Raw genomic sequence first — 56,293 nt, forward strand, 5'->3', positions numbered from 1 at the left:
CGTCGACTCCGCGGTCGGCGGCGGCACTCGGGTGACCGTCACCTCACCCCCGGAGCGGGCAGAGTCCTCCCGCGAGCTGGGGGTACCTCCCGCTTGCGGGGGAACGTAAAGCTGTCTCTTGGGCATGCCAAAACGACAGTTTTGCGCCTTCTCGCCAGAAAATGGAGCGCCTGCGGCCCATCGGCGGCGGTAGCGTCGCGCCATGAAACTGCGCATTCTGGTCGGCCTGCTGGTCGCGGCGGTCGTGGCGTTGGTGGTGAACGCCGCCGTGGTGGAGCACACCAGCCGCGCGGCAGCACCGTTCGCCGGCGGCCACGTCCTGAAACTCGATGGACCTGACCTGAACATCCGCGAGTACGGGCCACCCGGTGACCGCGCAATCGTTCTGCTGCACGGGTATTCGGCCTCCATCGAGTGGTGGGAGAAGGTCGCCCCGGCGCTCGCCGCGCATCAGCGCGTGATCGCCGTCGACCTCGTCGGCCACGGTGGTTCCGAGGCCCCCACTGATGCGGCGCCGTACCACGCCGACGGTCAGGCCGAGGCCGTGCACCGCGCGCTGGCGGCGCTGGGGGTACGGCATGCCGAGCTGGTAGGGCATTCGATGGGCGGCAAGGTGGCTGCCGAATTCGCCACCCGGTACCCGGAAATGGTTGAGCGCGTGGCGGTTTCGGATACTCCCGCGGCGGAGGGTCTGGTGTCCATGCCGTTGCTCGGCAAGATGCTGTGCTGGCCGCTCATCGGGCCTGCGCTGGATCGCTTCCGCGGCGTCGATGCGATCAGTGAGAGCTCGCTGCAGACCGGGTTCGCCGCGGACTATCCCGTCCCGCCGCTGGCGTACCGCTCTCTGAAGCAACTGAACTACGCGGGCGTGTGTGATTCGAAGGACGCCGGACGTCCCGTCGTCGACACGCTGAAGGGGCTGGGCAAGCCGGTGTTGGTGCTGTGGGGCGACAAGGACGTCCTGACCCCGACTGCTCCCAACGTCGCGCGTTACACCGAAGCCGGGCTGCCGCCGCACCTCATCGCAGGCTCAGGACACAGCCCAATGGTCGAGAAGCCGGACCAATTCCTTGCGGCGATAGGCGATTTCGTCCGCTGAGATAAAAAACTGCCCCTCACCCGACGGTGAGGGGCAGTTCGTGTGCTGAGAACTACAGCGCAGCCAGGATGTCGTTGACGCGGTCGCGGGCGTCGCCGAACAGCATCTGGCTGTTGTCGCGGAAGAACAGCGGGTTCTGCACGCCCGCGTAGCCCGAGGCCATGGAGCGCTTGAACACGATGACGTTGTTCGCGTTCCACACCGTGAGCACCGGCATGCCAGCAATCGGGCTGCCCGGGTCTTCGGACGCCGCCGGGTTGACGGTGTCATTGGCGCCGATGACGAGCACGACGTCGGTGTCGTCGAAGTCGTCGTTGATCTCGTCCATCTCGAGCACGATGTCGTAGGGCACCTTGGCCTCGGCCAGGAGCACGTTCATGTGGCCGGGCAGACGGCCGGCGACGGGATGGATGCCGAAGCGGACATTGACGCCCTTGTCGCGCAGCTTGCGGGTCAGGTCGGCGACGCCGTACTGGGCCTGGGCCACCGCCATGCCGTAGCCGGGTGTGATGATGACCGAGCTGGCAGAGGCGAGCATCTCGGCGGCGCCTTCGGCGGTGATCTCGCGGTGCTCGCCGTAGTCCTTGTCCTCGGCGGGGCCGGCCTCGATACCGAAGCCACCGGCGATGACGGAGATGAACGACCGGTTCATGGCCTTGCACATGATGTAGGACAGGTAGGCACCGGAGGAGCCCACGAGCGCGCCGGTGATGATCAGCAGGTCGTTGGACAGCAGGAAGCCCGAGGCGGCCGCGGCCCAACCGGAGTAGCTGTTGAGCATCGAGACGACGACGGGCATGTCGCCACCGCCGATGGAGGCGACCAGGTGCCAGCCCAGCAGCAGCGCCAGGACGGTGACACCGACCAGCAGCCACAGGTTCGGGGAGATGACGAACCACACGGTCAGGGCGACGAACAGCACCAGCGAGCCGACGTTGAGGAAGTTCTTGCCGGGCAGCATCAGCGGCGCGGACTTGATCTTGGCCGACAGCTTCAGGTTGGCCACGATCGAACCGGTGAAGGTCACCGCGCCGATGAACACGCCGATGAACACCTCGGCCGAGTGGATGCCGAGCATGCCTTCCTTGGCCAGCTCGAGGGCGCCCTGGCTGTTGGCGTCGAACTCGGCGTGCAGGTAGCCGCTCCAGCCGACCAGCACGGCGGCCAGACCCACGAAACTGTGCAGCAGCGCGATCAGCTCGGGCATGCCGGTCATCTCGACGATGCGGGCGCGCCACAGACCGATGGCGGCACCGACGGCCATGGCGCCGATCAGCAGCGCCAGGCCCAGGGGCTCGATCTGCTTGTTGATTGCCAGGACGATGGTGGCGACCAGGGCGACGCCCATGCCGGCCATGCCGAAGGCATTACCGGCCTTGGAGGTCTCGTGCTTGGACAGGCCGGCCAGAGCGAGGATGAACAACAGGGCGGCGACGACGTACGCCGCGTTCGCCACGTTGGTGATGGTTTCTGCGTTGAACATGAATCCGTTCCAAAGGTTCTGAGGTCAGCAGGCTCTAGCTGCGGGAGAACATGGCCAGCATGCGGCGGGTCACCGCGAAGCCACCGAAGACGTTGATGCTGGCGAGCAGGATCGCGACGCCGGCCAGGGCGGTGATCGGGGTGTTGTGATGCCCGATCTGCAGCAGCGCGCCGACCACGATGATTCCGGAGATCGCGTTGGTCACCGACATCAGCGGGGTGTGCAGGGCGTGGTGCACGTGCCCGATCACGTAGTAGCCGATCACGATCGCCAGGGCGAACACCGTCAGGTGGACCTGCAGGGCGGCCGGCGAAGCGGCGATGAGCAAGAAGAGCACCGCGGCGGCACCGAAGGTGATGCCCAGACGACGCTGCGTCGACATCGGCTCCTTGGCCTGAGACACCGCGGGCGCGGCGGCAGGCTGGGCGGCGGGGGCGGCGGAGACCTGCACCGGCGGCGGGGGCCAGGTGATCTCGCCGTCGCGCACGACGGTCACGCCGCGCTGCACCACGTCGTCGAAGTCGAGGACGACCTGGCCGTCCTTCTCCGGGGTGAGCAGCTTGAGCAGGTTGACCAGGTTGGTGCCGTACAGCTGGGAGGCCTGCGCGGGCAGGCGGCCGGCCAGGTCGGTGTAGCCGATGATCGTCACGCCGTTGTCGGTGACGATGGCCTGGTCCTTGACGGTGCCCTCGACGTTGCCGCCGTTGGCCGCGGCCATGTCGACGATCACCGAGCCGGGCTTCATCGAGGCGACCATGTCGGCGGTGATGATCCGCGGCGCCGGACGGCCCGGGATCAGCGCGGTGGTGATGATGATGTCGACATCTTTGGCCAGCTCGGCGTACAGCTCGGCCTCGCGGGCCTTGTAGTCGTCGCCCATTTCCTTGGCGTAGCCGGTGGCCGACACCTCGCCGGCGTTGGGGTCGACGGACACGTACTCGCCGCCGAGGGAGGCGACCTGGTCGGCGACCTCGGGGCGGGGGTCGGTGGCCCGCACGACGGCACCGAGCGAGCCGGCGGCGCCGATCGCGGCCAGGCCGGCCACACCGGCACCGACGACCAGCACCTTGGCCGGCGGGACCTTGCCGGCGGCGGTGACCTGCCCGGTGAAGAACCGGCCGAAGGCGTGCGCGGCCTCGACGACGGCGCGGTAGCCGGCGATGTTGGCCATCGACGACAGCACGTCCAGGGACTGGGCGCGGGAGATACGCGGCACCGCGTCCATGGCCAGCACCGTGATCGGGCGGGTGGCGAGCTTCTCGACCAGCTCGGGCTTGAGCCCGGGGGAGATGAGCGAGACCAGGGTGGCGCCGTCCTTGAGGGCGGCGATCTCGCCGTCGTCGGGCGCGTTGACCTTGAGCACGATGTCGGCGGCCCAGGGGGAGCCGATGTCGGCGCCGGCCTCTACATAGGCGGCGTCGGCGAAGCTGGACAAGTCGCCGGCGCCGGACTCAACCACTACTGAATAGCCGAGCTTGATCAGCTGCCCGACAGTTGCAGGAGTGGCGGCAACCCGCGTCTCACCAGCCAGAGACTCGCGGGGAATCCCGATGATCATCGAATCCGATCCGATCTGTGTTGGTTTGCTTGCAAGAGTCTCCCCCATCCACGTCGGGACGGTGCTCTTGCCCCCCTATACCAGTTAGCAATCGCTTATAAATTAGCAGTCGCTCATAATGCGGCCAAAAATCCACTGGCCAGCATTGCCTGGATATGTCTACGTCATCGGCACGGATTTGGGTACAGCAATTCCGACCGGTGGGACGCTGCGCGCCAACACACCGGTCGGAATGGTGGAATTCTCGGGTGGTTACACCGGGGGGTACGCCGGGGGTGGGTATACGCCGCGCAGGCCCCACGGGACCCAGTTGAAGAAGTACTCGACCTCGTCGCTCGCGTCGTAGTCCGGGCTCGGATCCATCAGTACCTCCAACCGACAAGCTTGTTACTCGCAAGTTTAGCTGCTGGGTCCCCGTTGCGAGTGGCAGATCCGCCGACGAGATGCCACGGCATAGACTGGCCAACCAGTTGATTGGGTCCCGGGCCGCGCGCCCGGCTGCATAGAGTGAGCTGACATGTCCACAGAGTCGTCGACAAAAGGTTCTGCCACGGGACCGCCCGCGGGCGCGTCGGCTGCGTCGAACGGGTCGAACGGCACGTCGCGGCGCGAGGAGTTGCTGGCGGTCGCCGCCAAGTTGTTCGCGGCCCGCGGCTACCACGGGACCCGCATGGACGACGTCGCCGACGCCGTCGGGCTGAACAAGGCGACCGTCTACCACTACTACGCCAGCAAGTCGCTGATCCTCTGGGACATCTACAAGTCGACCGCCGACTTCACCGTCGATGCCCTGCATGACGACCCGACCGCCTCGGCGCGCGAGACCATCTTCAACTTCACCCGGCGCTTGCTGACCGGCATCGCCACCGACCTGGAATCCGCGGCCGTGTACTTCCAGGAGGGGCCGTACATCACCGAGTGGTTCACCGAGGAGCAGGTCGCGTACATCCGCAAGGCGGAGACGACCGTCTACGAGCACGTCCGCGACGTCATCGACCGCGGCATCGCCAGTGGCGAGTTCAACGACTGTGACTCGCACGTGCTGGCGCTGGGCTACATCGGAATGACGCTGGGCGCCTACCGGTGGCTGCGGCCGCACGGCCGGCGCACGGCCTCCGAGATCGCCGTCGAATTCAGCACGGCGCTGCTGCGCGGTCTGATCCGCGACGAAACCATCCGCACCGAGGACCCTCTCGGCGGCGGCGCCTGACACAGACCAGCGCGATCGAGAGGTGACCGAGGTCCGATGAAATCTCTGCTGCTGTCCCGACGGGACCTCGACTTCCTGCTGTACGAGTGGCTGAAGGTCGACGAACTGACCAGCCGCAAGCGGTTCGCCGATCACTCGCGCGAGACCTTCGACGGGGTGCTGGATCTCAGCGAGCAACTGGCCGAACGTTACTTCGCGCCGCACAACAAGAAGAGCGACGCCAACGAGCCGACCTTCGACGGGCAGACCGTGAGGATGGTCCCGGAGGTCAAAGAGGCCTGGGATGCCTTCGTCGAAGCCGACCTGATCGGCATGTCCATGGACGAGTCGGTCGGCGGAGCACAGCTGCCGGCCGTAGTCGCACAGGCGGCATTCGCCTGGATCGCCGCCGCCAACGTGTCGACGTCGGGCTACCTGATGCTGACCATCGCCAATGCCAACCTGCTGACCAAGTTCGGCACGCCCGAGCAGATCGAGACCTACGTCAAACCGATGCTGGCGGGGCGCTTTTCGGGCACCATGGCGCTGTCGGAGACGCAGGCCGGATCGTCGCTCGCCGACGTGGCCACCCGCGCTGAACCGCGCGCGGACGGCACCTACCGGCTGTTCGGCTCGAAGATGTGGATTTCGGGCGCCGAGCACGAAATAACCGACAACATCGTCAACCTCGTGCTGGCCAAGCTCCCGGGCGGGCCGCCCGGCACCAAGGGCATCTCGCTGTTCATCGTGCCCAAATACCTCGTGAACGCCGACGGATCGATCGGCGAGCGCAACGACGTCGCCATCGCCGGTCTGAACCACAAGATGGGGCAGCGCGGCGTCACCAACACGGTACTGAATTTCGGTGACACGCAATTCAATCCGGGCGGCGAGAACGGCGCGGTCGGTTACCTGGTCGGTGAGCCGCACCGCGGCATCGTCTACATGTTCCAGATGATGAACGAGGCCCGGATGGCCGTCGGCATGGGTGCGGTGGCACTCGGCTACACCGGTTATCTCAAGTCGGTGCAGTACGCGCGGGAGCGGCCGCAGGGTCGTCCGCTGGATGTCAAGGACCCGACGACGCCGCAGGTGCCCATCGTCGAACATCCTGATGTTCGACGAATGCTGTTGGCGCAGAAGGCCTATGCCGAAGGCGGCCTGGCGCTGGGTCTGTACTGTGCCCGGCTGGTGGACGTGCAGCACAGCGCGGAGTCGGATGCCGAAGCCGAAGCCGCGGGCCTGCTGATCGACATCCTGACCCCCGTTGCCAAGAGCTGGCCGTCGCAGTGGTGCCTGGAGGCCAACAACCTGGCGATCCAGGTGCACGGCGGGTACGGCTACACCCGCGAATACGACGTCGAGCAGCATTACCGGGACAACCGGCTGAACCCGATCCACGAGGGCACCAACGGCATCCAGAGTCTGGACCTGTTGGGCCGCAAGGTGACTCAGCGGGGCGGGGCCAGCCTCGCGGCGCTGGGGCAGGTCATCGCGGAGACGGTCCGTGCGGGCGGCGAACTGGGCGGCGAGGGCGCCGAGTTGGCGGGCGCACTCGATGCGTCGTGGCAGCGGCTGGTCGCCGTGACCGGTGGGATGTTCGGTTCCGGCGACGTTCCTGCGGTGATGGCCAACAGCCACGTCTACCTGGAAGCGTTCGGGCACATCGCGGTGGCGTGGCTGTGGCTGGAGCAGTTCGTCGCCGCCGCCGGTAAAGACGGCGACTTCTACGACGGCAAGCGGCAGGCGACCCGCTACTTCTTCCGGTTCGAATTGCCCAAGACCGCACCGCAATTGGACCTGCTCGAGTCACTGGACCGCACGACGCTGGAGATGCGGGACGCCTGGTTCTAGCGCGAGCAGTTGAGCGTGCGTCTACGCTGCCCGCCACTCGGGCGGATTCAAGGGATCGATGCAACACCCTTCTGATTGAGGAGTGTTGTGGGAACTGGACCGGTGTTGCGTACGCAGATGCGGCAGTTCTGGGGGTTTGTCCGTCAGGGGCTTACTCCGACGGAGGCCGGTCCGGCGGCGGGTGTGTCGGAGGGCTCTGGGCAGCGGTGGTTCCGTGATGCTGGCGGGGTGAAACCGCGTGCGTATCAACCGCATACATCGGGTCCTCGGCCGCGGCTGACGTTGGATGACCGGATTGAGATTCAGGCTGGGGTGCATGCCGGGGAGTCGATCCGCTCGATCGCGGGTCGGTTGGGGCGGGCGCCCTCGACGATCAAACGGGAGATCGACAACAACTGCGAGCTGCGTAACCGCTACACCGGGTGCAAATCGGGGTATCGACGCAAGCACGCCTTCGGGGCCCGTCAAAGCGGCCGCAGCGCCACCGTCACCTACAAGGCGCGGTCCGCTCATGACCGCAGCGCCGAGTCCGCCCGGCGCCCTAAGGCGCGCAAGCTGGCCCTCGATGACAGGCTGCGCGGCGAGGTGCAGACTCGGTTGCAGCTGCGGCACAGCCCGTGGCAGATCGCGCGGCGGCTGCGCGAGGATTTTCCCGACGACCTGGAGATGCGGGTGTCACACGAGGCCATCTACCAGGCTCTTTACGTGCAAGGGCGCGGTTCGCTGCGCCGAGAGTTGGCCCAGTGCCTGCGCACCGGACGAGCGATCCGCCGCTCCCAGCGCAAGAGCGAGGAACGCCGCGGCCGGATCCCGGACAAGGTCATGATCAGCGACCGCCCCGCCGAATTCGCCGACCGCGCGGTACCTGGCAGCTGGGAAGGGGACCTGATCATCGGGGCCGTCGGCTCGGGGTCGGCGATCGGCACCCTGGTCGAGCGCACCACCCGTTTCGTGATGCTGCTGCACCTACCCCATGGGCATGGGGCGTTGGCGGTGCAGGAAGCCATCATCGCCAAAATGGCTGAGCTGCCCGAACATCTGTGTCGGGCGTTGACCTGGGATCAGGGCATGGAGATGGCCAACCACGCCCAGATCGCTGAGGCCACCGGGTTGAAGATCTATTTCTGCGACCCGCATTCACCCTGGCAGCGCGGCACCAACGAAAACACCAACGGTCTACTGCGCCAGTACTTCCCGAAAGGCACCGACCTCTCACTGCACGGCCCGGGCATCCTGGACAACGTCGCAGCCGAACTCAACGGCCGCCCCCGCCAAACCCTGAACTGGCGCACACCAGCCGAAGCGCTCGACGCACTACTGTTGAATCCGCCAACTGTTGCATCGACCCCTTGAAACCGCCTCGGGTTTTCTCTGCGCTGACGCACGTTCAACCGGTTCAAAACTCAACGATCTGCCGCACCGCGCGGCCGTCGGCGAGGGCGTCCATGCCGGTGTTGATGTCGTCCAGGCTGATGGTGTCGGACACCAGCTTCTCGACCGGGAGGCGCCCCGACCGCCACAGCTCGACGAAACGCGGGATGTCCCGCGCCGGCACGGCCGACCCGAGATAGCTGCCGATCAGGGACCTACCGTCGGCGACCAAAGCCAAGGGCGACACCGAGATTCGGGCATCAGGGTGCGGCAGCCCGACCGTGATGGTCTTGCCGCCCGGGGCCGTCATGCCGATGGCGGTCTCCAGGGCGGCCGGGTGGCCGGCGGCCTCGATCACCACATCGGCCTTGACGTCGCCGGGATCGCTGACGGCATCGTGCGCGCCGAGCGCGCGGGCCTGCTCGAGTTTGTCCGGCAACCGGTCGACGGCAACGACGTGGACGTCGTCATGCGCCAGCGCGGTGAGCATCGCGGCCATCCCGACGCCGCCCATGCCGACGATCGCCACCGTCTGACCGGGTTTCGGTTGTCCGGCGTTGAGCACCGCGCCGCCGCCGGTCAGCACCGCGCAGCCGAGCAGCGAGGCGACGACGGGTGGCACATCGGCGTCGACGGGCACCACCGAACGGCGGTCCACCACCGCGTGCGTCGCAAAGGCCGACACCCCCAGGTGATGGAGAACCGTTGCACCGCTTCGGGATAACCGCGTGTCGCCGCCGAGCAACGTGCCCGCGCCGTTGGCGGCGCTGCCCGGAATGCAGGGTGCCAGGCCGTCCGTCGCGCAGGACCGGCACTGGCCGCAGCGTGGCAGGAACGTCATGACGACGCGCTGCCCCACCGCCAAATCCGAAGTGCCGCCGACCTGTTCGACGATTCCGGCCGCTTCGTGACCGAGCAGCATCGGCACCGGGCGGACCCGGTTGCCGTCGACGACAGAAAGATCGGAATGACACAGCCCGGCCGCTTCGATACGCACCAGCAGCTCGCCGTCGCCCGGGCCGTCGAGGTCCAGCTCGCTGATGGTGAGCGGCTTCGATTCGGCGTAGGGGCGGGCGCGCCCGATCTCTTCGAGTACGGCACCGCGAATCAACATGGCACCAGCCTGACAGACTGGCCGACATGGAGCAGGCACTGACCACCGCGGAATTCCCGGTGCACTGGCCCGTGCAGACCCGGTGGACCGACAATGACATGTTCGGGCACCTCAACAACGCGGTCTATTACGAGCTCTTCGACACCGCGATCAACGCGTGGATCAACACCACGCGCGACGTCGACCCCGTGGCCGCGCCGTGGCTCGGGGTCGTCGCGGAATCGGGCTGCCGGTACTTCGCGGAACTGAAGTTCCCGTCGCAGCTGGTCGTCGGGCTCGCGGTGACCCGGCTGGGCAACAGCAGCGTCACCTACCGCACCGGGCTGTGGGCCGACGGTGACAGCACACCCGCGGCAGTCGGCAGCTGGGTGCACGTCTACGTCGACCGCGACACCCGTCGTCCCGTGCCGATCCCGGCGCCGATCCGGGAACTGCTGGAGACCGCCGTCGTCAGCTGACTCTGCACTGATGGCGAAGAATCTCGAGTAGCGGAGTGCGCCGGCTCAGGGTCAACGGCCGGACGGGCACCGGATGCGTTGAGCCGGTATCCAGGGCGGGATGTATCGAGAGACATCCGCCGTCAGCTCGGGATGAACGGACATACGCGCAAGACGTGCGGGACAGCGACCTCGATATGCTCTGGGCCATGCCGATCGTGAGCAAGACCGTCGAGGTCGCCGCACCTGCAGCGCAGATCCTGGGGATCGTCGCCGACTTCGAGGCCTACCCGCAGTGGAACGAAGAGGTCACCGGCTGCTGGATCCTGCACCGCTACGACGATGGCCGGCCCAGCCAGCTCCGCCTGGACACCAAGATTCAGGGCATGGACGGCTCCTACATCCAGGCCGTCTACTACCCGGGTGACGGCCAGATCCAGACCGTCATGCAGCAGGGCAACCTGTTCTCCAAGCAGGAGCAGCTGTTCTCCGTGGTCGACCTCGGGGCGAGCGCCCTGCTGACCGTCGACATGGACGTCGAGGTCGACATGCCGGGTATCCCGGCCATGATGGTCAAGAAGGTCGTCAATGACGCGCTGGATCACCTGGCCGGCAACCTGAAGACGCGCGCCGAGCAGCTCGCCGCCAACTAAGCAGGCCACAACCCGAGTTCGTCGAGACGCCCCGTCAGGCGTTCGGCGGCGTCATCGAACTGCTGGCGCGTCTGTCGCACGACTTCGTCGATGTTCTTGTCCCGCAAGGCCGCAATCAGTTCGCGGTGATTGGCCACGGCCGCCTCACCCCACTGCGGGTCGGCGGCGTAGATGCGCACCGGTAGATACCGCGCCGCGTTGAGTAGGAACCAGGCCAGCTTGGTCCGGCCCGCGGCGCGGTTGAACTCCCGGTGGAACAGGAACTCCGCCAGGGCGATCGCGTCGGCGTCGCCGGTCGCGACGGCCTCCGCCAGTTGGTCGGTGAGCCGGTCGAGTTCGACGATGACGGGTTCGGTGATCCGCCGGGCCGCATTTGCGGCGATCTCCGTGACGATGGTCGCCTGCAGCCAGAAGATGTCGGCGATGTCGTCGCGGGTGAACGCGGACACCACGTGGCCGCGGTTGGGTTCGAGCTCGACCATGCCCTCACCGCGCAGGGTGCGCAGTGCCTCGCGGACCGGCGTGATGCTCACGCCGAGCGCGGCCGCGGTCTCGTCGAGCCGGACGAACGTGCCCGGCCGCAGGGTGCCCGACATGATCGCCGCCCGGAGATGGGCCGCCACCTCGTCGGACAGCTGTTCGCGCCGGCGCAGGCCGGGCAGCGGTTTCGCCGAGACGTTCACGGCAGTCCTCTTGTCGACGGGTTGGGGCCACCCGGCGGTTGTCCGGATGGTGCGGGCGTCCTATTGTGACGGCGGCAACACTATATTTGATCAAATATCAGCATCGTTTGTCGCGATCAGTGCAACTCCGCCGCGATGCCGATCGAGACACAGGAGCAGACCGTGTCACCCGCAGCACTCGAGCAGCCGTATCTGGCCCGTCGGCAGAACTGGACCACCCACCTCGCCCGGCACGCCCTCATGCAACCCGACGGGACCGCGCTGCGTTTCGTCGGCCACACGGTCACCTGGGGAGAACTGCAGCAACGCGTCACCAAGCTCGCGGGAGCGCTGAGCCGTCGAGGGGTCGGCTTCGGCGATCGTGTGCTGATCCTGATGCTGAACCGCACCGAATACGTCGAGTCGTTTCTGGCCGCCAACCTCCTCGGCGCCATCGCGGTCCCGGTCAACTTCCGCATGACGCCGCCCGAGATCGCCTACCTGGTCCGGGATTGCGACCCGAGAGCCGTGATCACCGAACAAGTGCTGGCTCCGGTCGCCACCGCGGTGCGGGAGCTGGAGCCGTCGCTGGTGACGGTGATCGTCGCCGGCGGCGCCACCGAGGGAACCGTGCTGGGCTACGAGGACGTCCTCGCCGAGGACGGCGACCCGCCGGCCCCTGTCGACATCCCCGAGGACTCACCCGCGCTGATCATGTACACCTCGGGCACCACCGGGTATCCCAAAGGCGCCGTTCTGACGCACGTCAACATCATGGGCCAGGCCATGACGAACCTTTTCACCATCGCGCCGGACATCAACAACGACGTCGCTTCATCGGTGTCCCCTTCTTCCACATCGCCGGTATCGGCAACATGATCGGTGGCCTGCTCCTGGGTCTGCCGACGGTCATCTACCCGCTCGGCGCGTTCGACCCCGGTGCCCTGCTCGACGTGCTGGAGGCCGAGGGCGTCTCGTCGATCTTCCTGGTCCCGGCACAGTGGCAGGCGGTCTGCGCGGCGCAACAGGCCAAGCCACGCGACGTGAAACTGCGGGTGCTCTCCTGGGGTGCGGCACCCGCGTCGGACACCCTGTTGAGGGAGATGGCGACGACATTCCCCGGCACCCAGATCTTTGCTGCGTTCGGTCAGACCGAGATGTCACCGGTGACGTGCATGCTGCTGAGCCAGGACGCGCTGCGGAAGCTCGGTTCGGTCGGCCGGGTCATCCCGACCGTGGCCGCCCGCGTCGTCGACGACAACATGAACGACGTGCCGGTGGGCGAGGTCGGGGAGATCGTTTACCGTGCGCCCACTCTGATGGCCGGGTATTGGAACAACCCGAAAGCGACAGCGGAGGCATTCGCCGACGGCTGGTTCCATTCCGGTGACTTGGTTCGCCAGGACGAGGAGGGTTACATCTGGGTCGTCGACCGTAAAAAGGACATGATTATTTCCGGTGGCGAAAATATTTGCTGTGCGGAAGTAGAGAACATTCTGGCCGCGCATCCCTCGATTACCGAAGTCGCGGTGATCGGACGGCCGCATGAAAAATGGGGCGAGGTGCCGGTGGCGGTGGTTGCGGTGGCTCCGAATGTGAAGGCCGAGAGCGAAAGTGCCCTGACGCTGGCAGATCTCGATGATTTCCTGACCGAACGACTGGCGCGATACAAGCGCCCGAAAGCACTCGAAATTGTCGACGCACTGCCCCGAAATCCTTCTGGCAAGGTCCTTAAAACGGAACTACGCGAGCGGTTCGGTGATACAAGTGTGTCGTGAGCGCGGCAAGTGACGTCGCGCTGAGAAATTCGACCACCTGAGTGGAGGGCGGATGGGCCCATGTCGCGTTTGCTGAAACTGAACGCAATTATCCCTCAGTTGGGTCACCGGGTACGCGGTGTATCGGGTACAGTCCTGTGGTCCGTCTTACTACTCGGGAGTAGCGAGACGGAAATCACTCAGTTTGTGCTAGTGGCTAAGGAGGGGACGTGCCACGCGTGACGCCGCGGAACGGCCGCTTTCCGGAAGGGAAGGCTGATCGGTGACAGCCTCTGACAACTCCCTGGTCGGGTATCTCAAGGACCAGCTCGACAAGCCATTCACCAAGGTGGGTGGCTTCGTCAAGATGTGCATCCTCACCTTCAAGGCGCTGGTTTCGCGGCCATTCCAGTGGAAGGAGTTCATCCTTCAGTGCTGGTTCCTGATCCGGGTGGCATTCCTGCCCACCCTGGCGGTCTCCATCCCGCTGACGGTGCTCATCATCTTCACGCTGAACATCCTGCTCGGTGAGTTCGGCGCGGCCGACATCTCCGGCGCCGGTGCGGCCCTCGGTGCTGTCACCCAGCTGGGGCCACTGGTGACGGTGCTGGTGGTGGCCGGCGCCGGGTCGACGGCCATCTGCGCTGACCTCGGTGCCCGGACCGTGCGTGAAGAGATCGATGCCATGGAAGTGCTGGGCATCGACCCCATCGAGCGCCTGGTCGTGCCCCGTGTGGTCGCCTCCACGTTCGTGGCCTTCATGCTCAACGGCGCGGTGATCATCATCGGCCTGGTCGGTGGCTACTTCTTCGGCGTGTACATCCAGAACGTCAACGCCGGCGCCTACGTCTCGACTCTCACCCTGCTGACGGGCTTCCCCGAAGTGGTCATCTCCGTCCTCAAGGCCACAATCTTCGGCCTGATCGCCGGTCTGGTCGGCTGCTACCGCGGGCTGACCGTGGCGGGTGGTTCGAAGGGTGTGGGCACGGCGGTGAACGAAACGCTGGTGCTCTGCGTCATCGCTCTTTTCGCGGTCAACGTGGTTCTCACCACGATCGGTATCAAATTCGGAACGCAGGCCGGGTAGCGCATGAGTACAGCGACAGTTTTGCAGGGTCGGTTCCCCCGCGTCTTCTCCCGTGTCAAGGACTTCGGCGCTGCGCCGAGCCGGATGCTCGCCAGCATGGGCCACGTCGGTGTCTTCGTGGTTACGGCCGTCGGGCATATCCCGCATTGCCTGCGGCACTACCGCAAAGAGGTGCTGCGGCTGATCGCCGAGGTCGGCATGGGCACCGGCGCCATGGCCGTCATCGGCGGCACCGTCGCCATCATCGGCTTCGTCACCCTGGCGGCGGGCTCCCTGATCGCGATCCAGGGCTTCGCCTCGCTGGGCAACATCGGTGTCGCCGCCTTCACCGGCTTCTTCGCCGCACTGGCCAACATCCGCGTCGTCGCGCCGGTGGTCAGCGGCACCGCGCTGGCAGCCACAGTCGGTGCAGGTGCCACCGCCGAGCTCGGCGCCATGCGCATCAGCGAAGAGGTCGACGCCCTGGAGGTCATGGGGGTCAAGTCCCTGTCCTTCCTGGTTTCGACCCGCCTGGTCGCCGGCATGGTCGTCATCATCCCGCTATACGCCTTGGCCCTGCTGCTGTCGTTCCTGTCGGCGCAGCTGGTCACCACGCTCTTCTACGGGCAGTCGGTGGGTACTTACGAGCACTACTTCCATACCTTCCTGCGCGTCGACGACGTCATGTGGTCGTTCCTCGAGGTCATCATCATGTCGATGGTGGTGCTGCTCAACCACGCGTACTTCGGCTACTACGCCAGTGGCGGCGCCGTCGGCGTGGGTGAAGCCGTGGGCCGGTCAATGCGTACGTCGCTGATCTCCAATGTCGTTGTGGTCTTGCTCTTCTCGTTGGCGCTGTACGGCACCGACCCGAACTTCAACCTGACGGTGTGACGCGATGACGAATCCACAAGCAACGCCACCTGTCGCCGAGGGTCAGGTCCACGCACCGCTCAACAAGGACCGCACCCCGCCGTACCTGATCGTCGGCGTCATCTTCGCGGTAATCTCCGCCCTCGTTCTCGTGATGGTCTGGTTCCAGTTCCGCGGTTACTTCGACACCAAGGCCAAGCTGTACGTGGTGTCGCCCCGGTCCGGACTGTCCATGGACCCCGGTTCGAAGGTCACCTACAACGGCGTGCCCATCGGCCGCGTGAAGGAGATCGACGTCGTCGGCAAGGAAGACGACACGAAAGCTCGACTGCAGCTCGACGTCGACCCGAAGTACCTCCCTCTGCTGCCCAAGAACGTCAACACCAAGCTGCTGGCCACCACGGTCTTCGGTAGCAAGTACGTCTCGTTCACCTCGCCGTCGGATCCCGAGAGCGCGCGGATCAAGAACGGCGACACCATCGACGTCTCCAAGTGCTCGCCGCCGACGCCGGCCACGGCCTGCGTCACCACGGAGCTCAACACCCTGTTCGAGACGATCACCGCGATCTCCGAGCAGGTCGACCCGATCAAGCTGAACGCCACCCTGACCGCTGCCGCGCAGGCGCTCGACGGCCTCGGTGACAAGTTCGGGCAATCGCTGGTCAACGGCAACACCATCCTGGCCGACCTGAACCAGCGGATGCCGAACATCCGGCACGACACCAAGGCCCTCGCCGATCTGACAGAGGTCTACTCGAAGGCTTCGCCGGATCTGTGGGACGGCCTGAAGAACGCCGTGACCACCGAGCGCACCTTGAATGATCAGCGCGGCACCATCGACCAGGCGCTGATGTCGGCCGTCGGTCTCGGCAACACTGGCGGCGACATCCTCGAGCGCGGCGGCCCCTACCTGGTCCGCGGTGCCGAGGACCTGCTGCCGACCTCCCGGGTGCTCGACAAGTACGCCCCCGAGCTCGACTGCCTGTTCCGCGGATTCGCCGCCGGTGCGCCGGCCGCGGCCAAGGGCCTGGGCGGTAACGGCTACTCGCTGGTGACCCACACCGAGCTCGTCGGTGCGGCCAACCAGTACGTGTATCCGGACAACCTCCCGCGGATCAACGCCTCCGGCGGTCCGATGGGGCGCCCGGGCTGCTGGACGGTCACCAAGGACATCTGGCCGATGCCCTACATGGTGATGGACACCGGCGCATCGATCGCGCCGTACAACCACTTCGGTCTCGGATCGCCGTTCGCATCGGAGTACGTCTGGGGTCGTCAAGACGGGGAGAACACGATCAACCCATGAGCATCAAGGGCACGGCGATCAAACTCGCCATCTTCTCCGCGGTCCTGCTGGCCTTCACAGCAGGCATCTTCATCGTCTTCGGTCAGTTCCGGTTCAGCCGGACCAATGAGTTCTCGGCGATCTTCACCAACAGCAGCGGTCTGAAGGCCGATCAGTTCGTGCGCGCCAACGGCGTCGAGGTCGGCAAGGTCACCGACGTCGAATTGATCGACGGTGGCAGCAAATCCCGGGTGAAGTTCAGCGTCGACAAGTCCCTGTCGCTGTACCAGGGGACCACGGCGCACATCCGCTACCTGGATCTGATCGGCAACCGGTACCTGGACCTGCGCCGCGGTGACAGCAACCAGGTACTGGCCCCAGGGGGGACCATCCCGGTCGACCGCACCGAGCCGGCCCTGGATCTCGATGCACTTGTCGGTGGCTTCCGGCCCCTGTTCCGGTCGCTGGATCCGCAGAAGGTCAACACCATCGCCTCGTCGCTGGTCACGATCTTCCAGGGCGAGGGCGGCACCATCAACAACATCCTCGATCAGACGGCCTCGTTCTCGTCGACCATCGGGGAGCAGGACCAGGCCATCGGTGAGGTCGTCAAGAACCTCAACACGGTCCTCGACACCACGGTCAAGCACCAGAAGCAGTTCGACGACACGTTGAAGAACTTCGAGTCGCTCGTGACGGGGTTGAAGAACCGCGCCGACCCGATCGCCGACTCGGTCGCCAGCATCAGCAATGGCGCCGGCTCGCTCGCCGATCTGTTGGGCGACAACCGCGAGCTGCTGCACAGCACGCTCGGCTACCTCGAGACCACGCAGCAGTCGCTTGTCGACCAGAAGGAACAGCTCAACGACACGTTGCAGAAGGTGCCCCAGGCGCTGAAGATCCTGGGTCGTTCCGGTGGTGTCTACGGCGACTTCTTCAACTTCTACCTCTGCGACATCGAGTTGAAGATGAACGGTCTGCAGCCGGGTGGACCCGTGCGCACAGTCAAGCTCACCAACCAGCCGTCCGGAAGGTGCACGCCGAAGTGAGGTCCATAGAAGGGTCCGACCGGGTCCGCAGAGGCGCGATGGGTCTGGCGGCCGTCGTGCTCGTCACGGCAGTGGGTGCGTCAGTCACCAAGGTGCCGATGCTGTTCGCGTCGCCCACGTACTACGGCCAGTTCAGCGACACCGGCGGTCTGATGGTCGGCGACTACGTCCGCATCGACGGTGTCAACGTCGGCACGGTCAAGGACATGGACATCGACCGTGACAAGGTGATCATCGGTTTCGACATCGGCACCAACACCATCGGCACGGACAGCCGGGCGCTGATCAAGACCGAGACCATCCTGGGCCGCAAGGCCATCGAGATCGAGGCCAAGGGCACCCACAAGCTGCCGCCGCGCGGCACCTTGCCACTGAGCCAGACCTCGACGCCGTACCAGATCTACGACGCGATCTTCGACGTCACCCGGGCCTCGCAAGGCTGGGACACCAAAGTGGTCAAGGAATCGCTGAACGTGCTGTCCGAGACAGTCGATCAAACGTCGCCGCACCTGACTGCTGCGCTGGAAGGCGTACAGAAGCTGTCCGAGACCATCGGCAAGCGTGATGACCAGATCCGGTCACTGCTCGGCAACGCCAACAAGATCGCCACCATTCTCGGCGACCGTAGCGGCCAGATCAACGCGTTGCTGGTCAACGCCCAGACCCTGCTGCACGCCCTGAACCAGCGCGGCGAGGCCATCGGCGTGCTGCTGGAGCGAATCTCGCGGGTGTCGCACCAGCTGAAGGCGACCATCGACGAGAACCCGAACATCAACCACGTCCTGGAGCAGCTGCGGACCATCAGCGACATCCTCGTCGCCCGCAAGCAGGACCTGTCGGACACGCTGGTCTCGGCCGGTAAGTTCGTGGCCTCGCTGTCGGAGGCCGTCGCTTCGGGCCCGTACTTCAAGATCATGGTCGCGAACATCCTGCCGCCGCAGCTGGTGCAGCCGTTCGTGGACGCCGCGTTCAAGAAGCGCGGACTGAACCCCGAAGACTTCTGGCGCAGCGCCGGTCTGCCGGAGGCGCAGTGGCCGGACCCCAACGGCACGCGTTTCGCCAACGGTGCGCCGCCGCCGGCCCCGCCGAAGCTCGAAGGCACGCCGGAGCACCCCGGCCCCGCGGTGCCTCCCGGATCGCCGTGCTCGTACACCCCGGGCGCTGGTGCCGATCCGTCGCCGGCCGATCCGCTGCCGTGCTCGCACCTCAGCGTCGGTCCGTTCGGTGGACCCGACTACGCCCCGCCGAACGTCGTCTCGTCGGCGCCCAACCCGGCCGGGGTTCCCACCGGCCCGGGTGTGCCGTCGGCCGCCTTCCCGGGACAACCGGCGGAGAACGTGCCCGGTACGCCGGTGCCGTTGCCGCCGGCACCCGTCGGTGCCCGGACGGTTCCGCTGACGCCGCAGCCCGGTGACAGCGACATCGCGCCCGGATTCGCTCCGATCCCCGGGCCGCTGATCGCGCCGCCGGCGCCGCCGGGACCAGGTCCCAGCGCCGGTCCGGCCGGCACCGCGCCGCTGCCGGGTAACCCGCCGTTCCTCCCGCCAGGGTCGCAAGGATAGGGCCGCCACGATGTCGACTGTTTTCAGCATCCGAAACATCAAGAAGCCGAACCTGTCCAAGGGGACGGTCATCGGTGGTGCGCTCGCGCTCGTGGCGATCGTGCTGCTCGGTTTCTTCGGTCTGCAGCTGTACCGCAAGATGACCACCACCACGGTGACGGCCTACTTCCCTGAGGTACTCGCGCTGTACCCGGGTGACAAGGTTCAGATCATGGGCGTCGAGGTCGGTGCCATCGACACCACCGAGCCGCACGGCGATCAGATGAAGGTCGTCTTCCACTACTCGAATCACTTCAAGGTGCCGCAGAACGCGTCGGCGTCGGTGTTGAACCCGAGCCTCGTCGCGTCCCGCGTAGTTCAGCTCTCTCCGCCGTACACCGGTGGGCCGACGATGGCTGACGGCGCCGTGATTCCGAAGGAACGCACCCAGATTCCGATCGAGTACGACGAGCTGCGCAATCAGCTGACGCGCATCCTCGCCGAACTGGGTCCGACCAAGGAGCAACCGAAGGGCCCGTTCGGCGACATCATCGAGTCGTTCGCCGACGGCTTCGAGGGCAAGGGCGCGCAGTTCAACAAGACCCTCAAGGGTCTGTCGGATGCGGTGAACACCCTGAACCAGGGCCGCGGCGACTTCTTCCAGGTGATCAAGAGTCTGGCGGTGTTCGTCAACGCGCTGCACCAGAGCGATCAGCAGTTCGTGTCGCTGAACAACGACCTGGCGTCGTTCACGAACAAGTTCACCAACACCGACCAGGAGCTGGCGTCGGCGCTCAAGGATTTGAACCAGGTCATGGCGACGACCCGGAGCTTCCTGGACAAGAACGGCAGCGTCCTGGCCCACGACATCAACAACGTGTCCGAGGCGACGACGGCCATCCTGCAGCCGGAGCCGCGGGACGGCCTGGAACGTGCGTTGCACGCCTACCCGAACTTCCTGGCCAACCTCGAGAACATCTACTCGCCGGCGACCGGCGGTGTGATCGCCTCCGGTGTGCTGCCGGGCGTGACCAACTTCTCGAACCCGTTGCAGTTCATCTGCAGCTCGATCCAGGCCGGTAGCCGATTGGGTTACCAGGATTCTGCGGAGCTGTGCGCGCAGTACCTGGCCCCGGTGATGGACGCCATCAAGTTCAACTATCTGCCGTTCGGTATCAACATGGCGACCACCGCCATGACGCTGCCGAAGTTGGTCACGTACTCGGAGCCGCGCCTGCAGCCCCCGGGCGGATACAAGGACACGACCGTGCCGGGCGTGTTCTCGCCTGACACCCCGTGGTCACACGGCCAGCACGAGGCGGGCTGGATCACCGCACCGGGCATGCAGGGACTCAAGGTCGGACAGTCGACCCAGGACCTGCTGACGCCGGAGTCGCTGGACGAGCTCATGGGCGGCCCGGACATCATTCCGCCGACCGGTGGCGTGAACATGTCGGGTCCGCCGAATGCCTACAACGAGAGCAGCCCGCTGCCCCCGCCGTGGTACCCGCAGCCGGGACCGGTCTCGCCGCCGCGACCGGGTAATGATCCGAGCCCGATGAGTGCCATGGCACCTGGGCCCGCCCCAGGACCGGCTCCGGCGCCCGCGCCGGCCGGACCCGCACTTCCTGCCGAAGTTGGAGGCCAATGATGACCGGGTCCATGGGGCCGAAGTCACCCTCGGCATCGCGGCACCGCGGTGGGTGGGCGCGTAACGCCCGCCGGGTCGGTGTGTTGTCGGCGGCGGCGCTGATCCTCAGCTCCTGCGGCTGGCGGGGTATCGCCAACGTGCCGTTGCCCGGTGGTCCGGGCACGGTGGACGGCCACTCGACGATCTACATCCAGATGCCGGAAACGTTGGGCCTCAACGCCAACAGCCGGGTCCGGGTGGCCGACGTGTTCGTCGGCCGGGTGCGTGCGATCGAGCTGAAGAACTGGGTGCCCACCCTCACGGTGGATCTGAACCCCGGTATCAACCTGCCGCGCAACGTGCAGGCCAAGATCGGGCAGACCAGCCTGCTGGGTGCCCAGCACCTCGAGCTGGACCCGCCGGCCGACCCGTCGTCCCAACCGCTGCGCAACGGCGACACCATCGAGTTGAAGAACTCGTCGGCGTACCCGACCATCGAGCGGACGTTGGCCGGTATCTCCGGAATCCTCAACGGCGGCGGTGTGCCCAACGTCGAGAAGATCCAGTCCGAGGTCTACAACATCCTCAACGGGCGCGCGGATCAGATCAAAGAGTTCCTGCACCGGTTGGACACGTTCACCGACGAGATCAATCAGCAGCGCGAGGACATCACGCGGGCCATTCGCTCCAGTGACACATTGCTGAAGGTCGTCGCGGATCGCAACGACACCCTTGATCGGGTGCTGACCGAGACGCCGCCGCTGATCGAGCACTTCAACAAGACCCAGGACCTGTTCTCGAACGCCGTGCTGGCGCTGGGCCGGTTGTCGAAGGCCGCGGACACCACGCTGTCGAACAGCAACGCGAACCTGCACACCAACCTCGCGACGTTGCAGCGGGCGCTCAAGCAGATCGCCAAGACGTCACCGAACCTGGTGCCGGCCATGAAGCTGCTGTTCACGCTGCCGTTCCCGATCGACAACATCCCGAAGGTCATCCGCGGCGACTACATGAACCTCTCGCTGCACCTGGACCTGACGCTGAGTGCCATCGACAACGGCATCCTGACCGGCACCGGTCTGTCGGGGATGGCTCGGGCTCTGGAACAGTCGTGGGGCCGTGACCCGGCGACGATGATCCCGGACGTCCGATTCACCCCGAACCCGGCCAACGCACCGGGCGGCCCGCGAATCGAAAGGGGCGAGTGACCGATGCTTACCCGTTTTCTGAAGATTCAGCTGATCATCTTCAGCATCGTGACCGTGACGGCTCTCGTCGGGCTGTCCCTGGTGTACCTCAAGCTGCCGACCTACCTCGGTGTGGGCATGCATCGGCTGTACGCCGAACTGCCCAACTCGGGCGGCCTGTACAAGACCGCCAACGTCACCTACCTGGGTAACCAGGTGGGCAAGGTGCTGGCCGTCGAGCCGACGGCCACCGGCGCGCGGGTGACCATGGACGTCAACAACGATGTGGACATCCCGGACAACGTGCAGGCGAACGTGCACTCGGTGTCCGCGGTCGGTGAGCAGTTCATCGATCTGGTGCCACCGGAGAACCCGTCCAAGCGTTACCTCACGTCTGGTCAGACGATCACCAAGGGTTCCGTCCCCAAGGAGGTCGGTCCGGCTCTCGACGCGACGCAGAACGCGCTCGCCTCGCTGCCGAAGGAGAAGATCGGCGCGCTGCTCGACTACACCACGGAGGCGGTCGGTGGGCTCGGCCCGTCACTGCAGCACCTGGTCGACGGCACCCAGGCGCTGGCGGGGGACTTCAAGGACAACCTCGGCTCGGTCGACGACATCATCCAGAACTCGGCGCCGATCATCGACAGCCAGGTCAAGTCCGGCGACGCCATCTCGCGGTGGGCCCGGAACCTGAACGTGCTGGCCTCGCAGTCGGCCCAGCAGGACGCGGCGCTGCGCGGCGCCATCCAGCAGGGTGCCCCGACAGCTGACCAGCTGAACGCGGTGTTCAGCGAGGTCCGCGATGCGCTCCCGCAGTCGCTGGCCAACGTCGAGATCGTCCTGGACATGCTGAAGCGGTACAACAAGGGCCTCGAGCAGGTGCTCGTGGTGCTGCCGATGGCCGGTCCCCTCGTCGACTCGCTGACCGCGGTGTACGAGAAGGAACTGCCGATCAACGTGGCGCTGGGTATCAACCAGCCGCCGCCATGCCTCACCGGCTTCCTGCCGGCGTCGCAGTGGCGGTCCCCGGCGGACACGTCGACCGCCCCGCTGGAGTCGGGCCTGTACTGCAAGATCCCGAAGGACGCCCAGAACACGGTCCGCGGTTCCCGCAACCTGCCGTGTGTGGACAACCCGGCGAAACGCGCGGCAAGCCCCATGGAGTGCCGCGACAACAAGCCGTACGAGCCGCTCGGTACCAACCCGTGGTACGGCACCCCGGACCAGATCGTGAACTGCCCGGCCCCGGCCGCGCGTTGTGATCAGCCGGTCGACCCGGGCAAGGTGATCCCGGCGCCGTCGATCAACAACGGGTTGAACCCGCTGCCGGCCAACATGCTGCCGCCGCCGGAGCGTGCGTCGGCGCCGTCCAGCGACCCGATCAGCGCACCGGGGCAGGGCACGGTGGAGTGCAGCGGGCAGCAACCCAACAAGTGCCTCTACACTCCGGCAGCAGGACCAGAGGCCACCTACAACCCACAGAGCGGTCAGGTGGTCGGACCGAATGGTGTGAAGTATTCGGTCAGTAACTCGAGCAACCCAGGAGACGACGGATGGAAGGAGATGCTGGCACCAGCCAGCTGAACCCCACCGATGAGCAGGACGTCACGTCCCAGGACGTGGTGACGACCGAGCCGTCTGCCGAAGAATCGATCGAGGCGCACGCGAGGAGCAGTTCGGGATTGGCGCCGGGCGAAACCGGTGAATCAGAGGGTGCGCAGCGCCCCGCCCGGATCGGGCGGGGCATTGCCCTGACGGTGTGCCTTGCGCTCGTCGTGCTGGCCGCCGCGGTCGGCACGGGCGGTTGGTTCGCGCTGAAATCGCATCGTGAGAGTCAGGCGCTCGCGGCGAACGAGACGGCCGCCATCGCGGCCGCCAAGGACTGCGTCACGGCGACCCAGGCACCCGACACGTCGGCCATGATCGCCGCGCAGACGAAGATCATCGAATGCGCCACCGGCGCGTACCAGACGCAGGCGTCGTTCATGAGCGGCATCACGCTCGAGGCGTACAAGGCCGCCAACGTGCAGGTGCAGATCTCGCAGATGCGGGCGGCCGTCGAGAAGCACAACGATGACGGGTCCATCGACGTCCTGGTCGCGGTGCGCGTGAAGATCAACAACAGCGCCGAGAAGGACAAGGAAGTCGGTTACCGGATGCGGGCGCAGATGGCACCGGTGGACGGGAAGTTCAAGGTGGCCAAGCTCGACCAGGTCACCTCGTGACGGTTGGTCAGGAGACGACGAGCGCCGAGGCAGTGAGCACGGGGTCCGAGTTGGAAGCGGCACCGGCGTTGGCCTCGTGGCCGGCGCGGGCCGGCGCTTTCGCGCTGGACGTGGTGCTGGGCGTGGCGATCATCGCCGTCATGGCCCTGCTGGGCTATGCCGCCCGGGCCGACTGGACGCTGTGGGTGTACGCCGCGGTGGCGACGGTGGCCGCGGCCGCGGTCCTGGTGAACCGGTGGCTGCTGCCGTCGATCACCGGATGGAGCGTGGGCCGCTCGCTGTTCGCCATCCGGGTGGAGCGGGTGCCCGCCGGCGTTCCCGCCGGTATGGGCCGACTGATCCTGCGTGACCTCGCGCATCTGTTGGATACCGTCGCGGTGCTGCTGGGCTGGCTGTGGCCGCTCTGGGACCCGCGGCACCGTACTTTCGCAGATCTGTTGCTGCACACCGAAGTTCGCGTCGTCCCGGCGCCCGAGGGAGACCCCGCCCGGCGGGCCGGGCAGGTGCTCGTGGCCGGTGCCCTGGTCTGTGTGGCGGCGGTGGGGCTGAGTTATGGCGTGCAGTTCCGGCACGACCGCGCGGTCGACGAGGCGCGGAACCAGATTTCCGAGCAGGGTCCCAAGATCGTCGAGCACGTCCTGAGCTACGGCATCGACACGTATCAGAACGACTTCAAGACCGCCCAGGCGCTGGTCACCGACGGTTACCGCGATCAGCTGATCAAGCAGCAGCAGGCGGTGAGCAAGAAACCGACGACCAACCAGTACTACGCGGTGAGCAGCGCGATCCTCAGCGCCGGCACCGATCAGGCCACGATGCTGCTGGCGCTGCAGGGGCAGCGCGGCGTCGACGCCAACACCCTCCGGTTCATCACCGCCACCGTCCGGGTCGACTTCGTGAAGTCATCCGACGGCAAGTGGCAGTTGTCGAATCTGACGGTGCTCAAGAGCCCGCGGGGAGGACGCTGATGAGTCCGCGTCGCAAGATCGATGCTGCCGAGCGTTTCGTCGCCGGTGACTACTTCAAGGCTGTGGCGGCGGTACCCCGCCGCGTGGCGTTGGTGGTGATCGCCTGCGTCACAACGGTTTTGGTGATCGCCGCGATCGCGGCCAGCACCTACCTGCTGGTCCAGCACGAGAAGGACGTGGCGAGTCAGGCCAAGTCGGCGGCCGTGCTGGGCTATGTCAAAGAGTTCATGACGGGCTTCACCGCGGTCGACCCGTTCCACGCCAACGCCTACGTCGAGAAGATCGCGGGGCAGTCCGCCGGCGAGTTCGCCAAACAGTTCAAGGACAAGCACGACCAGATCCTCATGCAGGTGGCGCGTGCACAACCGGCGGAGGGATCCGTCGAAGACGCGGGCGTACAACGGTGGAATGACGACGGCAGCGCCGACGTGCTGATCGCGATGAAGCTGACGACGACGACGCCGGACGGCAACGCGACCGTGGAAAGCGGCTCGCGTTGGGTGGTAACGGCTACGCAGGAAGGGCAGCAGTGGAAGATCAGCCGCATGAATCCGGTGATGTGACCCCCGGGGAGTCTGTGGCCGATTCTCCGCAGGGGACGGCCGACGCCCCGCAGGGCAAGGCGGCCCGGCGCCGGCACCGGCTGCCCCGGCAGAAGGCCGTCGACACCGCGGCGGCCGAGGACGCTACCGATGGCGCTGCGCCGGCTGATGAGGCTTCCGAGGCTTCCGAGGCTGCCGACGACGCCGTCGCGGCAGACGAGAAGCCGGAAGATGCTGCCGCACCGGAAGAGTCGGACAGCGCAGCGGCTGACGAGGTAGCCGACGAGGAGCCCGGAACTGCGCCCGTGGTGCTGGTGCCGCATCGCCCCGCGGGCCGCAGGCTGCTGGCCGCGGGTGTCGTGGCGGCGGCCCTGTTCGTCGGTGCTGCCGCGTTCGCGGGTGCCGCCGCGCAGCCTTATCTGGCGGATCGCGCCCTGGTCCAGAGCAAGTTCGAGGTCGCCAAGACCGCTGCTGCGGCGGTGACGACGTTGTGGTCGTACTCGCCCAACGACATGGACAAGTTGGCGGACCGCTCACAGCAGTATCTGGCCGGCGGTTTCGCCGAGGAGTACCGCAAGTTCGTCGATTCGATCGTCGCCAGCAACAAGCAGGCCCAGGTCACCAACCAGACCAAGGTGATGGGCACAGCGGTGGAAAGTATCAGTGCAAATGAGGCCACCGCGATCGTCTACACCAACTCCGTCGCGACCAGCCCGCTGACCAAGGGCATCCCCTCGCTGCGCTACCTGTCGTACCGGCTGACCCTGAAGCGTGCCGGCGCTGATTGGAAGGTCAGCCAGATGAGTGCCCTGACCAAATTGGATCTGACGCCCCAGCTGTAGCCGATGGGTCTGTGCAGCGCGTTTGCCTGAATTGATGCGTACTGCCTGTCAGCACACTGTGAATACCGGGCCTTTGCCTATGTTGCGAAGCTGCCGGCGACGGTCGGCGGCTGTCAACTATGGCCTGAATCACGTTTGGACCTGCATGAGTACGACGTCACAGCAACTGTCGCGTCAATATATGCCAAGGCGTGGAACTGCTGGGCGAGGGAAGTTTGAGCCGTCCAGCAAACTATATTTACGCGGCAAAAATTTGCTGCTGATGCGGCGACCCAAGGCCGATGTGAGCCTCCGGGAGCCGATTGCCAAATCTGGGAAAGCGGCTGGTCAAGATGCATGTTGGAGCTGCGATGCATTAATGTTACCGTCCGGCGGACGACGGTGCCGCCGGCCCGGCGGCGGTGGCCTTGACCAGATCGGCCGCTCCGAATCCGGTGCCGCTGCAATTCAACTCGGCCGGCGTCACCGGCCCGCGCGCGAAGCCCCAGGGCCCTCACCAGTCGGCCGGTGACAACGACGACGCCGACGAGCAGCCGGCCCACGAGCCACAGGCACAGCCCGACACAGACCCCGACGCCGAGCCCGAGGCAGAAGAGCCCGAGACCGATACGGAGGCCGATCTTCAATCCGATCCGCAGGCACGCGGGGAAGCGTTCGATCTCCAGACCGGTGGCGGTGGGCCGCTGTGGGCGTCGCATGGCGAGGAGGACGAGCCGCGCCAGGCCGCGGGCGGATGCGGAACGTCCCCGGCGGGCTGCTCCGAGATCGAGCAGGAGTCGAAAAGCGCTGGCGCCAAGGCTGATTCCGGTGCCTGCGGCACCGGGGGAGCGGCGGCCTGGCGCCTGACGCATCAGGCGAAGCCGAGCCAGCCGGGGAGTGCGCGTTCTCTGGAGTCGCACAGCACTGCCGGGGTGTCGCAGGAACCGCGCGGCGTACCGGATCCGGCCCAGCGGCCGCCGGTGTCGCGGCGCAGCACGATGGCGGAGGAACCGCCGCCGTCCAGGAGGATGGCGGCGTCGCTGCCGAGCGCCCGGAACAGGTCCTGGACTTGATCGGGCGTGTAGCTGCCGCCCTGGAAGATGTACATCTCGTCGCGGCTCCGCACGTATGCCAGCGCGGTGCGGGCGGCGCTGGGGCCACCGTCGTTCAACTGGCTGGTGTCGCCAGGTGCCAGCAGGCCGATGCCGCTGACCGCGACGAACCGGGCGCCCTGGTTCACCAGGTTGTTGATCGCGCCGGTTGCGGCATTGAAATCGCTTGTGCTGCTTGGCGTTATCATGTACGGCGCGCCATCGGACGGAATGACCATGGTGCTCAGCGCAGTCCACACCTCGTTACCGCCGGACAGTCCCTGCTTGCCGGCGTAGGGGATGGTGCCGGTGACGGCGGCGTTGGCGCGGCCCTGGCCGCGGGTGTTGTCGACGTAGGCGCCCAGCGGCGAACTGCACCCTGTCGAGGTCCACGACCCGCCCTGCTGGCCACGGATGTCGAAGAAATTGGCGTTCACCGCGATGGTGGGCCGGCCCAGCGCCTGCCACGCCTCCAGCGGTGTGAAGACCTCGGAGGCCTGCCACAGTCCCTCGGCGGTGCGGGCGCGGGGATCGCGTTCGCAGCGGGATTGGATGCCGCGGTGGGAGTCGACGAGCAGGCGCGGGTTCATGCGCTGCGACGCTGCTTTGATGACGAGCAGATGGCCGCCGTTGCCCGACTCGTACCAGTTGCCCGCGGCGTTGAGCAAAGGCGCGGGGTGGTCGCCGCCGAAGTTGTACACCAGGAAGCTGCCGCGGTAGTTCGTGATGGCGTTGACCAGCAGCGAGCGGCCGTCGGCGGCGTGCGCTGCCGGTGCTCCGGCTGTGCCGGCGAGACCGGCGGCCAGGGTCAGAACCGTTGTGTGCGTGAGCAATTGCCGCAGACGGTGGACGACGCCGCGTCGGGAAGTCGACCCGAGAAACGACATTGTGGCCCTTCCTCCGGTCCGATACAACGACCTTCAGCGTAGCCACAGCAAACACTCTGTCAACTTTGGTCACGCCCGCATCACGGGGCGGTGACGGATGAATCACCTTGGTGGACACAGCAATTGGCCCCGCTGCCGACCGGAGTCGGAGCGGGGCCATGAGGGCAGGGTTACGAGCCGAGCAGATCGGTGTGCATTTCCCACACCAGAATCTCGGCCGGTGTGGTGGCGGTGACGCGTTGCCCGCCCGACGCCGTCAGCCGCACGGCATCGCCTTCCTGCAGTGGCCCGGCGCCCTCGAGCGCCACCTCTCCACGTGCCACGAACAGGTGCAGGTACTTCGCCGACGGCAGCTCGACGCTGTCGCCGGGCTCCAGCCGCGCGCCGTGCAGCGCCGCGTTGCGCTGGCCGATGGTGATGGCGGTGTCGTTGGAATGGCCGGGCATGCCCGAGGCGATGGTGACCAGCTTGCCGCGCAACAGCTCGTCGTCGATCTCCAGCTGTTGGTAGCCCGGCGTCTTGCCGGACTCGTCGGGCACCACCCACATCTGCACGAAATGCACCGGCTCGCTGTGTGATTCGGCGCCGGTCAGGCGCCAGGAGTCGTTCTTCTCCGAGTGCAGGATGCCGCGTCCGGCGGACATCCGTTGGGCCAGCCCGGGGTAGATGACGCCCGAGTTGCCGGTGGAGTCCTGGTGCACGAGCGATCCGCGCAGCACCCACGTGACGATCTCCATGTCGCGGTGCGGATGGGTCTCGAAACCCGAACCGGGGGCGACGCGGTCGTCGTTGTTCACCAGCAGCAGGCCGTGGTGGGTGTTGGCCGGGTCGTAGTGGCCGCCGAATGAGAACGAATGTTTCGAGTCCAGCCACGAGATGCGGGTGGCGTCGCGGTCGGCCGCGCGACGGATGTCGACTGTTTCGGTCATGTCGTCCCCTGTCGTTGTCGGTGAGCTTAGGTGTCGCTACTGGACGGCACAACATAAATGATGTGTCATATATTTCATGTGGCTGACCGACGACCAACAGCACCTCTGGCGGGCCTATCTGGCAATGAGCGGCCGCCTGCAGCTGACGCTGAACCGGCAGCTGCAGCGCGACCACGGGTTGTCGCTGGCGGACTACGACGTGCTGGTCGCCCTCAGCGAGTTACCGGACTGCCGCATGGGTCAGCTCGGTACCCATCTGGGGTGGGAGCAGAGCCGGGTGTCGCATCAGCTGGCGCGCATGCGCTCGCGGGGGCTGATCGAGCGATCCGGGTCGACCGATGACCGGCGCGCGGCCGTCGTCACCCTCACCGCCGAGGGGCGGGACGCGCTCGAGGCCGCCGCGCCCGGGCACGCCGAGTTGGTGCGCTCGGTGGTGTTCGACGGCATGAATCGGTCGCGGGCGGACGCGTTGCGGCGGTGGACGGCGACGGTGCTGCAGCGACTGGACTGAACGGACCCGGGGAGCCGAGGCGAATTCGCGGCTACAGTAGGGACCGTCGGGTTTGCGGGGAGGATTCACGTGAAACATTCGGTCGCCACGATTGCGACAGCGGGCGCGCTTGTCGCCGGGTTGGCATGGCTGCCGGCCCCCCAGGCGCACGCGGAACGCTGCATTCCGCTGGACGGTACCCCGATGGTGCTCAAGCGGGAGAAAAGCTTCGGCATCGGAAAAGACCTCGATATCAACCGGACCTACACCTATGCCGATGGCATGGTGAATTGGACCATCGAGCAGTCCGGCGGCGTCAAATACAACACCGGTTTCGGTTTCGGTGCACGGATCAACGCGGTCTACATCCCCGAACTGAATTCGAGCGGATCCGTTCCGGGCGCCCCGGGCGAGCACGTGAACATCGACAGCTTCCATTTCCACGAGACCGTGCTGGTCTGCCCGCAGTAGTCATGCGCCAGCGCGTTTGCTGGCCCGTCGGCAGCCCGTGCCGGCATATGACACAACCGTCAATTCGCCGGAAATTGGCTGGTACGGCGGTGTTAGCGTCCTGTCGTCGCAGTCAATATTGCGGGATGGGGCGGGGCACATGGGTGGCAGGCAACCAGCATCACCAGCGGTCTGACCGGCGGCCTGTCCGGCGGCGCGCTGGCCAACGGCCTCGGCGGCACGCTCACCGGTGCATTGAGCGGCATCGTCACCGGCAACCTCGGCGATCTGGTGAACCCACTGCTGCAGGCCGCGGGTTTCCAGGACGCCGCGGGCAACATCGGCGTCGGCACGCTGCTCGACCTCGCCGGGTTGAACCTCGGCAGCCTCGTCGACAGCAACGCCATCTCCGTGACCACCGCAGGCCCGGCCTTCACGCTGGCCAGGCTGCTGGGCGTCGACGTCGGCTGGACCCCGGGCACCGAAACGGCCATCGCAGACCGCGTCAACAACACGGCGTACCTCACGCTCGGCACCGACACCCTGAAGGACGCGCTGGCGACCAACCTCACCAACGCACTCAATACCGGTGCACTGGCGACGAGCCTGACGCCCATCCTGACCACCGCACTCACCAGCACTCTGACGAGCTCACTCACCACCTCGCTGACGACTGCGCTGACCAGCGCCCTGACCAGCACCGTGGACGGCACGGTCGGCAGCACCAGCACTCTGACCACGGCACTGACGACCGCCATCAGCACCGCCGTCGGCGACCTGGGCCTGAGCTACGTGCCGATCCCCTCATCGGCGGTCTGGTCACCGGCCTCACCGATGGGACGAGTATCAGCACTTTGGTCAACAGCACCGTGAGCAGCACGGTCACGAGCGTCGTCGGGACCGTGGTCACCGGCGCCACCAGCGGACTGTCCGGCACGGTGTCCGGGGCGTTGACGGGCGTGCTGAGCAGCGCGGTGCTCGGCGTCGTCGACGCCATCCCGTCGCTGGACGTCGGGTCGGTCCGAGTGCCCATCGTGGTGGCCAGCGGCCTGGGCGCGTTCTCGGCCGGCGCGGCCTACCGGGACGTGCTGGCCAAGTTGTCGTCGCAGCCGGGCGGGCTCAACTACACGGGTGCCACGTCGATCGCCGGCAGCCTGACCCTGTTGCCGGAGATTCTGCTCAACAACGCGGGCCGCGCCAATGGCGGTGTGCTGGCGCGATTCTCGTCATTCCTGCGGATGCTGGGCATCAACGCCGTCACCCCGGACGTCGCGATCACCAGCAGCGGCGGCACCGCGCTCGGCGGTACCGGGCTGGCTCTCGGCGGTGCGAACCTGGTGCCCGTCAAGATCGACGCGACCGTCGAGTACCAGCCGCTGTCCGACTTCGCGGCCTGGGCGAACCCGGTGACGCTGTTGAACAACCTGGCCGCGGGGCTGATGCCGACGTACATCCTGCGCGGCGTCGACCAGGCCACGGCGGCCGGTCAGCTGATCACGCAGCTCGAGTCGATGGTCACGAATCTGGCGGGCGGCGGTTCGGCCAACACCAACATCTACCTGACGGCCGCGGCGAACCAGCTGCCACTGCTGGAGCCGGTCTACCTCGCCGGTGATGCGTTGAACCTCGTCGGCCTGACGCCTGTCGGGAACGTCGCCTACCGGTTGGGCAACGCGCTGTCGCCGGTCCTGACCAGTCTGGTGAATCTGGGCTACTCGGACGCGTACTGGGATGCCGCTTCGGGTCAGTACCTGCGCACCCTGAACACCGCGGCCACCCCGGTGCAGTTCGGGACCCTGCCGCACATCGACTGGTCGAAGGTGGTTCCCCGCCTGATGACGTCACTGGTCACGGGATTCGAGAAAGCGTTCACCGGCCCGGTCTCGATGCCGAACGCCATCTCGCAGGCGATCTCGGTGATCAGCAAGGGCGGCAACCTGTTGAGTCTGGGTGCGCTGCCGTCGTCGGTCGCCGCAACCCCGACGCCCACCGCGGTCGCGGCCTCCGCCCCGGCTGCGACGACCAACAAGTCCAAGCCATCGACGCCCACGGCCATCGCCGCGACGCCCACCACCGCGGCGACCGGCACGCAGACGACGGGCACGACAGCGACCGAGCCGGCATCCACGACGCCCGCCGAGTCCCCGTCGGCTGAACCGACGACGAAGGACCTCACGAAACCCAAACATGCCAAGGACGCTGCCGCCGGGCCGACGGCGGCGACGGGTGCGGCGAACGACAAGGCGGCGCCGGACGACAGCAAGCCCGTCGACGCGACCAAGGGGACGGACAAGGGCGAAGGCAAGGCGGGCAAGCCCAAGACCACCAAGACCACCAAGGCGCCGAAGCCCAAAGGCAATGCAGAGAGCGCGGATTCGTCCGCGACGAAAGCCGACGCCGACAACGCGGGAACAGGCCGGCACCGGGCCCCGTCGTCGACCGGCGGCAAGCACCGCGCGCCGGAATCGGGTAGCGGCAAGCACGCCGCCTGAGCTTTGCCAGGTCCGTCCCGGTGAGCGGACGGCCTCGCATACGCTGTCGGCGTGGATATCAATGGAGCTAGCGCGGTCGTCACCGGCGGCGCGTCAGGAATCGGTGCGGCTGTTGCCCGTCAGTTGGCCGCCAAGGGTGCCCGGGTCGTCATTGCCGACCTCCAGGCCGAGAAGGGCGAGGCGCTCGCCAAGGAGATCGGCGGCGTCTTCGTCACCGTCGACGTCACCAACACCGAGCAGATCATCGACGCGGTCAAGACCGCCGCTGACCTCGGCCCGCTGCGTGCCCTGGTGAACTCGGCCGGTGTCGGCTGGGCCCAGCGCACCATCGGCAAGGACGGCGAGTTCGAGTCGGCGCACAACCTGGACCTGTACAAGAAGGTTCTCGACATCAACCTGGTCGGCACCTTCGACTGCATCCGCATCGCCGCCACCCAGATGAGCAAGAACGACTTCACCGAGGCCGGTGAGCGTGGTGCCATCGTCAACATGACCAGCGTCGCGGCGTTCGACGGCCAGATCGGCCAGGCCGCGTACTCGTCGTCCAAGGGTGGCGTCGTGGGCCTGACCCTGCCGGTCGCGCGCGACCTGTCGGCTGTCGGCATCCGCGTGAACACCGTGGCCCCCGGCCTGATCGACACCCCGATCTACGGCGAGGGCGAAGCCTCGGAGGCCTTCAAGGCCAAGCTCGGCGAGTCGGTGCTGTTCCCGCACCGCCTGGGCAAGCCCGAAGAGCTGGCCTCCATGGTCGTCGAGCTGCTGACCAACTCGTACATGAACGCCGAGGTCGTCCGCGTCGACGGTGGCATCCGGATGCCTCCGAAGTAGTAGTCCCTCAGCCGGTTTCGAAAACCCCCAATCCCCAACGGGATTGGGGGTTTTCGGTGTTTTGGGACGGGAGCGCCGACGCGATCCGATGAAACCTTCGCAGCGGCGGCCAACGCAACTGGACGGCGGAGAAACCGGCCTCGTGGCGCCGTGCAGTTGCGTTCGGCGCAACCCGTGGCTGGACATTCCCCACCGAATTCCTGTGAAACCGTCGGTACGCTGGGCAGGCATGAGTCGCATGCGGTTCCGGCCGATCGCTTTTCTCGCGTTGTTGATCGCCTCATTGTGGTTGGTGGCCGGGTGTAGCGGCGGCAACTCGACGCGGCATTCCGAGTCGGCGCCGGCGGCGGCGCCGCTGAAGGGCGGGGCCGGTGCGGACTTCAAAGGCGGCGCCCCGGAGGCGCCCGCGCCGCCGGTCGATCCGGCGCGCGATGTCGTCAAGACCGCGTCACTGATCCTCGTTGCCGCCGACCCGGCAGCCGCGGCGGACAAAGCCACCGCGATCGTCGACAAGGCGGCTGGTCGAGTCGACGAGCGCTCGGACGACGCCGGGTCGACGTCCGGCCGCGCGAGCGTTCACCTGGTGCTGAGAGTCCCCGCCAACGGGCTCGACGCCGCCCTGGCCTCCCTCAAGGGACTCGGGACTGTTCAGACACTCGAGGTCAAGACCGACGACGTCACCGCACGCCGCGTCGACCTCGACGCCCGGATCACCGCGCTGAAGACGTCGGTGGACCGGTTACTCGGAATCATGCGGGACTCGAAAGACCCCGATGCGCTGATCAAGGCCGAGGACGCACTGTCGTCGCGGCAGGCCGAGCTGCAGAGCCTGCAGGCGCAGCGTGACACCCTCCGCGACCAGATCACCTACAGCTCCGTCGATGTCCAGATCACCGCTGAGCGCACCGGCGGTCCCGCGCCGGAGCGCTATCACGGCTTCTTCGGACAGGTCGAGCGAGGCTGGGATACGTTGTGGGCCTTCGGTTCTCACCTGGTCCTGGCTTTCGGCTTCCTGCTGCCGTGGCTGATTCCGCTCGCGGTCCTCGGCGGGGCGCTCTACGTCTTCGTCAAGTGGACCGGCTCGCGTCACAAGAGCAGCGCACCGGCAGAGCCCGATACGCCGTCGGAGCCCACTGTGGACTCACCGCAGTAGCTATTAGTCGAGTGCCCGCAACCGCGCGTTGACCGCGAACCTACGCACATGCTCACTCGAACTTCTACGCGCTCAGTTCGCACTCAACGCCCACGCGAGATGAAAGCCGGGGCGGAGAAATCCGTGGGTTCAGTCAATTCGCACTGGCGGCCATTGTGATTGAAGTCAGGTAACGCTCCAGGCTGCCAGAGGTCCATGAATGCACTGACCATCGGCAGATCGCCACTTCGATTGCATTCAGGTACTTTTCCGGCCGAGCCGGGGGGACGTCCTGACGGCGGCGGAAACGCGAAAACCCCCAATTTCCAGGAAAATTGGGGGTTTTGCGACTGTTCGCGAGAAACAGTTACCAGTCGGACTCGTCGAAGGTGACGACGCCGCGAATGTTGTTGCCGTCCAGCATGTCCTGGTAGCCCTGGTTGATGTTCTCGAGCTTGTAGGTCCGCGTGATCATGTCATCGATGTTCAGCAGCCCGGACTTGTACAGCGCGGCCAGGCGCGGGGTCTCGATGTGCGAGCTGCCGCCACCGAAGATGTTGCCCTTCAACGTCTTCTGCAACATGGTGAACAGGAACAGGTTCAGCTTGACGTCGGCGTCCATCATCGAGCCCATGCCGGTGACGACGCAGGTGCCGGTCTTGGCCGTCAGGATCATGGCCTCTTCGATGTACTCGCCCTTCATCTCGCCGACGGCGATGATGACCTTGTCGGCCATCAGGCCCCAGGTGAGGTCGATCATCGGCGCGATGGCCTCGGTCATCGAGGCGTACACGTGCGTCGCACCGAACTTGATGGCCTGCTCGCGCTTCCACGGGTTGGGGTCGATGGCGATGACGTGCTTGGCGCCCGAGATCACGGCGCCCTGCAGTGCGCTCATGCCGATGCCGCCGACGCCGACGATGGCGACGGTCTCACCGGGCTGGACCTGGGCCACGTTGGTGGCCGAGCCGAAGCCGGTCGGCACGGCGCAGCCCATGATGGCGGCCGACTCGAACGGGATGTCCTTGTCGATTTTGACGACAGAGTCCTTGTGGACCGTCATGTACGGCGCGAAGGTGCCCAGCAGGTTCATTGCCGCGACCTCTTTGCCGCCGGCGGTGTGAATGCGGTTGGTGCCGTCGGCGATCGCCTTGCCACCCAGCAGGACGGCGCCGCGGTCGCACAGCGAGCGGAAGCCCTTCATGCACGGCGGGCAGGAGCCGCAGGCCGGGATGAAGGCGAGGATGACGTGGTCGCCCTCTTCGATGCCGGTGACGTTCTTGCCGACCTTGGTGACGACGCCCGCGCCCTCGTGCCCACCGAGACAGGGCAGCGGCATCGGGGTCGCGCCGGTGGTCAGGTGGTAGTCGGAGTGGCACATGCCGGCGGCATGCATCTGGATCTGTACTTCGTCGGCAACAGGGTCACCGAGGTCGATCTCCTCGACCTGGAACGGGGAGTTCACTTCCCACAGCAGAGCGCCTTTGGTCTTCATGACGAAGATCATAGCCACAAAGTAGGAACACGTTCCAGAATGATGGTATAGAGGCGCTCTGAACTGCGTAGATGGTAACTAAGAACCTACTCGCCAGTCACCTGCAGACTAGGGTGGCTAGTGTCCCGCGGCGCTCGTCGCCCGGCCGGCGTCGACGCCGCGCCCGGGCTGAACTACCCGGCCGCGAAGTCGGGGCACAGGTGCGTCGTCGAGGCGCTGACGAACAGCGCGCCCTGGTTGAAGGCGTACGCCTTCTCGACCACTGTCATCTCGTCGAGAACCGTGACGCCGCCGCGCAGGTCTTTGCAGACGCCCTGGCCGGCCGCCACCATCTGGTCGGGCGTCTTGCCCGGCAGGGTGGCCCCGTTGATGCTGATTTCCTCCAGGAACGAGCCGGGGCTCGCGGTCGCCGCCGGGGCCGCCAGAACGGCAGTGGCTGCGGTGAGCACGGCGGCACCGAGCAACACGATTTTCATGATCGATCCCTTTCGTCAGCAGGTCACGAGGCTGTGCCACTGAACGTATCGGCGATCGACACGTGGAGATATAAGGGAGATCCCTACCGTTTGGGTAGCGGTCAGAGGCTGGGCGCGAGCCCGAACTTCTCGAACAGCGTCGGGTCCATGAACGCGACGACGTGCGAGATACCGTCGGCCTTGATGTCCAGCACGTGCAGCTGGAACGCCTCGTGCCGGCCGGTCTCGGGGTTGCGCATGTACATGCCCGCGGCGGACTGCCCGTTGGCGGTGGTGACGACGAACCGCATGTCGCCCGGGTGCTCGGCAGGGCATTTGAACCGGGACAGCTCGACGATGTCCCGCGGGCCGGAGTACCAGGTGTCGAACGGCGGCATCTCCCACACCGAATCGGCGGTGAACAGCTTGACCAGCGCATCCATGTCGTACGACTCGAAGGCATTGACGTACTTGGCCAGCAGGTCCTTGGCTTCGTCGGACTCCGGGGCGACCAGGACGTCGTCCTGGCTGGGGCCGACGGCGTCGAGCTGGGCGCGCGCCCGTTGCAGCAGGCTGTTGACGGCGGCGGTGGACGTGCCGACGGCCTCGCCGACCTCGGCGGCCTTCCACTGCAGCACGTCGCGCAGCACCAGAACGGCGCGCTGCCGCGGCGAAAGATGTTGCAGCGCAGCGATGAACGCCAGCCGCACCGACTCGCGGGAGCCGACGATGGTCTGCGGATCACCCGGTGCGTCATGCACGTCGGGCAGCGGCTCGAGCCAGGCGGTGTCGGTGCGCTCGGTGATCTCGGCCTGCGGGTCGGCCGCGGGCTGGCCGAGCCCCGACGGCAACGGCCGGCGCTGACGGCCCTCCAATGAAGTCAGGCAGGTGTTGGTGGCGATGCGGTACAGCCACGTCCGCACCGACGACTTGCCCTCGAAGTTGTCGTAGGCCTTCCAGGCGCGCAGGTAGGTCTCCTGCACCAGGTCCTCGGCGTCGTGCAGAGAACCGGTCATGCGGTAACAGTGGGCCAGCAGCTCGCGCCGGTGCCGTTGGGCGTCGGCCAGGAACGCGTCCCTGGACAGTGCCGGTGCGGCTGCCGCGTCTTCTCTGAGGACATTCACGTGACCCAGGGTACGCAGGGGGTGTGACATCCGGCGGGCGTCACGGCGGCGACGGACGCGCCCGGGCCGGACCCCGGATATTGTCTCTCCATGGCCACGACCCGCAGCGAACGTAGCTTCGACGGTATCGGCGGCACCAAGATCGTCTACGACGTCTGGGTGCCCGAGACCGACCCGACGGGCGTGGTGGTGCTATCCCACGGTTTCGGTGAGCACGCGCGTCGTTACGACCATGTCGCGCAACGGTTCGGTGAGGCCGGTCTGATCACCTTCGCGCTCGACCACCGCGGCCATGGCCGCTCGGGCGGCAAGCGCGTGCTGGTCCGCGACATCTCCGAGTACACCGGCGACTTTCACCACCTGGTCGGCATCGCGACCGCCGAATACCCCGAGCTGAAGCGCGTCGTACTCGGCCACAGCATGGGCGGCGGCATCGTGTTCGCGTACGGCGTCGAGCACCCCGACGACTATCACCTCATGGTGCTGTCCGGTCCCGCGGTCGACGCCCGGTCCCAGGTCGGCCTGCCGTTGGCGCTGGCGGCCAAGCTGCTGGGCTCCATCCTGCCCGGGCTGCCCGCGCAGAGCCTGCCGTTCGACGCGGTGTCGCGTGATCCCGAGGTGGTCGCGGCCTACAACGCCGACCCGCTCGTCTACCACGGCAAGGTGCCCGCCGGGGTGGGCAAGGTGCTGATCGGGGTCGGCGAGACCATGCCGCAGCGCGCCGCCGCGCTCACCGCACCGCTGCTGGTGGTGCACGGCGAGGAGGACAAGCTCGTCCCGGTGGCCGGCAGCCGCAAGCTGGTGGAGTGCGTCGGCTCGTCCGACGTGGCGCTGAAGGTCTACCCGGAGCTGTACCACGAGGTGTTCAACGAGCCCGAGAAGGCAGTGGTGCTCGACGACGTCGTGAGCTGGATCGAAGTGCGACTGTGACCGGGGTGTTCGCGTGAAATGGGCTGTGCGCCTGCTGGTTTGGCTGGCGGTGCTGGCGCTGGCGGCGTGCGGTTCGGACAAGCCCGGCGGCGGCGGTGACTGGGTCGACGAGGACGTCAGCTTCGTCGCCGACGGCCTGACCATCCACGGCAGCTACCGCCATGTGCCCGGCGCCGCCGCGGCGCCGACGGTGTTGCTGATCTCCGAGAGCGGCCAGACCGACCGCAACGGTGACAACGCCGTCGCCGGCAAGGTCGGCAACATGCGGCAGCTCGCCGAGTACCTGTCCGACAAGAAGGTCGACAGCCTGCGGTACGACAAGGTCGGCACCGGCAAGACCGGCGTCGGCCCGCACGCCCAGAACCTGCGCGACGTGGGCAGCGCGGTGTACACCGCCGGCGCGAAGGCGGCCGTGAAGTTCCTGTCCGAGCAGAAGGGCACCGACACCGCCCGAATCTCGGTGTACGGGTTGGGCGAGGGCACCGTCCACGCGCTGGCGCTCGCGACCGACACCAGTCCGGATGCCCCGAAGATCCACTCGCTCGCGCTGCTGCAGCCACTGGCCGGCCGGTATCTGGACGTCATCACCAACCGGGTGCGGTCGTCGGTCGACGCCGATGTGAAGGCCGGCGCCAAGACGCGGCAGCAGGCCGACCAGGTGCTGAAGGAATGGACCGACGCCGTCGCGTCGACGCGCGCCACCGGGACCCCGCCGGCCAAGCTGCCCGAAGGTCTGAGCGCCATCCTCAACCCTGCCAACGCCAAGGCGGTGCTGGAGGCCGACGCCATCGACCCGCTCGCCCTGGCGGCGAAGCTGCCGAACGGCACTCCGGTGCTGCTGACCTGTTCGGATTCGGACGTCCAGGCGTTCTGCGATGCGGAGCAGCCGCTGATCGCCGCGCTGGCGCACACCGCGCTGACGGTGGTTCCGCTGAAGGGCGTCAGTCACGTGCTGCGCGACGATCCGACCGACAACGTCGCCAACTACGCCAACAAGGCGCCGCTGTCGCCGCAGCTGACCGGCGCGCTGGACGGATTCGTCGGCAAGTAGTCGTCACCACGGTTCAGTCGTGGCGGACAACAGCCCGCGCACCTTGGACTGCGCACCTGTAGGAGGTGTTCAACCCTCATCGGTGGGTATACCTGCAGCACGACGGCTGCCCGGTGCGGTGCCTCGTGGCGCCGTAGGACCGACGAACAGGACGGACTGCCATGACCAAGGATGATCCCGGCTCGCGGGGTACGTACACCGACGCCGACGTCGAGACCGGCGAGGCCAAGCGACCGACCAGCGCCGTCGACGAACTTCGCCGCGCCAGCGCCACCGGCCGTGACGAAACGCCCGACGTCGAAGAGGAACCGGCCGAAGCGCAGGAGCCGCCCGACTGACAGCGGTTGCAAGGACGCCGACGACACGTCGCGCGCGCAGAAACGTCGTATCCGTCCCATAATGTCGCGAGCATGAGTGACGACAAGATGCTGGCGCGGATCGCGGCGCTGCTGCGGCAGGCCGAGAACACCGACAACCCGCACGAGGCCGAGGCGTTCATGGCGACCGCCCAGCGGCTGGCCACCACGACGTCGATCGATCTGGCGGTGGCGCGGGCGCATTCGGCGACCCGGACCGCGGCGCAGGAGCCGGTGCAGCGCACCGTCACCATCGGGGAGGCCGGCACCCGGGGCCTGCGCACGTTCGTGCAGTTGTTCGTGCTGATCGCACGGGCCAACGACGTGAAATGCGACATCGCGTCCAACTCGACGTTCGTCTACGCCTACGGGTTCGCCGAGGACATCGACGCCACCCACGCGCTGTACGCCAGCGTGGTGGTGCAGATGGTCAAGTCGTCGGATGCCTACATCTCGACGGGTGCGCACCGGCCGACGCCGACCATCACCGCCCGGCTCAATTTCCAGCTGGCATTCGGCGCGCGCGTCGGGCAGCGGCTGGTCGACGCGCGCGAGGAGGCCCGGCAGGCGGCGACGGCCGAGAGTGCCGACCAGCCCGGGACAGCGCTTGCGTTGCGCAACAAGGATCTCGAGCTGGTGTCGTTCTACAAGAAGACGTCGCAGGCGCGGGGGAGCTGGCGGGCGACGAGCGCGTCGGCCGGTTACTCGTCGGCGGCGCGGCGGGCCGGGGACCGGGCCGGGCGCCGGGCGCGGCTGGGCCCCAGCCCCGAATTGTCCGGTGCGCGTACGGCTCTGGAGCGATGACCCGGGACGTTCAACGGTCCGCGGTGTATGCCGCTGAGCAGTTCGTGCGTACGTTGTTCGACCGTGCCGGGGAACGCGGCAACCGGGCCGTCGAGTTCTTCGGGACGCAGCTGACGTTGCCGCCCGAGGCGCGCTTCGGATCCGTCGACGCGGTGCGGCGCTACGTCGACCAGGTGTTGGCCATGCCGGCGGTGGCGGCTCGGTGGCCGGACGCCGGTGTGGTGGCGGTACGAGCGCGCCGGGGAGTGACGGCCGCACACTACGAATCCGGTGACGGCGGCGCGGTCATCGCCGTGCCCGAACGCCAATCCACTTGGGCGCTGCGGGAATTGGTCGTCCTGCACGAGGTGGCACACCACCTGTCCGCCGCGGTGCCGCCGCACGGTCCGGCGTTCACCGCGGCGTTCTGCGACCTGGCCGACATGGTGATGGGACCCGAAGTAGGGCATGTGCTGAGGGTGGTCTACGCCAAAGAGGGTGTGCGCTGACCCTTTTCCCCGCGTGCGCTACCCCTTTCCCCGTGCGCTACCCCTTTCCCGCGAGCGTCCGTGTTTGTACCTGGACACGCCGCATTTGGCGTGCACTTTGCGCACGCTCGCGGCCGTCGAGCGTCCCTCTGGTGATCGTCTAATGCGGCGGCCCCAGATACGGGAAGACCTGCAGGGTGTCGGTGTGCGGGCGCAAGCCGGACGGCGGGCAGTCGCCCTTGGTCAGCGAGGCCAGCCGGTAGTCGATGACGTCGTCGGTGAACACCCGCCCGTTCGGGTACTTGGCCGGCAGTGCCGGGTTGAACGTCAGCATGTCGGGCAGGATGCCCTTGGCGTCGACTGCGGCAACCGCCTCCTCGTCGGTGTAACCACCGGTGTGCCCGAGGAGGTGCACGAACATCGGCATCCAGCGGTCCCGGTCGTGCTCCGGCTCGCTCGCGTTGTACTCCTCTTTGGTGTCATCGGTGTTGAAGAAGCTGCTGACCGACGGATGCCCGGCGCGGTCGACGTGCAGCAGCGTGCCGTCGCGGCGGACGCTGCAGCGGCCCCAGATCCGGATGTCGGGCGTGGTGCCCAGCAGCTGCGCGGTCGGCAGTTCCAGGACCATCGAGCACACGTTGGCCTGGGTGTTGGAATCCACTCCGGTCCAAGGGAATTCGCCGCTGAGGTGCAGGGCGGTGAAGTTGCGGCCACCCCTGATGTCGAACAGGTTCTTGATGCCGTCGAAGTCGAAGAAGAAGGCGTCGCTGCGGGCGCCGGCGAAGAACGTGTAGTCGCCGGACTCCGCGATCGCCGGCTCCTTGCCGAACGCCACCTCGACGCCCTCGAAGATCTTGTCGCCCACCGCTTCCGGTGACTCAGCGGCCTCTCCGGTTGCCAGGTAGACATCGACGGTCTGCCGTCCCGAGTCCGGCTCCGAGAAGACATAGCTGAATGCGATGTCGTTGCGCAGGTCGCCGTCGTTGTCGATGGCGAGACGGTAGATCGCATCGGGATGCAGCGTGTCGGCGTTGGGGTTGGCGTTGAGGATCAGCACCGTGCGCGCCGGGTCGGCCGGCGATTGGAACGCGTACAGATCGCAGAGGTCCAGGCGCTGGTCGCCCAGCGGCGGGCCGAGGCTGAGGCCCGTGAAATGATTTGACATAGCCGTCATTCAAGTGGTCGGCGGGCCCCGCCGACGGGGAATCGGCCAATCTGGGGACCTGATTCTCCCGCGCTAACCTGGGGCCATGACGCAACCCGAACCGCAGGCTGTCGACGAGATGTTCAACCGGGTGCTGCACACCGAGGATGACGTACTCGCCGCGGCCCGTCAGTCGGCCGTGACGGCCGGTATGCCGGCCATCGAGGTGTCTGCCCAGCACGGAAAGTTGTTGTCGCTGTTGGCGACCATCAGTGGCGCAACCCGGGTGCTGGAGATCGGCACACTCGCGGGCTACAGCACCATCAACCTCGCGCGCGGTATCGGCGCCGAGGGCCGCGTGACGACGTTGGAGTACTCCCCGGAACACGCCGCCGTCGCGCGCGCCAACTTCGAGCGGGCCGGCGTCGCGGATCAGGTGGAGGTGCTGGTCGGAGCGGCGCTGGACACCCTGCCGCAGCTGGCGGAGCGCGGCGAGCAGTTCGACTTCTTCTTCATCGACGCCGACAAGGAGAACAACACTGCCTACGTCGACTGGGCGGTGCGACTGGCGGCGCCCGGCGCGGTGATCGTCGTCGACAATGTCACGCGCATGGGCCGGGTGCTCGATCCGGCCGCCGATGATCTGCAGGCGCAAGGCGTGCGCAACATGCTCGAGCTGGTGGGCAACCACCCGCGTCTCGAGGCTGCCGCCATCCAGACGGTCGGCGCCAAGGGCTGGGACGGCTTCGCCGTGGCGCGGGTAGGAAAGTAGTGCTCAGGGTCGTCGCCGCGGGACTCGCGCTGGCCGTCGGCCTCGCGCCGACGGCCTCGGCCGACGCGACGCCGCTACCGGAGGTGCCAGTCTCGGCGGGGACGACGTTCGTCGACGATCCGGCGATCGTCGACCCCCATCCGTTGGCCGCGGAGTCCTGGAGCCGGCTGGACCCGGAACCAGCCGTGGCGCTGAATATTTCGCTCGGATCGCCCGACTGCTACGGGGTGCACGCCACCGCGGTGGAGACAGACCGGGCCGTGACGGTCACATTGACGGCCGGCCGGCGGTCGGATCGCGAACGCATGGTCTGCACCATGATGATCATGCCCGGCACGATCGTCGTGCCGCTGGCCAATCCTGTCGGTGGTCGGGCGGTGCTCACGACCGCATAGGTCCGCAACGCGAATTTGACGCAACCGCCGATTCCCGGTGTTACGTTTCGCTGGGGCGTCGAGGCGTGAGGAGTCGCGGTGACAGCTTTGGCCGAGGTCCGACATTTCCGCCGCGGCGACGCGGGCTACGACGAGGCGCGCTGCGAGACGGTGTGGAATGCCCTTGTGCCGCAGCGCTTTCCGGACGTCATCGTGCAGGCATCGTGCACGGCAGACGTTGTGGTGGCGGTCCGGTACGCCGGTGCGAACAATTTGGCGGTCGGTGTCCGGTCCGGCGGGCACAGTTGGTCGGCCAACCACCTGCGCGACGGCGGCATGCTGCTCGACGTGAGCCGGCTGGACACCTGCCGGGTGGATCGCGATGCGATGACCGCCGTGGTGGGGCCCGGAAAAGGCGGCAGCGTGCTGGCGACCGAACTGGAGCAGCAGGGCCTGTTCTTCCCGTCGGGCCACTGCCGGGGCGTGCGGCTCGGCGGTTACCTGCTGCAAGGCGGCTACGGGTGGAACAGCCGCGTGCTGGGGCCGGCCTGCGAAAGCGTGCTGGCGCTCGAAGTGGTCACCGCTGACGGTGAGCAGATTCGCTGCGACGCCGCGCGTCACCGCGATTTATATTGGGCGGCAAGGGGATCCGGTCCCGGGTTCTTCGGCGTCGTGACGGCGTTCCACCTGCGTCTCTACCCGAAGCCTCCGGTGTGCGGCAGCAGCCTGTACGTCTACCCTTTCGAGGCCGCCGACGACATATACGCGTGGGCCCGCGCCATCAGCGCCGACGTGGACCGCCGGGTGGAGCTGCAGATCGTCGCCTCCCGGGCCATGCCGAGTTCGGGCCTGGATACGCCGGGCATCGTGCTGGCCTCACCGGTGTTCGCCGACAGCGACGACGACGCGAAAGATGCGGTGGCACTGCTGGATACGTGCCCGGCCCGGCCACACGCCCTGATGGCGGTGCCGTACGCGCCGACGAACCTGCCCACCTGGTACGACGCGGTGATGAGCAACTACCTGAATGACCACCGCTACGCCGCGGACAACATGTGGACGTCGGCGTCGACGGCCGAGTTGCTGCCGGGCGTGCGGAACATCCTCGAGACCATGCCGCCGCACCCGTCACATTTCCTCTGGCTGAACTGGGGGCCGTCGCCGGCGCGGCAGGACATGGCCTACAGCCTCGAGGACGAGGTCTACCTGGCGCTCTACGCGGGCTGGTCGGACGCCGCCGACGACGAGAAGTACGGCGACTGGGCCCGCTCCAACATGTCGGCGATGTCCCACCTGGCCACCGGCATACAGCTGGCCGACGAGAATCTGGGGGCCCGCCCGGCCCGGTTCGCCACCGACGCGGCGATGGCGCGACTGGACGCGGTGCGCGCACAATATGACCCGGAAGGTCGGTTCTACGCCTGGATGGGACGGAGATGAGCTACCTGGGTTACCGCGGCGACGACGCGGACACACCGTTCGGCAGGTTCTTCAATCCGGAGATGGCGGCGCTGCCACGTCATGTGGTCGAGGCGCTTGAGCATGGGCCGCAGGCCGGTCCGGTGTTGCCCGACTTCGACGATCCGTTGGCCGCGGACGGTTACCAGCAGACCGAGAACGGCTACGGCACGCTGTCCGACGGCGGCTACACCGTCGCCGTCCGCACCGACATGCCTGGTGTGACGCCCGAGATGTGGGACTGGTGGTTCGGCTGGCACGGCTGCGACGCGCGCCGCTACAAGCTGTGGCATCCGCGGGCGCACGTATCGGCGCAGTGGCGCGACGGCCGCGACGATCTGGCCTACGTCGGCCGGACCTCACTGGTCGAGGAGTACCTCGGCTCGTCGCTGAGCTCGGTGGCGATCCAGTTCGTCGATCCCGCTTCGCAAGGGCACGCCGGGCTGGCCATCGTCGCTCGCCTCGGCTCGGCGGACATCCCGGTCGACATCGGCTGGCTCGTCCATCAAGTGCGGCCGACGGCCGACGGCGCCGAGATGCGCTCCAGGTTCTGGATGGGCGGGCAGCACGTCAGCTTCCGTGCGGGTAAGTCCTTGGCAGATCACGCTTTTCGGGTTCTCGCCGCGCGTCAGCTGCCGCACCCGCGCGATCTGCTGGTGCACTGCGCGCAGGAGATGAACCACCTCGCCGGCTTCCTGCCGCAGCTCCACGCGCAGTTCAGCTAGCCGCTGGGATCTACCGCGAGCGGGGTGTGGCCGACGCCACCGACATAAAACTATCAATCACGCTACGATCGTGACATGAGTGATAGTTCTGCGTCGACTCGTCGACTGCCCGGCTGGGTGCGTCGCACGCTGATCGCCTTGGGCGCTGTTGTCGCGGTGGCGCTGTCGGCGGGCGGTTGGGTGCTGTACGCCAACGACTTCGCGATCCGCGAGCAGCGCGTCACGATCCCGGCGCCGGCGCAGCCGCTCGACGGAGTCCTTGCCCTGCCGAAGACGGGGAACGGGCCGTTCGGCCTGGTGGTGTTCGTCCACGGTGACGGTCCCGCCGATGCCGGCCGCGACGGGTTCTACCGGCCCATCTGGGAGTCCTTCGCGAAAGCCGGCTATGCGTCGTTGTCGTGGAACAAGCCCGGCATCGGCGGCGCTCCCGGCAACTGGCTGAACCAGAGCATGGCCGACCGGGCCGACGAGACGAGCGCCGCGATCGACTGGGCTCGAAGCCGGGCGGACATCGATCCACGCCGGATCGGCATCTGGGCAATCAGCCAGGGCGGCTGGGTGGCGCCCGAGGTGGCGGTGCGCAAGCCGGACCTGCAGTTCATGATTCTCGTTGGCCCAGCGATCAATTGGCTGCGACAGGGCGAATACGACCTGCGCGCCGAACTGCGGGCGCGTGCGGCGCCGCAGGACGAACTGACGGCGGCCCTGGCTCGGCGGGAGCGGACGAACCAGCTGCTGCAGGGCGGCGCCACCTACCACCAGTACCGCCTGGCCGGCATCGACGCGTCGCCGATGTCCGCGGACCGCTGGGGTTTCGTCGCGCGCAACTACCGCGCCGACGTCAGCGCGACGCTGCCGCGTCTCTCCGTCCCGGTGCTGCTCGAGCTCGGCGAGGCTGATCGGAATGTCGACGTGGCCGAGACCGAGCGTGTCTACCGTGCACTGGTACGTCCCGATCTGCTGACGGTCCAGACCTACCCGCACGCGTCGCACAGCCTCGCCAAGGAAGACCTGGAGAACAATCCCGACAGCGTAAAGGCCTACGTGATAGGAACTTTCGCACTTCGGCAGATCTACGCACCCAGCTATCTCGACAATCTCCGGCGTTACGTGCAGGAACTGCCGGCCGCCAAGGAGGCCCGATGAGGATCCTCGCGTTGGGCGGCCCGGGCGCGATGGGCACGGTCGCCGTTCGGCTCGCCGCGCAGCTGCCCGGGGTCGACGAGATCGTCGTCGCGGACCGCGATGGCGCCGCCGCCGACCGGTTGTGCGGCCAACTCGCCGAAGCCCGGGTTCCGGTCAGCGCCGCCCAGATCGACGTCACCGACGGCCCGGCGCTACGTGAAGCGCTCGAGCGGGCCGACCTCGTCGTCAACACCGTCGGGCCGTACTACCGCTTCGGGGTCCCCGTGCTGCGCGCGGCGATCGCGGCGGGCACGCACTACGTCGACATCTGCGACGACTGGGAACCGACGGTGGAGATGCTCGAACTGGACGAAAGCGCCCGTGCCGCAGGCGTTTGCGCCGTCATCGGGATGGGAGCCAGCCCGGGCGTGAGCAATCTGCTCGCCGCAACCGCGGCCGCCGAACTCGACACCGTGCGCGACGCCTACACCGCATGGCCGGTGGATGTGCCCGGGTCGGGCGGTGACGGCGGTGAGGTGCTGTTGGGGCCCGACGGCCGGCCCTCGGCGGCGGCCGTGCACTGGATGCTGCAGAGCAGCGGCAAGATCTGCACCGTCCGTGGCGGACAGCTGACGTTCGAGCGCCCGTTGCGGCCGGTGCAGCTGACCTTGCCGCGCGGTCGCCGCGGCACCGCGTACACGGTGGGTCATCCCGAGCCCATCACGTTGCGGCGCACGCTCGGACTCAGCGGCGATGCCGTCAACCTCATGGTGATCCGGCCGCCGACGCTGGCGTATCTCGACGTGCTGCGCCGCGACACCGACGGGCGCCGGTTGACGCACGAGACGGCGGCCCTGCAATTCGCGAAACCGAACCTGTTGCGCTACTTGCGATCTGTCCCGTCGTCCCTACGCAGCAGAGGGCCGGGAACGCTGCCGCCGTTCTTCGCCGCGGTATCCGGTAGCCGCGCTGGACGCGACCACATGGTGCTGGCCCACCTCGACCTGTCCGGTGCGGGGGCAGGGTTGTTCGGCGACATGGCCCGGGCCACCGGCATCCCGCTGGCGGTGGGCCTGGCGCAGATCGTCGACGGCACCGTCCGGCACCCGGGAGTGCACCCGCCCGACGCCGTCATCGACGCGCCGCGGTTCTTCGCCGACCTTGCCCGCCGGCTCGATCAGCCCGCCGACCGGCCGCTGGTCGTCGTGGAACGGGACGAGCGTGCCTAGACTTGGGAGCCCCGCCCGTCGTGCCGCGGGCGCAAGGAGCTGACCGTTGGAAGACGCACCCATCGAAGTGCCGACCCGCACGCTCGTCGAGAGCATGCTGCGGGACGACGCGACCATCGACGCCGGGGCGCTGTACGACGTCGCGGGCGAGCTCGGCATGACGGACCAGCAGGTGCGGTTGTGCATCAAACGACTGGTCGCCGACGGGCAGTTCGTCCAGGACGGGCGTGGCCGAAAAGCTGTGCTGCGTGCAACGGATGAGCTGCGCAGCACCATCACGCCGGACCTGGACTATCTGCGGCTCATGTATGCCCAGGACCGGGGCGACGCGCCATGGGACGGTCGCTGGCACGTGGTGGCGTTCGCGGTCCCGGAGTCTGTCCGGCCGGCGCGTGACGCCATGCGTGATGCGATCGTGCGTCTTGGCGGCGCCGCCATCCAAGGTGGTCTCTACGTCTCCCCGAACGACTGGGGCAGCGAGATAGCCGATGCAGCAGGACAATTGGCGATTGCCGAGCACGTCACCACATTGACGACCACCGATTTGACCGTCGGTGGCACCGTCGAGCCACGTGCCGCCGCCGGCCTCCTCTGGCCCCTGGACGACATTGCCGAACGGCACCGCCGCCTGCTCACCGTCGCCGAACGTGCACTGTCCGCATTGCCGGATGCCGCCCCGACCGCGCAGCTCACCATCGCGATCGAACTGGCGGCCGAGTTCAGCCGTGCGGTCGAGCCCGACCCACTGCTGCCGCCGGAGTTGTTGCCACAACCGTGGATCGGCGTGGCAGCCCGTGCGAGGGTCGCGGACTGCTGGACGGAGCTGCTTAAAAGCGATGCCCCGCAACGCATCAAGCTGTTTCAGTGGTACTCGGAAGTGGTGGCGGAAGTCGCGGCGCGCAGCAGGTCCGCAGCCTCGGTCTGATAGGCGTGCTGGGCCCACTGCAACGGGGTCGAGCCGAACCGGCCGTCGGTGAGCGACGGGTCGGCGCCCGCCTTCAGCAGCCGCCGGATCAGCTCCAGGTCGCCCTCCCAGGCGGCCTGGTGCAGCGGCGTCGCGTCCTCGTCGTCGCGGGCGTTCGGATCGTCGGGAAAGGCCCGCGTGATGAGTTCGGCGCCGGAGACGTCGATGCCCTGCCGCTCGAGCAGCGCGAGGCGGTCACTGAATCCGTGCGCCGCCGCCCACTGAATCTGCCGCTGCCACATCTGTTCTCGGGTCTCCATGGCCTCGCCCAGGCGGCTCTCCCACGGACTGGGACCGGCGTCGGCGAGCCCGTGGGCGAACAGCAGTTCCAGGTGCGAATTGTCGGGGCGGAACATCCGGTTGTAGAGCGTCTGCTGGTCGACCGGGTGGGCGCCGCGGCGCAGGAGCAGTGTCGCGAGTTCGGCGGCGTGCGGATGCCGGGGCTGCCGCCGCGGCCCTTGCTCGCCTTCGCCGAACACCCCGGTCAACAGCGTGAACGGCGTCGACATGCCGCACCACAGGTATCCGCCGTTCGGGTCGGCACCGGCGTCCAGTAGCAGCGTCGCGGCCGTCACGACGTCAGTTGCACTGCGGCCCAGGGGAATACGGGAGTAGCAGAGGTGCATCAGGGGGACCCAGCCGAACGGTCCGCCAGCGGTGTTGGCCAGTGCCGGCTGCCTGGCGAGGTGATCGGAAATCGCGATCGGATCCGAGGCGGCGGCCGCGGCCCAGATGCTGCGGGTGACCACCTCGGGCTCGGCGGCGAGCAGGTCGGCGGCCGACTGCCAGCGGGGCGGGGCATCGGATTCGTCGTAGCGCAGGGATGCCCACGAGCAGAACCGGTCGGCCGGGTCGAGGGTGTCGTCGTCGACGGCTCCCGGATCGACGCTCAGATCGGCGGCGAGCCGCAGGTAGTGCACGAGCGCCGGCCATCCGGTGAAGCCATAACGACGGGCGACGGTGAGCTGGGCGGCGTGCAGTGCGATGCCGTTGGCCCGTTGCAGCTTTCGGGCTTCGACGCGCAGCTTGTCCAGGGACGGATTGGTGGGCAGTGTGCTGGCCATGACGGCCTCCTCTCATGCGCCCACAGAGTGATTTGTGCACGATTTTCCGCGTCTACCGCGGAAAATCGTGCACAAATCCCGGTTAGGTGCAGACGGCGCCGACGGCGGCGGACTGGACCAGCTTGGTGTACTTGGCCAGCACGCCGGTCTTGTAGCGCGGCGGCAGCGGCTCGAATCCCTCACGGCGCGAAGCCAGTTCGGCCTCGTCGACCAGCAGGTCCAGCTTGCCGTTGGCGACGTCGAGGCGGATGCGGTCACCGTCGCGCACGAAGGCGATGGGGCCGCCGTCGACGGCCTCCGGCGCGATGTGCCCGACGCACAGGCCCGTCGTGCCGCCCGAGAAGCGGCCGTCGGTCATCAGCAGCACGTCCTTGCCCAGGCCGGCGCCCTTGATGGCGCCGGTGATGGCCAGCATCTCGCGCATGCCCGGGCCGCCCTTGGGGCCCTCGTAGCGGATGACGACGACGTCGCCGTGCGTGATGGTGCCGTCCTCCAGTGCATCCAGGGCGGCGCGCTCGCGCTCGAAAACCCTTGCGGTGCCCTCGAATACGTCGGAATCGAAGCCGGCCGACTTCACGACGGCGCCTTCGGGAGCCAGCGAGCCGTGCAGGATGGTGATGCCGCCCGTCGGGTGGATCGGGTTGTTCATCGCGCGCAGCACCTTGCCGTCCGGGTCGGGCGGCGCGATGTGGGCGAGGTTCTCGGCCATGGTCTTGCCGGTCACGGTGAGGCAATCACCGTGCAGCAGACCGGCATCCAGCAGTGCGCGCATGACGACGGGCACGCCGCCGATCTCGTCGACGTCCTTCATCACGTGGCGGCCGAAGGGCTTCACGTCGGCCAGGTGCGGCACCTTGTTGCCGATGCGGGTGAAGTCGGCAAGGGTCAGCTCGACCTCGGCCTCGCGGGCGATGGCCAGCAGATGCAGCACCGCATTGGTGGAACCACCGAAGGCCATGACGACGGCGATGGCGTTCTCGAACGCTTCCTTGGTCAGGATGTCGCGGGCGGTGATGCCGCGGCGCAGCATCTCGACGACGGCCTCACCGGATTTGCGGGCGAACTCGTCGCGGCGCTTGTCGATGGCGACGGGAGAAGCGCTGCCCGGCAACGACATACCGAGGGCCTCAGCCGCCGAGGCCATGGTGTTGGCGGTGTACATACCGCCACAGGCACCCTCACCCGGACAGATCGCGCGCTCGATGATGTCGACGTCCTCGCGGGACATCAGCCCGCGGGCGCACGCGCCGACCGCTTCGAAGGCGTCGATGATGGTGACTTCCTTCTCGGTGCCGTCGGTCAGCTTCGCGACGCCGGGCATGATCGAGCCGTTGTAGAAGAAGACGCTGGCCAGGTTCAGCCGGGCGGCGGCCATCAGCATGCCGGGGATCGACTTGTCGCAGCCGGCGAGCAGCACCGAGCCGTCCAGGCGCTCGGCCTGCATGACGGTCTCGACGCTGTCGGCGATGACCTCACGCGACACCAGCGAGAAGTGCATGCCCTCGTGGCCCATCGAGATGCCGTCGGAGACGGAGATGGTGCCGAACTCCAGCGGGTAACCGCCGGCGGCGTGCACGCCCTCCTTGACCGACTGCGCCAGCCGCTGCAGCGACATGTTGCAGGGGGTGATCTCGTTCCACGACGATCCGACGCCGATCTGCGGCTTGACCCAGTCGTCGTCACCCATCCCTACCGCGCGCAGCATGCCGCGGGCTGCGGTTTTCTCCAGGCCGTCGGTGACGTCGCGGCTGCGGGGCTTGATATCGGGCTGGTCAGAAGACATGCAGGTAAGTATGCCAATCGCCGGCAAACCGAATTTCATTGGATACCCCTAAGGGGTATGCGGTACGCTGGGCTCATGACGGCAGAAGAGTCGGGCGCACCTGAGGCAGGCCACGCCGAGCCCCAGCACGGCTACTCGCCCAACAAGGATAACTACGCCAAGCGGCTGCGGCGGGTCGAGGGACAGGTCCGCGGCATCGCGAAGATGATCGACGAGGACAAGTACTGCATCGACGTGTTGACGCAGATCAGCGCGGTGAACAGCGCGCTGCAGTCGGTCGCGCTGGCGCTGCTCGACGACCACCTGGGGCATTGCGTGAGCCATGCGGTGGCGGTCGGCGGCGACGAGGCCGAGCAGAAGCTGGCCGAGGCCTCCGCGGCGATCGCGCGGTTGGTCCGTTCCTGACTCCGAGCCCGACGTTGTGATCGTGCCGCGGGGCTAATGCCCGGCACGGCGTCCGACTCGCCGCGTCCAGCCACGACCGCGCTACGTGCCGAGTTCGTCCTCGATGCGCTGGACCTTCGCGGTCAGCTGGCCGGTGTAGCCGGGGCGGATGTCGGCTTTGAGGACCAGGCTGACGCGAGGGGACGCCGCCGCCACCGCGTCCACGGCCCGTTTGACCACGGCCATCACCTCGTCCCACTCGCCTTCGATGTTCGTGAACATCGCGTTGGTCTCGTTGGGCAGACCCGACTCGCGCACCACCCGCACGGCCGCGGCGACGGCCGCACCGACGCCGCCGGACTCGTCACCACCCATCGGGCTGACGCTGAAGGCAACAATCACACGGTCGATTGTGCGCGGATCCGTGGGGCTTGGACACCCGCCCGTGGCGTTTCCGGGGTCTCCACCGCGGCCGGTGGGAGTAACGCCCGACATATCTGGGGCGATCAACAGTGCAGTTCAGCGGCCTTCGACAGGGCCGTGATCGGGGTGTGACGGGCTTTCGCGGCAGGGGCCGGTCAGCGCGCTATGAGAGACTGGGGACGTTGTGAACTGGAGGTGGCGGATGCCGCAGTGGAACAAGAGCAAGCTTCTGACCGCGGTCGTGGCGGCCGGACTGGTCGCCGGAATGACCGTCGCAACCCCGTCGGCGCTGGCCGACCCGGATGCGCCGGACCCCGGTGTGGCGGCCGCGCCGATCGACCCGGGTCTCCCCACGGAGGCTCCCTTGCCGCCGCCGATCCCGCCGGTCGGTGACCCGCTGGCTCCGGGCGCGCCCGTCGCGCCCGCTCCCGTCATCCCGGGTGCCCCGATCCCGGGCGAACCCCAGCCGATCCCGGCGGGTACCCCGGCCGGCCAGAACCCGACGCCGTTCGTCGGCCAGCCGCCGTTCAACCCGCCGACCTTCAACCCGGTGAACGGGTCCATGGTGGGGGTGGCCAAGCCGATCTACATCAACTTCCCGCGGCCCATCGCCAACAAGCAGATGGCGCAGGATGCGGTGCACATCTCGTCCAACCCGCCGGTGCCCGGCATGTTCTATTGGGTGACCGACACGCAGCTGCGCTGGCGGCCCATCGCCTTCTGGCCGGCCAACACCGTCGTGAACATCGACGCCGCAGGCACCAAGTCCAGCTTCCGCACCGGTGACTCGCTGGTCGCCACCGCGGACAACGCGACGCACCAGATGACCATCAGCCGCAACGGCGTCGTGGAGAAGACCTTCCCGATGTCGATGGGCAAGACCGGCGACGAGACCAAGAACGGCACCTACTACGTGCTGGAGAAGTTCCCGGACATCGTGATGGACTCGTCGACCTACGGCGTCCCCGTCGACTCGCCGCAGGGTTACAAGCTGAAGGTCAACTGGGCGGTCCGTATCGACAACAGCGGCGCGTTCGTGCACAGCGCCCCGTGGTCGGTCTCCGACCAGGGCAAGCGCAACGTCAGCCACGGCTGCATCAACCTCTCGCCCGACAACGCGAAGTGGTTCTACGACCAGTTCGGCAGTGGTGACCCGATCGTCGTGAAGAACTCGGTCGGCCTGTACAACTACTCCGACGGTGCGGGCGACTGGCAGTGGGGCATGCAGACGCCGGCCGCGACGCCGTCCACGGGCAGCGGCTCGGGTTCGGGCGCCGGCACGCGCTGATCCGTCGACAACGCGAAAACCCCCTATTTCCAACGAAATAGGGGGTTTTCGCGTGGTATGGCTAATTCCAGATGCGCACGCGCTCGGCGGGATCCAGGTACAGCTCGTCGGACGTGCTGACATCGAACGCCTCGTAGAACGAGTCGATGTTCCGGATCACGCCGTTGCACCGGAACTCCGGCGGCGAGTGCGGGTCGACGGCGAGGCGCCGAATGGCTTCGGCGTCACGGGATTTGGTGCGCCACACCTGGGCCCAGCCGAAGTAGACGCGCTGGACGCCGGTCAGCCCGTCGATGACGGGCGCCTCCTTGCCGCCCAGTGACAGCTCGTAGGCGAGCAGCGCGATGGACAGCCCGCCCAGGTCGCCGATGTTCTCGCCGACGGTGAACGCGCCGTTCACATGGTGGCCCGCATCCAGTGCCCGCGGCGTGAAGGCCTCGTACTGCTCGATGAGAGCTTTTGTCCGCAAACCGAATTCGGCGCGGTCGGTATCGGTCCACCAGTCGACCAGATTGCCGTCGCCGTCGTACTTGGCGCCCTGGTCGTCGAAGCCGTGCCCGATCTCGTGCCCGATCACCGCGCCGATCCCGCCGTAGTTGGCGGCGTCGTCGGCCTCGGCGTCGAAGAACGGCGGCTGCAGGATCGCTGCGGGGAAGACGATCTCGTTCATGCCCGGGTTGTAGTAGGCATTCACCGTCTGCGGCGTCATGAACCACTCGTCGCGGTCCACTTCACTGTCCAGCTTCGCCAGCTCCCGGTCGTGCTCGACGGCCTGGCCGCGCAGGTAGTTGCCGTACAGGTCGCCGGCGTCGATCACCAGGTTCGAGTAGTCCCGCCAGCGCGCCGGGTAGCCGATCTTCGGGGTGAACTTGTCCAGCTTGGCCAGCGCGCGTTGCCGCGTCTCGGGCGTCATCCACTCCAGGTTGGTGATGCTGACGCGGTAGGCCTCGCGCAGGTTGGCCACCAGTTCGTCCATCCGCGCCTTGTGCGACGGCGGGAAGTGCCGCTCCACGTACAGCTTTCCGACGGCGTCGCCCATCAGACCCTCGACGAGGCCGACGCCACGCTTCCAGCGGTCCCGGATTTCCTCGGTGCCCGACAGGGTGCGGCCGTAGAAATCGAAGTTCTCCGCGACCAGGTCGTCGGTCAGGATCGGGGCGCGGCCGCTGATCAGGCGCCAGCTCAGCCAGGCCTTCCAGTCCTCGAGCGGCTCGGACGCCCACAGCGCGCCGAACGCGACCAGGAAATCGGGTTGCCGCACCACGACTTCGGCGACCACGTCGGCCGGCGCGCCCACCGCCGCCAGCCAGCCGGCCCAGTCGAAGCCGGGTGCCTCGTCGGCGAGGTCGGCGAACCGGCGCAGGTTGTAGCTCAGGTCGGCGTCGCGGCGCTTGACCACGTCCCAGTGCGCGGCGGCCAGCTTGGTCTCCAGCGCGACGATCCGGGCGGCGGTCTCGGCCTGATCGCCGCCGAAGACCAGACTCAGCATGCGGGCGATGTGCTGCGGGTAGGCCGCGAGCACCGCCGCGTGTGCCGGTTCGCGGTAGTAGGACTCGTCGGGCAGGCCGAGGCCGGACTGCGTGAAGTGCAGCAGGTACCGCGTCGAGTCCTTGGAATCGGTGTCGACGTAGGCGCCGGCGCCACCGCCGACGCCGGTGCGCTGCAACGCGCCGAGCACCGTGGCCAAAGCGGCGGAGTCGGCCGCATCGGAAATCAGGGCAAGCTCCGCCAACAGCGGCGCGAGGCCGACGGCGGCCACCCGCTCGGTGTCCATGAAGCTCGCGTAGAGGTCGCCGATGCGCTGGGCATCAGAGCCCACCGGGCCCGAGGCCGTCGTGATGAGGTCACGCACCTGCTCCTCGGCGCGGTCGGCCAGCAGGCGGAAGGCGCCGTCGGTGGCGCGGTCGGCCGGGATGTCGTAGTCGGTGAGCCAGCGGCCGTTGACGTGACCGAACAGGTCGTCCTGCGGGCGGGCGCCGGGGTCGAGGTAGCTCAGGTCGATACCGGATCGGGGAGAGGTAGCTTCGAGACTCACCTCGCCATCCTGCCATCGCCGCTGCAGTGCGCGACGGCGCTGCGGGTAGCCTCACGCCCATGCCCGACGAGCGCAGCGAAGACTCCGCCGAAAAAGACGCTGCCAAAGACACAGCGAAAGACGCCGGATCGGCCGGCGCGGCCACTGCCGCCAAGCCCGCCACCAAGGCCGCCGCACCGA

55 protein-coding genes and 1 pseudogene (2 of these 56 only partly in view) are annotated in these 56,293 nt (G+C 67.3%); 41 read left to right on the forward strand and 15 right to left on the reverse strand.

Annotated elements, in window-relative coordinates; translation table 11 throughout:
- A protein-coding gene (locus tag ACJEIK_RS00550) for a sensor histidine kinase (RefSeq protein WP_061000473.1) crosses the window boundary here: on the forward strand, positions 1-109 show its end. It extends 1,115 nt beyond the left edge of the window; the window shows 109 of its 1,224 coding nt (coding positions 1,116-1,224); the start codon falls outside the window, past its left edge; its stop codon occupies positions 107-109.
- A 93-nt stretch (positions 110-202) separates the two neighbouring features.
- Entirely contained in the window at positions 203-1,099 is an 897-nt protein-coding gene (locus tag ACJEIK_RS00555) for an alpha/beta fold hydrolase (RefSeq protein ID WP_409430852.1), read from the forward strand.
- A gap of 52 nt (positions 1,100-1,151) precedes the next feature.
- Here the strand turns inward: ACJEIK_RS00555 and pntB are convergent, their stop codons facing one another.
- The 3 genes from pntB to ACJEIK_RS00570 all read right to left on the reverse strand — a co-directional run bounded on the left by pntB (position 1,152) and on the right by ACJEIK_RS00570 (position 4,506).
- Positions 1,152-2,582, reverse strand: a complete 1,431-nt coding sequence (gene pntB / locus ACJEIK_RS00560) for a Re/Si-specific NAD(P)(+) transhydrogenase subunit beta (RefSeq protein WP_409430853.1) — start codon at positions 2,580-2,582, stop codon at positions 1,152-1,154.
- A gap of 34 nt (positions 2,583-2,616) precedes the next feature.
- Positions 2,617-4,140, reverse strand: coding sequence for a Re/Si-specific NAD(P)(+) transhydrogenase subunit alpha (locus tag ACJEIK_RS00565; RefSeq protein ID WP_409430854.1), 1,524 nt, complete (start codon positions 4,138-4,140; stop codon positions 2,617-2,619).
- 252 nt (positions 4,141-4,392) lie between these two features.
- Positions 4,393-4,506, reverse strand: a complete 114-nt coding sequence (locus ACJEIK_RS00570) for a hypothetical protein (protein ID WP_177127396.1) — start codon at positions 4,504-4,506, stop codon at positions 4,393-4,395.
- Between the two features lie 151 nt (positions 4,507-4,657).
- On the opposite strand from ACJEIK_RS00570, the gene ACJEIK_RS00575 reads away from it, so the two are divergent.
- The 3 genes from ACJEIK_RS00575 (at position 4,658) to ACJEIK_RS00585 (ending at position 8,536) form a co-directional block, all read left to right on the forward strand.
- Complete coding sequence (locus ACJEIK_RS00575; RefSeq protein WP_409430855.1) at positions 4,658-5,350, forward strand: TetR/AcrR family transcriptional regulator; 693 nt, start codon at positions 4,658-4,660, stop codon at positions 5,348-5,350.
- 36 nt (positions 5,351-5,386) lie between these two features.
- On the forward strand, positions 5,387-7,183 hold the full coding sequence (locus ACJEIK_RS00580) for an acyl-CoA dehydrogenase (protein ID WP_409430856.1): 1,797 nt from the start codon (positions 5,387-5,389) through the stop codon (positions 7,181-7,183).
- A 117-nt stretch (positions 7,184-7,300) separates the two neighbouring features.
- Positions 7,301-8,536, forward strand: coding sequence for an IS30 family transposase (locus ACJEIK_RS00585; protein ID WP_064858570.1), 1,236 nt, complete (start codon positions 7,301-7,303; stop codon positions 8,534-8,536).
- Positions 8,537-8,579: 43 nt separating this feature from the next.
- On the opposite strand, the gene ACJEIK_RS00590 is transcribed toward ACJEIK_RS00585, so the two are convergent.
- On the reverse strand, positions 8,580-9,668 hold the full coding sequence (locus ACJEIK_RS00590) for an alcohol dehydrogenase catalytic domain-containing protein (RefSeq protein ID WP_409430857.1): 1,089 nt from the start codon (positions 9,666-9,668) through the stop codon (positions 8,580-8,582).
- A gap of 26 nt (positions 9,669-9,694) precedes the next feature.
- Here ACJEIK_RS00590 and ACJEIK_RS00595 point away from each other — a divergent pair, with 26 nt between their 5' ends.
- Together ACJEIK_RS00595 and ACJEIK_RS00600 are read left to right on the forward strand one after the other, a co-directional pair.
- The gene (locus ACJEIK_RS00595; protein WP_020100011.1) at positions 9,695-10,126 is read left to right on the forward strand and encodes an acyl-CoA thioesterase; all 432 of its coding nucleotides are present in this window, start codon (positions 9,695-9,697) and stop codon (positions 10,124-10,126) included.
- 188 nt (positions 10,127-10,314) lie between these two features.
- Positions 10,315-10,758: an SRPBCC family protein gene (locus ACJEIK_RS00600; protein ID WP_061000498.1), complete on the forward strand. Its 444-nt coding sequence runs from the start codon at positions 10,315-10,317 to the stop codon at positions 10,756-10,758.
- Here the strand turns inward: ACJEIK_RS00600 and ACJEIK_RS00605 are convergent.
- Positions 10,755-11,441 (reverse strand): GntR family transcriptional regulator, encoded by a 687-nt coding sequence (locus ACJEIK_RS00605; protein ID WP_082762278.1) that lies wholly within the window; start codon positions 11,439-11,441, stop codon positions 10,755-10,757. The two genes, ACJEIK_RS00600 and ACJEIK_RS00605, sit on opposite strands and share 4 nt — an antisense overlap.
- A gap of 135 nt (positions 11,442-11,576) precedes the next feature.
- Between ACJEIK_RS00605 and fadD5 the strand changes: the two are divergent.
- The 13 genes and pseudogenes from fadD5 to ACJEIK_RS00670 all read left to right on the forward strand — a co-directional run bounded on the left by fadD5 (position 11,577) and on the right by ACJEIK_RS00670 (position 26,385).
- Positions 11,577-13,198, forward strand: a pseudogene (gene fadD5, locus ACJEIK_RS00610) (fatty-acid--CoA ligase FadD5).
- A gap of 262 nt (positions 13,199-13,460) precedes the next feature.
- Positions 13,461-14,264 (forward strand): MlaE family ABC transporter permease, encoded by an 804-nt coding sequence (locus ACJEIK_RS00615; protein ID WP_135357671.1) that lies wholly within the window; start codon positions 13,461-13,463, stop codon positions 14,262-14,264.
- 84 nt (positions 14,265-14,348) lie between these two features.
- Positions 14,349-15,137, forward strand: coding sequence for an MlaE family ABC transporter permease (locus ACJEIK_RS00620; protein ID WP_409431778.1), 789 nt, complete (start codon positions 14,349-14,351; stop codon positions 15,135-15,137).
- A 4-nt stretch (positions 15,138-15,141) separates the two neighbouring features.
- Entirely contained in the window at positions 15,142-16,422 is a 1,281-nt protein-coding gene (locus ACJEIK_RS00625) for an MCE family protein (protein WP_409430858.1), read from the forward strand.
- Entirely contained in the window at positions 16,419-17,450 is a 1,032-nt protein-coding gene (locus ACJEIK_RS00630; RefSeq protein ID WP_061000446.1) for an MCE family protein, read from the forward strand. The genes ACJEIK_RS00625 and ACJEIK_RS00630 overlap by 4 nt, the downstream gene beginning before the upstream one ends.
- Positions 17,447-19,012 carry an MCE family protein gene (locus ACJEIK_RS00635; RefSeq protein ID WP_204158279.1) on the forward strand — a complete coding sequence of 522 codons (1,566 nt, stop codon included), beginning with the start codon at positions 17,447-17,449 and terminating at the stop codon, positions 19,010-19,012. The genes ACJEIK_RS00630 and ACJEIK_RS00635 overlap by 4 nt, the downstream gene beginning before the upstream one ends.
- Before the next feature lie 10 nt (positions 19,013-19,022).
- Complete coding sequence (locus ACJEIK_RS00640; RefSeq protein ID WP_061000442.1) at positions 19,023-20,642, forward strand: virulence factor Mce family protein; 1,620 nt, start codon at positions 19,023-19,025, stop codon at positions 20,640-20,642.
- On the forward strand, positions 20,642-21,829 hold the full coding sequence (locus ACJEIK_RS00645) for a virulence factor Mce family protein (protein ID WP_179967710.1): 1,188 nt from the start codon (positions 20,642-20,644) through the stop codon (positions 21,827-21,829). The genes ACJEIK_RS00640 and ACJEIK_RS00645 overlap by 1 nt, the downstream gene beginning before the upstream one ends.
- Before the next feature lie 3 nt (positions 21,830-21,832).
- Positions 21,833-23,392: a virulence factor Mce family protein gene (locus ACJEIK_RS00650; protein ID WP_061000440.1), complete on the forward strand. Its 1,560-nt coding sequence runs from the start codon at positions 21,833-21,835 to the stop codon at positions 23,390-23,392.
- Positions 23,362-24,033, forward strand: a complete 672-nt coding sequence (locus ACJEIK_RS00655; protein ID WP_061000438.1) for a hypothetical protein — start codon at positions 23,362-23,364, stop codon at positions 24,031-24,033. Before ACJEIK_RS00650 ends, ACJEIK_RS00655 begins: the two co-directional genes overlap by 31 nt.
- On the forward strand, positions 24,030-25,001 hold the full coding sequence (locus ACJEIK_RS00660; protein WP_073694004.1) for an RDD family protein: 972 nt from the start codon (positions 24,030-24,032) through the stop codon (positions 24,999-25,001). Before ACJEIK_RS00655 ends, ACJEIK_RS00660 begins: the two co-directional genes overlap by 4 nt.
- Positions 25,001-25,564 (forward strand): mammalian cell entry protein, encoded by a 564-nt coding sequence (locus tag ACJEIK_RS00665; protein ID WP_226520322.1) that lies wholly within the window; start codon positions 25,001-25,003, stop codon positions 25,562-25,564. Before ACJEIK_RS00660 ends, ACJEIK_RS00665 begins: the two co-directional genes overlap by 1 nt.
- A gap of 14 nt (positions 25,565-25,578) precedes the next feature.
- The gene (locus ACJEIK_RS00670; RefSeq protein ID WP_409430859.1) at positions 25,579-26,385 is read left to right on the forward strand and encodes a mammalian cell entry protein; all 807 of its coding nucleotides are present in this window, start codon (positions 25,579-25,581) and stop codon (positions 26,383-26,385) included.
- Between the two features lie 850 nt (positions 26,386-27,235).
- On the opposite strand, the gene ACJEIK_RS00675 is transcribed toward ACJEIK_RS00670, so the two are convergent.
- Both ACJEIK_RS00675 and ACJEIK_RS00680 read right to left on the reverse strand, forming a co-directional pair.
- Complete coding sequence (locus ACJEIK_RS00675; RefSeq protein ID WP_064858557.1) at positions 27,236-28,342, reverse strand: phosphodiester glycosidase family protein; 1,107 nt, start codon at positions 28,340-28,342, stop codon at positions 27,236-27,238.
- Between the two features lie 170 nt (positions 28,343-28,512).
- Entirely contained in the window at positions 28,513-29,271 is a 759-nt protein-coding gene (locus tag ACJEIK_RS00680) for a pirin-like bicupin family protein (protein WP_061003827.1), read from the reverse strand.
- A gap of 76 nt (positions 29,272-29,347) precedes the next feature.
- Between ACJEIK_RS00680 and ACJEIK_RS00685 the strand changes: the two genes are divergently transcribed.
- From ACJEIK_RS00685 to ACJEIK_RS00710, 6 genes are all read left to right on the forward strand, one after another.
- Entirely contained in the window at positions 29,348-29,782 is a 435-nt protein-coding gene (locus tag ACJEIK_RS00685) for a MarR family winged helix-turn-helix transcriptional regulator (protein ID WP_064858556.1), read from the forward strand.
- A gap of 69 nt (positions 29,783-29,851) precedes the next feature.
- Positions 29,852-30,232, forward strand: a complete 381-nt coding sequence (locus ACJEIK_RS00690) for a hypothetical protein (RefSeq protein WP_064858555.1) — start codon at positions 29,852-29,854, stop codon at positions 30,230-30,232.
- A 234-nt stretch (positions 30,233-30,466) separates the two neighbouring features.
- A complete protein-coding gene (locus tag ACJEIK_RS00695) occupies positions 30,467-31,084 on the forward strand; it encodes a hypothetical protein (protein ID WP_064858554.1) in 618 nt (205 codons plus the stop codon).
- Positions 31,081-32,703 (forward strand): hypothetical protein, encoded by a 1,623-nt coding sequence (locus tag ACJEIK_RS00700; RefSeq protein ID WP_064858553.1) that lies wholly within the window; start codon positions 31,081-31,083, stop codon positions 32,701-32,703. Before ACJEIK_RS00695 ends, ACJEIK_RS00700 begins: the two co-directional genes overlap by 4 nt.
- Before the next feature lie 51 nt (positions 32,704-32,754).
- Positions 32,755-33,531 (forward strand): SDR family NAD(P)-dependent oxidoreductase, encoded by a 777-nt coding sequence (locus ACJEIK_RS00705; protein ID WP_043985653.1) that lies wholly within the window; start codon positions 32,755-32,757, stop codon positions 33,529-33,531.
- A gap of 229 nt (positions 33,532-33,760) precedes the next feature.
- Positions 33,761-34,684 (forward strand): DUF4349 domain-containing protein, encoded by a 924-nt coding sequence (locus tag ACJEIK_RS00710; protein ID WP_060999192.1) that lies wholly within the window; start codon positions 33,761-33,763, stop codon positions 34,682-34,684.
- 346 nt (positions 34,685-35,030) lie between these two features.
- Here ACJEIK_RS00710 and ACJEIK_RS00715 read toward each other — a convergent pair whose 3' ends face one another.
- The 3 genes from ACJEIK_RS00715 to ACJEIK_RS00725 all read right to left on the reverse strand — a co-directional run bounded on the left by ACJEIK_RS00715 (position 35,031) and on the right by ACJEIK_RS00725 (position 37,767).
- Positions 35,031-36,158 carry an NDMA-dependent alcohol dehydrogenase gene (locus tag ACJEIK_RS00715; RefSeq protein WP_267324439.1) on the reverse strand — a complete coding sequence of 376 codons (1,128 nt, stop codon included), beginning with the start codon at positions 36,156-36,158 and terminating at the stop codon, positions 35,031-35,033.
- Positions 36,159-36,331: 173 nt separating this feature from the next.
- Positions 36,332-36,634 (reverse strand): DUF732 domain-containing protein, encoded by a 303-nt coding sequence (locus ACJEIK_RS00720; protein ID WP_060999194.1) that lies wholly within the window; start codon positions 36,632-36,634, stop codon positions 36,332-36,334.
- 101 nt (positions 36,635-36,735) lie between these two features.
- Positions 36,736-37,767, reverse strand: coding sequence for a sigma-70 family RNA polymerase sigma factor (locus tag ACJEIK_RS00725; RefSeq protein ID WP_135357658.1), 1,032 nt, complete (start codon positions 37,765-37,767; stop codon positions 36,736-36,738).
- 60 nt (positions 37,768-37,827) lie between these two features.
- On the opposite strand from ACJEIK_RS00725, the gene ACJEIK_RS00730 reads away from it, so the two are divergent.
- The 5 genes from ACJEIK_RS00730 to ACJEIK_RS00750 all read left to right on the forward strand — a co-directional run bounded on the left by ACJEIK_RS00730 (position 37,828) and on the right by ACJEIK_RS00750 (position 41,366).
- Positions 37,828-38,667: an alpha/beta hydrolase gene (locus ACJEIK_RS00730; protein WP_406783916.1), complete on the forward strand. Its 840-nt coding sequence runs from the start codon at positions 37,828-37,830 to the stop codon at positions 38,665-38,667.
- Positions 38,668-38,680: 13 nt separating this feature from the next.
- Complete coding sequence (locus tag ACJEIK_RS00735; RefSeq protein ID WP_409430860.1) at positions 38,681-39,718, forward strand: alpha/beta hydrolase family protein; 1,038 nt, start codon at positions 38,681-38,683, stop codon at positions 39,716-39,718.
- A gap of 161 nt (positions 39,719-39,879) precedes the next feature.
- Positions 39,880-40,056 carry a hypothetical protein gene (locus ACJEIK_RS00740; protein ID WP_162563285.1) on the forward strand — a complete coding sequence of 59 codons (177 nt, stop codon included), beginning with the start codon at positions 39,880-39,882 and terminating at the stop codon, positions 40,054-40,056.
- A 72-nt stretch (positions 40,057-40,128) separates the two neighbouring features.
- Entirely contained in the window at positions 40,129-40,878 is a 750-nt protein-coding gene (locus ACJEIK_RS00745) for a DUF2786 domain-containing protein (protein ID WP_060999201.1), read from the forward strand.
- On the forward strand, positions 40,875-41,366 hold the full coding sequence (locus ACJEIK_RS00750) for a TIGR04338 family metallohydrolase (protein WP_133425789.1): 492 nt from the start codon (positions 40,875-40,877) through the stop codon (positions 41,364-41,366). The genes ACJEIK_RS00745 and ACJEIK_RS00750 overlap by 4 nt, the downstream gene beginning before the upstream one ends.
- Positions 41,367-41,505: 139 nt before the next feature.
- Here the strand turns inward: ACJEIK_RS00750 and ACJEIK_RS00755 are convergent, their stop codons facing one another.
- On the reverse strand, positions 41,506-42,510 hold the full coding sequence (locus ACJEIK_RS00755) for a DUF4331 family protein (protein WP_267324440.1): 1,005 nt from the start codon (positions 42,508-42,510) through the stop codon (positions 41,506-41,508).
- A gap of 85 nt (positions 42,511-42,595) precedes the next feature.
- Here ACJEIK_RS00755 and ACJEIK_RS00760 point away from each other — a divergent pair, with 85 nt between their 5' ends.
- The 7 genes from ACJEIK_RS00760 (at position 42,596) to ACJEIK_RS00790 (ending at position 49,097) form a co-directional block, all read left to right on the forward strand.
- Positions 42,596-43,261 (forward strand): O-methyltransferase, encoded by a 666-nt coding sequence (locus tag ACJEIK_RS00760; protein ID WP_409430861.1) that lies wholly within the window; start codon positions 42,596-42,598, stop codon positions 43,259-43,261.
- Complete coding sequence (locus ACJEIK_RS00765; protein ID WP_409430862.1) at positions 43,261-43,656, forward strand: hypothetical protein; 396 nt, start codon at positions 43,261-43,263, stop codon at positions 43,654-43,656. The genes ACJEIK_RS00760 and ACJEIK_RS00765 overlap by 1 nt, the downstream gene beginning before the upstream one ends.
- A gap of 78 nt (positions 43,657-43,734) precedes the next feature.
- Entirely contained in the window at positions 43,735-45,075 is a 1,341-nt protein-coding gene (locus tag ACJEIK_RS00770; protein ID WP_409430863.1) for an FAD-binding oxidoreductase, read from the forward strand.
- The gene (locus ACJEIK_RS00775; protein WP_133425791.1) at positions 45,072-45,818 is read left to right on the forward strand and encodes a DAPG hydrolase family protein; all 747 of its coding nucleotides are present in this window, start codon (positions 45,072-45,074) and stop codon (positions 45,816-45,818) included. The genes ACJEIK_RS00770 and ACJEIK_RS00775 overlap by 4 nt, the downstream gene beginning before the upstream one ends.
- Positions 45,819-45,893: 75 nt before the next feature.
- Entirely contained in the window at positions 45,894-46,964 is a 1,071-nt protein-coding gene (locus ACJEIK_RS00780) for an alpha/beta hydrolase family protein (RefSeq protein WP_409430864.1), read from the forward strand.
- On the forward strand, positions 46,961-48,172 hold the full coding sequence (locus tag ACJEIK_RS00785; protein WP_409430865.1) for a saccharopine dehydrogenase family protein: 1,212 nt from the start codon (positions 46,961-46,963) through the stop codon (positions 48,170-48,172). The genes ACJEIK_RS00780 and ACJEIK_RS00785 overlap by 4 nt, the downstream gene beginning before the upstream one ends.
- Positions 48,173-48,266: 94 nt before the next feature.
- A complete protein-coding gene (locus ACJEIK_RS00790; RefSeq protein WP_167838134.1) occupies positions 48,267-49,097 on the forward strand; it encodes a PaaX family transcriptional regulator C-terminal domain-containing protein in 831 nt (276 codons plus the stop codon).
- Here the strand turns inward: ACJEIK_RS00790 and ACJEIK_RS00795 are convergent.
- Positions 49,034-50,200 carry an ankyrin repeat domain-containing protein gene (locus tag ACJEIK_RS00795; RefSeq protein WP_135357935.1) on the reverse strand — a complete coding sequence of 389 codons (1,167 nt, stop codon included), beginning with the start codon at positions 50,198-50,200 and terminating at the stop codon, positions 49,034-49,036. The genes ACJEIK_RS00790 and ACJEIK_RS00795 overlap by 64 nt on opposite strands.
- An 82-nt stretch (positions 50,201-50,282) precedes the next feature.
- Positions 50,283-51,983 (reverse strand): dihydroxy-acid dehydratase, encoded by a 1,701-nt coding sequence (gene ilvD / locus ACJEIK_RS00800; protein WP_135357934.1) that lies wholly within the window; start codon positions 51,981-51,983, stop codon positions 50,283-50,285.
- 75 nt (positions 51,984-52,058) lie between these two features.
- Here ilvD and ACJEIK_RS00805 point away from each other — a divergent pair, with 75 nt between their 5' ends.
- Positions 52,059-52,388 carry a metal-sensitive transcriptional regulator gene (locus tag ACJEIK_RS00805; RefSeq protein ID WP_135357933.1) on the forward strand — a complete coding sequence of 110 codons (330 nt, stop codon included), beginning with the start codon at positions 52,059-52,061 and terminating at the stop codon, positions 52,386-52,388.
- 81 nt (positions 52,389-52,469) lie between these two features.
- On the opposite strand, the gene ACJEIK_RS00810 is transcribed toward ACJEIK_RS00805, so the two are convergent.
- A complete protein-coding gene (locus ACJEIK_RS00810; protein WP_061006521.1) occupies positions 52,470-52,769 on the reverse strand; it encodes an MTH1187 family thiamine-binding protein in 300 nt (99 codons plus the stop codon).
- A gap of 223 nt (positions 52,770-52,992) precedes the next feature.
- On the opposite strand from ACJEIK_RS00810, the gene ACJEIK_RS00815 reads away from it, so the two are divergent.
- Complete coding sequence (locus ACJEIK_RS00815; protein ID WP_061006520.1) at positions 52,993-54,078, forward strand: L,D-transpeptidase family protein; 1,086 nt, start codon at positions 52,993-52,995, stop codon at positions 54,076-54,078.
- A gap of 61 nt (positions 54,079-54,139) precedes the next feature.
- On the opposite strand, the gene ACJEIK_RS00820 is transcribed toward ACJEIK_RS00815, so the two are convergent.
- Positions 54,140-56,113, reverse strand: coding sequence for a M13 family metallopeptidase (locus ACJEIK_RS00820; protein WP_409430866.1), 1,974 nt, complete (start codon positions 56,111-56,113; stop codon positions 54,140-54,142).
- Between the two features lie 59 nt (positions 56,114-56,172).
- On the opposite strand from ACJEIK_RS00820, the gene ACJEIK_RS00825 reads away from it, so the two are divergent.
- Positions 56,173-56,293: the 5' portion of a hypothetical protein gene (locus ACJEIK_RS00825; RefSeq protein WP_064858615.1), read on the forward strand. 560 nt of this gene lie beyond the right edge of the window; only the first 121 of its 681 coding nucleotides appear in the window; it begins with the start codon at positions 56,173-56,175; its stop codon lies beyond the right edge, outside the window.

The organism is Mycobacterium sp. SMC-16 (assembly GCF_046250085.1).
Lineage (GTDB): Bacteria > Actinomycetota > Actinomycetes > Mycobacteriales > Mycobacteriaceae > Mycobacterium > Mycobacterium phocaicum.

Coding starts and splice junctions, on each gene's coding strand:
- ACJEIK_RS00555 (WP_409430852.1), top strand. CDS start 203: ATGAAACTGCGCATTCTGGTCGGCCTGCTGGTCGCGGCGGTCGTGGCG.
- pntB (WP_409430853.1), bottom strand. CDS start 2,582: ATGTTCAACGCAGAAACCATCACCAACGTGGCGAACGCGGCGTACGTC.
- ACJEIK_RS00565 (WP_409430854.1), bottom strand. CDS start 4,140: ATGATCATCGGGATTCCCCGCGAGTCTCTGGCTGGTGAGACGCGGGTT.
- ACJEIK_RS00575 (WP_409430855.1), top strand. CDS start 4,658: ATGTCCACAGAGTCGTCGACAAAAGGTTCTGCCACGGGACCGCCCGCG.
- ACJEIK_RS00580 (WP_409430856.1), top strand. CDS start 5,387: ATGAAATCTCTGCTGCTGTCCCGACGGGACCTCGACTTCCTGCTGTAC.
- ACJEIK_RS00585 (WP_064858570.1), top strand. CDS start 7,301: ATGCGGCAGTTCTGGGGGTTTGTCCGTCAGGGGCTTACTCCGACGGAG.
- ACJEIK_RS00590 (WP_409430857.1), bottom strand. CDS start 9,668: ATGTTGATTCGCGGTGCCGTACTCGAAGAGATCGGGCGCGCCCGCCCC.
- ACJEIK_RS00595 (WP_020100011.1), top strand. CDS start 9,695: ATGGAGCAGGCACTGACCACCGCGGAATTCCCGGTGCACTGGCCCGTG.
- ACJEIK_RS00600 (WP_061000498.1), top strand. CDS start 10,315: ATGCCGATCGTGAGCAAGACCGTCGAGGTCGCCGCACCTGCAGCGCAG.
- ACJEIK_RS00620 (WP_409431778.1), top strand. CDS start 14,349: ATGCTCGCCAGCATGGGCCACGTCGGTGTCTTCGTGGTTACGGCCGTC.
- ACJEIK_RS00625 (WP_409430858.1), top strand. CDS start 15,142: ATGACGAATCCACAAGCAACGCCACCTGTCGCCGAGGGTCAGGTCCAC.
- ACJEIK_RS00630 (WP_061000446.1), top strand. CDS start 16,419: ATGAGCATCAAGGGCACGGCGATCAAACTCGCCATCTTCTCCGCGGTC.
- ACJEIK_RS00640 (WP_061000442.1), top strand. CDS start 19,023: ATGTCGACTGTTTTCAGCATCCGAAACATCAAGAAGCCGAACCTGTCC.
- ACJEIK_RS00645 (WP_179967710.1), top strand. CDS start 20,642: ATGACCGGGTCCATGGGGCCGAAGTCACCCTCGGCATCGCGGCACCGC.
- ACJEIK_RS00650 (WP_061000440.1), top strand. CDS start 21,833: ATGCTTACCCGTTTTCTGAAGATTCAGCTGATCATCTTCAGCATCGTG.
- ACJEIK_RS00655 (WP_061000438.1), top strand. CDS start 23,362: ATGGAAGGAGATGCTGGCACCAGCCAGCTGAACCCCACCGATGAGCAG.
- ACJEIK_RS00665 (WP_226520322.1), top strand. CDS start 25,001: ATGAGTCCGCGTCGCAAGATCGATGCTGCCGAGCGTTTCGTCGCCGGT.
- ACJEIK_RS00675 (WP_064858557.1), bottom strand. CDS start 28,342: ATGTCGTTTCTCGGGTCGACTTCCCGACGCGGCGTCGTCCACCGTCTG.
- ACJEIK_RS00680 (WP_061003827.1), bottom strand. CDS start 29,271: ATGACCGAAACAGTCGACATCCGTCGCGCGGCCGACCGCGACGCCACC.
- ACJEIK_RS00685 (WP_064858556.1), top strand. CDS start 29,348: ATGTGGCTGACCGACGACCAACAGCACCTCTGGCGGGCCTATCTGGCA.
- ACJEIK_RS00710 (WP_060999192.1), top strand. CDS start 33,761: ATGAGTCGCATGCGGTTCCGGCCGATCGCTTTTCTCGCGTTGTTGATC.
- ACJEIK_RS00715 (WP_267324439.1), bottom strand. CDS start 36,158: ATGAAGACCAAAGGCGCTCTGCTGTGGGAAGTGAACTCCCCGTTCCAG.
- ACJEIK_RS00720 (WP_060999194.1), bottom strand. CDS start 36,634: ATGAAAATCGTGTTGCTCGGTGCCGCCGTGCTCACCGCAGCCACTGCC.
- ACJEIK_RS00725 (WP_135357658.1), bottom strand. CDS start 37,767: ATGTCACACCCCCTGCGTACCCTGGGTCACGTGAATGTCCTCAGAGAA.
- ACJEIK_RS00730 (WP_406783916.1), top strand. CDS start 37,828: ATGGCCACGACCCGCAGCGAACGTAGCTTCGACGGTATCGGCGGCACC.
- ACJEIK_RS00740 (WP_162563285.1), top strand. CDS start 39,880: ATGACCAAGGATGATCCCGGCTCGCGGGGTACGTACACCGACGCCGAC.
- ACJEIK_RS00745 (WP_060999201.1), top strand. CDS start 40,129: ATGAGTGACGACAAGATGCTGGCGCGGATCGCGGCGCTGCTGCGGCAG.
- ACJEIK_RS00750 (WP_133425789.1), top strand. CDS start 40,875: ATGACCCGGGACGTTCAACGGTCCGCGGTGTATGCCGCTGAGCAGTTC.
- ACJEIK_RS00755 (WP_267324440.1), bottom strand. CDS start 42,510: ATGTCAAATCATTTCACGGGCCTCAGCCTCGGCCCGCCGCTGGGCGAC.
- ACJEIK_RS00760 (WP_409430861.1), top strand. CDS start 42,596: ATGACGCAACCCGAACCGCAGGCTGTCGACGAGATGTTCAACCGGGTG.
- ACJEIK_RS00775 (WP_133425791.1), top strand. CDS start 45,072: ATGAGCTACCTGGGTTACCGCGGCGACGACGCGGACACACCGTTCGGC.
- ACJEIK_RS00780 (WP_409430864.1), top strand. CDS start 45,894: ATGAGTGATAGTTCTGCGTCGACTCGTCGACTGCCCGGCTGGGTGCGT.
- ACJEIK_RS00785 (WP_409430865.1), top strand. CDS start 46,961: ATGAGGATCCTCGCGTTGGGCGGCCCGGGCGCGATGGGCACGGTCGCC.
- ACJEIK_RS00790 (WP_167838134.1), top strand. CDS start 48,267: ATGCTGCGGGACGACGCGACCATCGACGCCGGGGCGCTGTACGACGTC.
- ACJEIK_RS00795 (WP_135357935.1), bottom strand. CDS start 50,200: ATGGCCAGCACACTGCCCACCAATCCGTCCCTGGACAAGCTGCGCGTC.
- ilvD (WP_135357934.1), bottom strand. CDS start 51,983: ATGTCTTCTGACCAGCCCGATATCAAGCCCCGCAGCCGCGACGTCACC.
- ACJEIK_RS00805 (WP_135357933.1), top strand. CDS start 52,059: ATGACGGCAGAAGAGTCGGGCGCACCTGAGGCAGGCCACGCCGAGCCC.
- ACJEIK_RS00815 (WP_061006520.1), top strand. CDS start 52,993: ATGCCGCAGTGGAACAAGAGCAAGCTTCTGACCGCGGTCGTGGCGGCC.